Source organism: Fusibacillus kribbianus (assembly GCF_030053595.1).
Lineage (GTDB): Bacteria > Bacillota > Clostridia > Lachnospirales > Lachnospiraceae > Lientehia > Lientehia kribbiana.
The window spans coordinates 1-57,671 of the sequence record NZ_JASGBQ010000005.1 but is presented as its reverse complement, the minus strand read 5'-3'; the positions used below and the strand labels follow the sequence as shown (position 1 = coordinate 57,671).

The 57,671-nt window shown below is 50.1% G+C and carries 54 protein-coding genes and 4 tRNA genes; 54 read left to right on the top strand and 4 right to left on the bottom strand.

Annotated features, from left to right (window positions below; all coding sequences use genetic code 11):
- The first annotated feature begins 39 nt into the window (after positions 1-39).
- The 6 genes from QJ036_RS05070 to gpmI all read left to right on the top strand — a co-directional run bounded on the left by QJ036_RS05070 (position 40) and on the right by gpmI (position 6,518).
- Positions 40-927, top strand: a complete 888-nt coding sequence (locus QJ036_RS05070; protein ID WP_283230358.1) for a branched-chain amino acid ABC transporter permease — start codon at positions 40-42, stop codon at positions 925-927.
- Positions 927-1,925, top strand: a complete 999-nt coding sequence (locus tag QJ036_RS05065) for a branched-chain amino acid ABC transporter permease (protein ID WP_283230357.1) — start codon at positions 927-929, stop codon at positions 1,923-1,925. Before QJ036_RS05070 ends, QJ036_RS05065 begins: the two co-directional genes overlap by 1 nt.
- Positions 1,922-2,722, top strand: a complete 801-nt coding sequence (locus QJ036_RS05060) for an ABC transporter ATP-binding protein (RefSeq protein ID WP_283230356.1) — start codon at positions 1,922-1,924, stop codon at positions 2,720-2,722. The genes QJ036_RS05065 and QJ036_RS05060 overlap by 4 nt, the downstream gene beginning before the upstream one ends.
- Positions 2,715-3,440: an ABC transporter ATP-binding protein gene (locus tag QJ036_RS05055; RefSeq protein ID WP_465221480.1), complete on the top strand. Its 726-nt coding sequence runs from the start codon at positions 2,715-2,717 to the stop codon at positions 3,438-3,440. The genes QJ036_RS05060 and QJ036_RS05055 overlap by 8 nt, the downstream gene beginning before the upstream one ends.
- A 32-nt stretch (positions 3,441-3,472) precedes the next feature.
- On the top strand, positions 3,473-4,741 hold the full coding sequence (locus tag QJ036_RS05050) for an L-cysteine desulfidase family protein (RefSeq protein ID WP_283230355.1): 1,269 nt from the start codon (positions 3,473-3,475) through the stop codon (positions 4,739-4,741).
- Positions 4,742-4,976: 235 nt separating this feature from the next.
- Positions 4,977-6,518: a 2,3-bisphosphoglycerate-independent phosphoglycerate mutase gene (gene gpmI / locus QJ036_RS05045; protein ID WP_283230354.1), complete on the top strand. Its 1,542-nt coding sequence runs from the start codon at positions 4,977-4,979 to the stop codon at positions 6,516-6,518.
- Positions 6,519-6,605: 87 nt separating this feature from the next.
- On the opposite strand, the gene pfkB is transcribed toward gpmI, so the two are convergent.
- On the bottom strand, positions 6,606-7,550 hold the full coding sequence (pfkB, locus tag QJ036_RS05040) for a 1-phosphofructokinase (RefSeq protein ID WP_283230353.1): 945 nt from the start codon (positions 7,548-7,550) through the stop codon (positions 6,606-6,608).
- Between the two features lie 188 nt (positions 7,551-7,738).
- On the opposite strand from pfkB, the gene QJ036_RS05035 reads away from it, so the two are divergent.
- The 32 genes from QJ036_RS05035 to QJ036_RS14215 all read left to right on the top strand — a co-directional run bounded on the left by QJ036_RS05035 (position 7,739) and on the right by QJ036_RS14215 (position 40,056).
- Positions 7,739-8,431, top strand: coding sequence for an iron-sulfur cluster assembly scaffold protein (locus QJ036_RS05035; protein WP_283230352.1), 693 nt, complete (start codon positions 7,739-7,741; stop codon positions 8,429-8,431).
- Between the two features lie 53 nt (positions 8,432-8,484).
- Positions 8,485-9,495 carry a GGGtGRT protein gene (locus tag QJ036_RS05030; protein WP_283230351.1) on the top strand — a complete coding sequence of 337 codons (1,011 nt, stop codon included), beginning with the start codon at positions 8,485-8,487 and terminating at the stop codon, positions 9,493-9,495.
- A gap of 142 nt (positions 9,496-9,637) precedes the next feature.
- Positions 9,638-10,537, top strand: a complete 900-nt coding sequence (locus QJ036_RS05025; RefSeq protein WP_283230350.1) for an Rpn family recombination-promoting nuclease/putative transposase — start codon at positions 9,638-9,640, stop codon at positions 10,535-10,537.
- Positions 10,538-10,824: 287 nt separating this feature from the next.
- Positions 10,825-12,255: an L-fucose/L-arabinose isomerase family protein gene (locus tag QJ036_RS05020; RefSeq protein WP_283230349.1), complete on the top strand. Its 1,431-nt coding sequence runs from the start codon at positions 10,825-10,827 to the stop codon at positions 12,253-12,255.
- A 43-nt stretch (positions 12,256-12,298) separates the two neighbouring features.
- Positions 12,299-12,460 carry a hypothetical protein gene (locus QJ036_RS05015; protein WP_283230348.1) on the top strand — a complete coding sequence of 54 codons (162 nt, stop codon included), beginning with the start codon at positions 12,299-12,301 and terminating at the stop codon, positions 12,458-12,460.
- Positions 12,461-12,646: 186 nt separating this feature from the next.
- Positions 12,647-13,351 (top strand): UMP kinase, encoded by a 705-nt coding sequence (gene pyrH / locus QJ036_RS05010; RefSeq protein ID WP_283230347.1) that lies wholly within the window; start codon positions 12,647-12,649, stop codon positions 13,349-13,351.
- A gap of 18 nt (positions 13,352-13,369) precedes the next feature.
- Positions 13,370-13,924 (top strand): ribosome recycling factor, encoded by a 555-nt coding sequence (gene frr, locus QJ036_RS05005; protein ID WP_283230346.1) that lies wholly within the window; start codon positions 13,370-13,372, stop codon positions 13,922-13,924.
- A gap of 65 nt (positions 13,925-13,989) precedes the next feature.
- Positions 13,990-14,706 (top strand): isoprenyl transferase, encoded by a 717-nt coding sequence (locus tag QJ036_RS05000; protein ID WP_283230345.1) that lies wholly within the window; start codon positions 13,990-13,992, stop codon positions 14,704-14,706.
- Positions 14,707-14,708: 2 nt separating this feature from the next.
- Complete coding sequence (locus QJ036_RS04995; protein ID WP_283230344.1) at positions 14,709-15,557, top strand: phosphatidate cytidylyltransferase; 849 nt, start codon at positions 14,709-14,711, stop codon at positions 15,555-15,557.
- 45 nt (positions 15,558-15,602) lie between these two features.
- Entirely contained in the window at positions 15,603-16,745 is a 1,143-nt protein-coding gene (locus QJ036_RS04990) for a 1-deoxy-D-xylulose-5-phosphate reductoisomerase (protein WP_283230343.1), read from the top strand.
- A gap of 18 nt (positions 16,746-16,763) precedes the next feature.
- On the top strand, positions 16,764-18,062 hold the full coding sequence (gene rseP / locus QJ036_RS04985) for an RIP metalloprotease RseP (RefSeq protein ID WP_283230342.1): 1,299 nt from the start codon (positions 16,764-16,766) through the stop codon (positions 18,060-18,062).
- 21 nt (positions 18,063-18,083) lie between these two features.
- Positions 18,084-19,142: a flavodoxin-dependent (E)-4-hydroxy-3-methylbut-2-enyl-diphosphate synthase gene (ispG, locus tag QJ036_RS04980; RefSeq protein WP_283230341.1), complete on the top strand. Its 1,059-nt coding sequence runs from the start codon at positions 18,084-18,086 to the stop codon at positions 19,140-19,142.
- Between the two features lie 60 nt (positions 19,143-19,202).
- Entirely contained in the window at positions 19,203-23,648 is a 4,446-nt protein-coding gene (locus QJ036_RS04975) for a PolC-type DNA polymerase III (protein ID WP_283230340.1), read from the top strand.
- Between the two features lie 142 nt (positions 23,649-23,790).
- Positions 23,791-24,099: a metal-sensing transcriptional repressor gene (locus tag QJ036_RS04970; protein ID WP_283230339.1), complete on the top strand. Its 309-nt coding sequence runs from the start codon at positions 23,791-23,793 to the stop codon at positions 24,097-24,099.
- Positions 24,100-24,210: 111 nt separating this feature from the next.
- Positions 24,211-24,284, top strand: a tRNA-Pro gene (locus tag QJ036_RS04965).
- Between the two features lie 16 nt (positions 24,285-24,300).
- A tRNA-Glu gene (locus QJ036_RS04960) sits at positions 24,301-24,372 on the top strand.
- 339 nt (positions 24,373-24,711) lie between these two features.
- Complete coding sequence (locus tag QJ036_RS04955) at positions 24,712-25,425, top strand: ABC transporter ATP-binding protein (protein ID WP_283230338.1); 714 nt, start codon at positions 24,712-24,714, stop codon at positions 25,423-25,425.
- Positions 25,419-27,020 (top strand): hypothetical protein, encoded by a 1,602-nt coding sequence (locus QJ036_RS04950; protein WP_283230337.1) that lies wholly within the window; start codon positions 25,419-25,421, stop codon positions 27,018-27,020. Before QJ036_RS04955 ends, QJ036_RS04950 begins: the two co-directional genes overlap by 7 nt.
- A gap of 12 nt (positions 27,021-27,032) precedes the next feature.
- Positions 27,033-27,482: a hypothetical protein gene (locus QJ036_RS04945; RefSeq protein ID WP_283230336.1), complete on the top strand. Its 450-nt coding sequence runs from the start codon at positions 27,033-27,035 to the stop codon at positions 27,480-27,482.
- A gap of 99 nt (positions 27,483-27,581) precedes the next feature.
- On the top strand, positions 27,582-27,977 hold the full coding sequence (locus QJ036_RS04940) for a PqqD family protein (protein WP_283230335.1): 396 nt from the start codon (positions 27,582-27,584) through the stop codon (positions 27,975-27,977).
- The gene (locus QJ036_RS04935; protein WP_283230334.1) at positions 27,970-29,052 is read left to right on the top strand and encodes a radical SAM/SPASM domain-containing protein; all 1,083 of its coding nucleotides are present in this window, start codon (positions 27,970-27,972) and stop codon (positions 29,050-29,052) included. Before QJ036_RS04940 ends, QJ036_RS04935 begins: the two co-directional genes overlap by 8 nt.
- 19 nt (positions 29,053-29,071) lie before the next feature.
- The gene (locus QJ036_RS04930; protein ID WP_283230333.1) at positions 29,072-29,392 is read left to right on the top strand and encodes a hypothetical protein; all 321 of its coding nucleotides are present in this window, start codon (positions 29,072-29,074) and stop codon (positions 29,390-29,392) included.
- A gap of 113 nt (positions 29,393-29,505) precedes the next feature.
- Complete coding sequence (locus QJ036_RS04925) at positions 29,506-30,288, top strand: hypothetical protein (RefSeq protein ID WP_283230332.1); 783 nt, start codon at positions 29,506-29,508, stop codon at positions 30,286-30,288.
- Between the two features lie 786 nt (positions 30,289-31,074).
- Entirely contained in the window at positions 31,075-31,662 is a 588-nt protein-coding gene (locus QJ036_RS04920) for a peptidoglycan recognition protein family protein (protein WP_283230331.1), read from the top strand.
- On the top strand, positions 31,622-32,020 hold the full coding sequence (locus QJ036_RS04915; protein WP_283230330.1) for an SH3 domain-containing protein: 399 nt from the start codon (positions 31,622-31,624) through the stop codon (positions 32,018-32,020). Before QJ036_RS04920 ends, QJ036_RS04915 begins: the two co-directional genes overlap by 41 nt.
- A gap of 512 nt (positions 32,021-32,532) precedes the next feature.
- Positions 32,533-32,706 (top strand): hypothetical protein, encoded by a 174-nt coding sequence (locus tag QJ036_RS04910; RefSeq protein WP_283230329.1) that lies wholly within the window; start codon positions 32,533-32,535, stop codon positions 32,704-32,706.
- The gene (locus QJ036_RS04905) at positions 32,703-35,867 is read left to right on the top strand and encodes a vWA domain-containing protein (RefSeq protein ID WP_283230328.1); all 3,165 of its coding nucleotides are present in this window, start codon (positions 32,703-32,705) and stop codon (positions 35,865-35,867) included. Before QJ036_RS04910 ends, QJ036_RS04905 begins: the two co-directional genes overlap by 4 nt.
- 20 nt (positions 35,868-35,887) lie before the next feature.
- Entirely contained in the window at positions 35,888-36,154 is a 267-nt protein-coding gene (locus QJ036_RS04900) for a hypothetical protein (RefSeq protein WP_283230327.1), read from the top strand.
- A 101-nt stretch (positions 36,155-36,255) separates the two neighbouring features.
- Positions 36,256-37,893, top strand: coding sequence for an endonuclease/exonuclease/phosphatase family protein (locus QJ036_RS04895; RefSeq protein ID WP_283230326.1), 1,638 nt, complete (start codon positions 36,256-36,258; stop codon positions 37,891-37,893).
- Positions 37,894-37,895: 2 nt separating this feature from the next.
- On the top strand, positions 37,896-38,804 hold the full coding sequence (locus QJ036_RS04890) for a hypothetical protein (RefSeq protein WP_283230325.1): 909 nt from the start codon (positions 37,896-37,898) through the stop codon (positions 38,802-38,804).
- 15 nt (positions 38,805-38,819) lie between these two features.
- On the top strand, positions 38,820-39,773 hold the full coding sequence (locus QJ036_RS04885) for a radical SAM protein (RefSeq protein WP_331487488.1): 954 nt from the start codon (positions 38,820-38,822) through the stop codon (positions 39,771-39,773).
- 34 nt (positions 39,774-39,807) lie between these two features.
- A complete protein-coding gene (locus QJ036_RS14215) occupies positions 39,808-40,056 on the top strand; it encodes a DUF4368 domain-containing protein (RefSeq protein WP_283230324.1) in 249 nt (82 codons plus the stop codon).
- Positions 40,057-40,165: 109 nt separating this feature from the next.
- Here QJ036_RS14215 and QJ036_RS04875 read toward each other — a convergent pair.
- Positions 40,166-40,239: transfer RNA gene (locus tag QJ036_RS04875), tRNA-Val, on the bottom strand.
- 140 nt (positions 40,240-40,379) lie between these two features.
- Here QJ036_RS04875 and QJ036_RS04870 point away from each other — a divergent pair.
- The 12 genes from QJ036_RS04870 (at position 40,380) to QJ036_RS04815 (ending at position 52,117) form a co-directional block, all read left to right on the top strand.
- On the top strand, positions 40,380-40,715 hold the full coding sequence (locus tag QJ036_RS04870) for a YbjQ family protein (protein WP_283230323.1): 336 nt from the start codon (positions 40,380-40,382) through the stop codon (positions 40,713-40,715).
- A 132-nt stretch (positions 40,716-40,847) separates the two neighbouring features.
- Complete coding sequence (locus QJ036_RS04865; protein ID WP_283230429.1) at positions 40,848-41,315, top strand: ribosome maturation factor RimP; 468 nt, start codon at positions 40,848-40,850, stop codon at positions 41,313-41,315.
- Between the two features lie 23 nt (positions 41,316-41,338).
- On the top strand, positions 41,339-42,550 hold the full coding sequence (gene nusA, locus QJ036_RS04860; RefSeq protein WP_283230322.1) for a transcription termination factor NusA: 1,212 nt from the start codon (positions 41,339-41,341) through the stop codon (positions 42,548-42,550).
- Between the two features lie 21 nt (positions 42,551-42,571).
- On the top strand, positions 42,572-42,889 hold the full coding sequence (gene rnpM / locus QJ036_RS04855) for an RNase P modulator RnpM (protein ID WP_283230321.1): 318 nt from the start codon (positions 42,572-42,574) through the stop codon (positions 42,887-42,889).
- Positions 42,807-43,145: a L7Ae/L30e/S12e/Gadd45 family ribosomal protein gene (locus QJ036_RS04850; protein WP_283230320.1), complete on the top strand. Its 339-nt coding sequence runs from the start codon at positions 42,807-42,809 to the stop codon at positions 43,143-43,145. Before rnpM ends, QJ036_RS04850 begins: the two co-directional genes overlap by 83 nt.
- Positions 43,146-43,164: 19 nt before the next feature.
- On the top strand, positions 43,165-46,098 hold the full coding sequence (gene infB / locus QJ036_RS04845; RefSeq protein WP_331487482.1) for a translation initiation factor IF-2: 2,934 nt from the start codon (positions 43,165-43,167) through the stop codon (positions 46,096-46,098).
- 37 nt (positions 46,099-46,135) lie between these two features.
- A complete protein-coding gene (gene rbfA, locus QJ036_RS04840; protein WP_283230319.1) occupies positions 46,136-46,540 on the top strand; it encodes a 30S ribosome-binding factor RbfA in 405 nt (134 codons plus the stop codon).
- On the top strand, positions 46,537-47,502 hold the full coding sequence (locus tag QJ036_RS04835; RefSeq protein ID WP_416388540.1) for a DHH family phosphoesterase: 966 nt from the start codon (positions 46,537-46,539) through the stop codon (positions 47,500-47,502). The genes rbfA and QJ036_RS04835 overlap by 4 nt, the downstream gene beginning before the upstream one ends.
- Before the next feature lie 30 nt (positions 47,503-47,532).
- Positions 47,533-48,462: a tRNA pseudouridine(55) synthase TruB gene (gene truB, locus QJ036_RS04830; RefSeq protein ID WP_283230317.1), complete on the top strand. Its 930-nt coding sequence runs from the start codon at positions 47,533-47,535 to the stop codon at positions 48,460-48,462.
- 21 nt (positions 48,463-48,483) lie between these two features.
- Complete coding sequence (locus tag QJ036_RS04825; RefSeq protein ID WP_283230316.1) at positions 48,484-49,434, top strand: bifunctional riboflavin kinase/FAD synthetase; 951 nt, start codon at positions 48,484-48,486, stop codon at positions 49,432-49,434.
- A 125-nt stretch (positions 49,435-49,559) separates the two neighbouring features.
- Positions 49,560-49,826 (top strand): 30S ribosomal protein S15, encoded by a 267-nt coding sequence (rpsO, locus tag QJ036_RS04820; RefSeq protein ID WP_283230315.1) that lies wholly within the window; start codon positions 49,560-49,562, stop codon positions 49,824-49,826.
- A gap of 179 nt (positions 49,827-50,005) precedes the next feature.
- Positions 50,006-52,117, top strand: a complete 2,112-nt coding sequence (locus tag QJ036_RS04815) for a polyribonucleotide nucleotidyltransferase (RefSeq protein WP_283230314.1) — start codon at positions 50,006-50,008, stop codon at positions 52,115-52,117.
- A 65-nt stretch (positions 52,118-52,182) separates the two neighbouring features.
- Here the strand turns inward: QJ036_RS04815 and QJ036_RS04810 are convergent, their stop codons facing one another.
- Complete coding sequence (locus QJ036_RS04810) at positions 52,183-53,115, bottom strand: DUF5688 family protein (protein WP_283230313.1); 933 nt, start codon at positions 53,113-53,115, stop codon at positions 52,183-52,185.
- Positions 53,116-53,264: 149 nt separating this feature from the next.
- Positions 53,265-53,336: transfer RNA gene (locus QJ036_RS04805), tRNA-Arg, on the bottom strand.
- A 192-nt stretch (positions 53,337-53,528) separates the two neighbouring features.
- Here QJ036_RS04805 and QJ036_RS04800 point away from each other — a divergent pair.
- From QJ036_RS04800 to QJ036_RS04785, 4 genes are all read left to right on the top strand, one after another.
- On the top strand, positions 53,529-54,821 hold the full coding sequence (locus QJ036_RS04800) for an SH3 domain-containing protein (RefSeq protein ID WP_283230312.1): 1,293 nt from the start codon (positions 53,529-53,531) through the stop codon (positions 54,819-54,821).
- 12 nt (positions 54,822-54,833) lie between these two features.
- Complete coding sequence (gene queA, locus QJ036_RS04795; RefSeq protein WP_283230311.1) at positions 54,834-55,859, top strand: tRNA preQ1(34) S-adenosylmethionine ribosyltransferase-isomerase QueA; 1,026 nt, start codon at positions 54,834-54,836, stop codon at positions 55,857-55,859.
- 119 nt (positions 55,860-55,978) lie between these two features.
- The gene (locus tag QJ036_RS04790) at positions 55,979-56,197 is read left to right on the top strand and encodes a hypothetical protein (protein WP_283230310.1); all 219 of its coding nucleotides are present in this window, start codon (positions 55,979-55,981) and stop codon (positions 56,195-56,197) included.
- 368 nt (positions 56,198-56,565) lie between these two features.
- Complete coding sequence (locus QJ036_RS04785) at positions 56,566-56,868, top strand: hypothetical protein (RefSeq protein WP_283230309.1); 303 nt, start codon at positions 56,566-56,568, stop codon at positions 56,866-56,868.
- Positions 56,869-57,671 lie beyond the last annotated feature (803 nt).

The following is a 57,671-nucleotide window of genomic DNA, read 5'->3' as shown; positions in this document are numbered from 1 at the left end:
GTTTTTCGCCGCCCCGTATTTTAATAACGGAGGAAGGGTATGGAGTATATTCTTAATCAGCTCCTTAACGGAATTTGTCAGGGTGCAATCTATGCGTTGATGGCGATTGGCTATTCTGTTATCGTAGGCGTAGTAGGTATGGTAACATTTACATACGGCGAGATTATGATGATCGGCGCCTTTTCCGCGTATTACATTTTTGTGGGACTGGGCAACAATCTTCTGATCGCAATTCCCGCCGCTTTTGCCGGATCTTTCATTATCGGAAGTGTCGTGTACAAGCTTTGCTATGAGCGTTTCTTTAACGCACCCAGACATATTTCCCTTTTATGTACCATTGGTATCAGTATGTTGATCAAGAATCTGGCTCAGATTATCTTTGGACCTGAAACAAAGCCGGTTCTGAACATTATTGATAATAAAACCTTTATACTGAATCTTTTCGGAGCAAACTTAAATATCAAGCTCCTTCAGATCGTGGTAATTGTTCTGGTAATCGTATTTGCAGTGGCTCTGACCCTGTTCTTTAATAAGACAAAATGGGGCGTTATGCTCCGTGCTGTCAGCCAGAACAAGGATGCTTCCTATCTGATGGGTATCAACGTAAAAAGAACTGCTCTCCTTGGTAACTGCATTGGCTGCGGTTTCGGCGGTATCGCCGGTATCCTGCTGGCTATTTACTATTATTCCGTATCGGCTACCATGGGCTCCTCATACAGTACAAAGGCATTTGCGGCATCTGTTCTCGGCGGTCTGGTGGATATTCGTTTCTCAGCTCTCGGCGGTCTGTGTATCGGTATCATTGAGAACCTGGGAATCATTCTCACATCAGCAACCTTCCGTGATGTATTCTCATTTGCCTTCCTGATTCTGATCCTGATCATCCGGCCTCAGGGCTTTGTAAGCAAGAAGGGGGCGAGAGTATAATGGCAAAAGTAAAAGAGTTTTATGCAAAGTATAAAGTATTTATTCTGATTGCTCTTACGATAGTCATGGCGATCCTGCCCCTGGTTATCAAGAAGACCCTGTATATCAGATATCTGTGCAATATTATGATGTATGCGACGCTGGCAGGTTCTCTGAATGCCATCAACGGTTACAGCGGACAGTTCTGCCTGGGACAGGCAGGTTTTTTTGCCATCGGAGCATATACGGGAGCTGCTCTTTCCAAAAACTTTGGCATCAGCTTCTGGCCGCTTCTGATCATCGGCGGTATCGCTGCCATGATCGTAGGTTTTATCGTAAGCCTTCCGACTCTGCGGCTTTCCGGTATTTATCTGTCCATCGTTACACTGGGCGCATCTGAGATCATCCGTATCATTGCTCAGACCTGGACGCCTGTTACCGGCGGTTCCCTGGGTATCAAGCAGATCCCCTATCCGAATTTCTTCGGTCTGGATATGTTCAAGCCCCAGTACTACTATTACATTTTCCTGGCTCTTCTGGTCCTGTTCCTGTTCGTGACCAACCGCGTGCTCAACTCCCGTGTGGGACGCGCGTGGACGTCCATCCGTGAGGATCAGATCGCATCCAAGTCCCTGGGTGTTGAGACCAGCTTTTACAAGTCGACCAACTTCATGTACGGTGCTTTCTGGGCAGGAGTGATCGGTGTTGCTTACGCTCCTTTCGTAAACTACATCGAGGCTTCTCAGTTTACCACAGACGCAGGCTTCAATGTTCTGGCCATGGTGGTTCTCGGCGGTCAGGGTACCCTGGCAGGCCCCATCCTCGGCGCTACCGTTGTTACCGTACTGACTGAGGCACTCCGTTTCCTGGAAAGCTGGAGATATGTTATCTACGCTCTGCTGATCATCGGCATGATGTGGGTACGTCCACAGGGTCTGATCGGTGCCTCCAACTCCATGCTGGCCGGCGGCAAGATCAAGGTTAAGGAAGAGAAGAAGAAAGGAGGAGACGCGAAATGAGTGAGGTTCCTGTATTGGAAGCAAAAGGCATCTGCAAATATTTCGGCGGCCTCAAGGCAGTAGAAGCCGTAGATATGAAGATCATGAAGGGCGATATCTTCGGCATCATCGGACCTAACGGAGCCGGAAAAACCACTTTCTTCAATATGTGTACCGGTGTTTATGCACCGACCAAGGGCGAGATCTTCCTTCAGGGAGAAAACATCACAAGGATGTCTCCCGATAAGATCGCAAGAAAGAAAATGGCACGTACCTTCCAGAACCTGCAGCTGTTCAAGTTCATGACGGTTCTGGACAATGTAAAGATCGGCTGCCATATTCAGACAAAATCCAACATCGCTGACGCGATTCTCCATACGAAGCGCTATAAAAGAGATGAGAAATATGCGGTGGAGAAGAGTCTTGAGATTCTCGAATCCATCGGACTGGCTGATTACAAGGATACCATGGCCGGAAATCTGGCTTATGGTATGCAGAGAAAGGTAGAGATTGCCCGTGCTCTGGCTCTTGATCCGGTGATCCTTCTTCTGGATGAGCCGGCTGCAGGTATGAACCCCAACGAGACCGCTTCCTTGATGGAATTCATCAAGATGCTGAACAGCAAGGGTTATACCATCGCCGTAATCGAGCATGATATGAAATTCATCATGAACTCCTGCAACCGGATTCTGGTGCTGAACTTCGGCCAGAAGCTGTGTGAGGGAACTCCTGATGAGATCAAGGCAAACAAGGAAGTGCAGGAGGCCTACTTTGGCAAGGGCATCGTTGCAGGAGAGGCGGTGAAGGTAAATGGCTGAGACGATTCTGAAAGTTGAAAACCTGGCCGTAAATTATGGCTATATTATCGCACTGAGCAATATCAATCTGGAGATCAACAAGGGAGAGATCGTTACTCTGATCGGTTCCAACGGCGCCGGCAAGACAACGACTCTGATGGCGATTTCCGGTCTGGTGGAAAAGCGTCCCGGAAGCAAGATCACCTTTAAGGGACAGGATATTACCAAGATGGCGCCCAACAAGATCGTACATATGGGTATGAGCCATGTACCGGAGGGACGTAAGATTTTCCCGGCTCTGAGTGTATATGAGAACCTGCGTGCAGGTGCCCTTGGCAACAAGAAGATGACCAAGGCACGGTTCGAGGAACTGGTGGAAGAGCAGTATACCCTGTTCCCCAGACTGAAGGAGCGTTATAAGCAGGCCGGCGGAAGCTTGTCCGGCGGCGAGCAGCAGATGCTTGCCATTGCCAGAGGCCTGATGATGGATCCTGACATCGTTATGCTGGATGAGCCTTCCCTGGGTCTGGCACCCATTGTTATCGAAGATATATTCGAACTGATTGTGAAGATTCGCGACATGGGCAAGACCATCCTGCTCATCGAGCAGAACGCATCGGTTGCTCTTTCTATCGCAGACCGTGGTTATGTCCTGGAGACCGGCAACATTACCCTGCAGGGAACCGGACAGGAGCTTCTTGTAAATCCTGAGGTGAAGAAAGCGTATCTTGGCGCTTAATTCATAAATTTATCAACAGAGAGGTAAAAAGAATGGAAAGGAACGTATACGACAACTATCTGACAATTTTGAAGGCAGAGCTGTTGCCGGCTATGGGCTGTACGGAGCCCATTGCCGTGGCATTCGCAGCAGCCAAGGCAAGGGCTGTATTGGGAAAGCAGCCTGAACGTATTGAGATGTATTGCAGCGGCAATATCATCAAGAACGTAAAGGGCGTAGTAGTTCCTAATTCCGGCGGACAGATGGGAATCGACGTGGCAGCTGTTTTAGGCGTTGTCGGCGGACGGGAAGATCTGGAGCTGGAAGTAGTGAACAGCGTAACAGAGGAGCAGATCGAGAAGACGAGAGAGCTTGTAAAGGCTGGTATCTGTGACTGCCATCTTGTTGAGGGAGAAGAGAATCTGTATATCCGTGCAGAGGTATTTGCCGGAGAAGACAGCGCTGTGGTTGAAGTAAAGACAAAACACAACCATATTTCCCGCATCGAGAAAAATGGTGAGATTCTGTTCGCTCAGGATGATATTGAAACCAGCTCTCAGGGCGACAAGAGCCAGCTGAATCTGAAAGACATTTATGAGTTCGCAAATACTGTGGATCTGGAAGATGTCAGACCGATCATGGAGCGTCAGCTGAATTACAATAAGGCAATTTCCGAAGAGGGACTTAAGAATCCCTGGGGCTCCTGTGTGGGTCAGACCCTTCTTGAGGTCAACGGAACTTCCGACTGGCGTGTGAGAGCAAAGGCTGCGGCAGCAGCAGGTTCCGATGCCCGTATGAGTGGCTGTGCGATGCCTGTTGTGATCAATTCCGGCAGCGGCAATCAGGGTATCACTGTCAGCATGCCCATTCTTGAGTATGCCAATGAGGTGAAGTGCTCCGAGGAGAAGCTTCTCCGTGCACTGACTCTGGCAAACCTGCTGTCCCTTCATCAGAAGCGTTATATCGGCAATCTTTCCGCTTATTGCGGCGCAACCAGTGCAGGATGCTCCGCTGCCTGTGGAATTGCCTATATTGACGATGCCTCTCTGGAAGTAATCGGACATACCATTATCAATGCCATCAGCACCATCGGCGGCATGGTATGTGACGGTGCGAAATCCTCCTGTGCAGCAAAGATCGCCAGCGCGGTTGAGGCCGGTCTTATGGGTTATGAGCTTGCAAAGCGTGACCGCAGCTTCAAGCCCGGCGAAGGTATGGTCGTCGAGGATATGGAGCAGACCATCAGAAATATTGGACGTATGGGCCGCGAAGGTATGAAGGGAACCGATGTGGAGATCCTGAATATCATGATCGGCAAATAAAGCGCCAAATGGGCATTCGTGATTGGGGAATCATGATTTTGGCTCTTTGAGGGAGAAGATATAGAAACAGGGGTTAAGAATCGGGGCACCTTCCTTTGATGGGAGGTGCCCTTCGTGTATAAAAAAGCAGGAATTTTCCCGGAGGTCTTGCACATGTGAGAAAAATAAGGTACAATCTAAAATCGGAAGATTGATAACAATTTCACTCATAAAATAGAGATAAAGGAGAATGAAAATGAGCAAAAGACCTACAGTGCTGATGATTCTTGACGGCTACGGCCTCAATGAAAGACACGACGGAAATGCTGTTTTTGAGGCAAAGACTCCGGTGATGGACAAGCTGATGGCAGAGTGTCCTTTTGTAAAGGGAAATGCCAGCGGCATGGCAGTGGGACTTCCTGAGGGACAGATGGGAAACTCTGAGGTTGGTCATCTGAACATGGGAGCCGGCCGTATTGTATATCAGGAGCTTACCCGGATCACAAAAGAAATTCAGGATGGGGATTTCTTTAAAAATGAGGCGTTTAAGGAAGCCGTAGAAAACTGCAAAAAGAATGATTCTGCCCTTCATCTTTACGGACTTGTTTCTGACGGCGGCGTACACAGCCATAATACTCATATTTACGGTCTTCTGGAGCTGGCAAAATGGGAGGGACTCTCCAAGGTTTATGTACACTGCTTCCTGGACGGACGTGACACACCGCCCACATCAGGCAAGGATTATGTGGCTGAGCTGGTGGAGAAAATGAAGGAGATCGGTGTCGGCAAGGTGGCTTCTGTCAGCGGTCGTTATTATGCTATGGACAGAGACAACCGTTGGGACAGAGTGGAGCTTGCCTATAAGGCTCTGACAAAGGGCGAGGGCAACACCGGAACAGATCCTGTGGAGCTTATCCAGGCTTCCTATGATAAGGGAGTAAACGACGAATTTGTGGTTCCTACCGTGGTCCTGGAAAATGGTGCACCTGTGGCAACCATCAAGGACGGCGATTCCATTATCTTCTACAATTTCCGTCCTGACCGTGCGAGAGAGATCACCAGAGCCTTCTGTGACGATGATTTTACAGGCTTTGACCGTGGCGAGCGGGTAAAGACCACCTATGTGTGCTTTACGGAATACGACGTGACCATTCCCAACAAGCTGGTTGCCTTCCACAAGGTGGAGATCACCAATACCTTTGGTGAGTTCCTGGCAGCCCACAACATGACTCAGGCCAGAATCGCTGAGACGGAGAAGTATGCCCATGTGACCTTCTTCTTCAACGGCGGCGTAGAGGAGCCCAATCCCGGTGAGGACAGGATTCTGGTGAAATCTCCCAAGGTAGCTACCTATGATTTGAAGCCGGAAATGAGTGCTTACGAGGTCTGCGACAAGCTGGTGGAGGCCATTCGATCTGCAAAGTATGATGTGATCATCATCAACTTTGCAAACCCGGACATGGTGGGACATACCGGCGTGGAGACTGCCGCAATTCAGGCAGTGGAGGCTGTGGATTCCTGCGTGGGAAGAGCCGTTGACGCCATCAAGGAGGTCAATGGACAGATGTTCATCTGCGCCGATCACGGAAATGCAGAGCAGCTGATCGATTATGTTCACGGCGGAAGCTTTACCGCCCATACGACCAATCCTGTGCCCTTTATCCTTGTGAACTATGACGAGGCTTATACGCTGAGAGAGGGCGGCTGTCTGGCGGATATTGCACCTACCCTCATTGAGATGATGGGAATGGAGCAGCCGAAGGAAATGACAGGAAAGTCTCTTTTGATCAAAAAATAATGGCTGTGTGCCGTTGCAAAAGAAGGCTCCAGACTTTACCGGAAGGTAAGGCCTGGAGCCTTCGAATTTGGTTCAGCAAAATCGTGTTTAAGCAAATGGAACCATGGTCAGGCGGACTTCCTTGACCAGCTCCTCCACCAGCTCTTTGGCAGGCGGTTTCGTACCCAGTGTCGTGCAGGCACCGGCTGAGGTGGCGATGGAAAGCTTCGCGCATTCTCCAAAGGGAATGTCGCAGTCAAGACCGTAGGCCAGGGCTGCCAGCATGGCATCTCCGGAGCCGACCGTGGAGTGGGCCTGAACCTGAATGCCATCGGTTTTGTAAATACTTTCGTGATTCAGGAACAGAGCTCCTTTCTGGCCGCGGGAAATGGCAACGGTATGGATTCCCTTGTTTATGAGCTCCCTCCCCAGATCAATGAGGGTTTCCTCGTTTACATCCTCCGTCAGACCAAAATATCTGGTGAGCTCGTAGACATTGGGCTTGATCAGATAAGGCCGTGCCTTGATGGCTTCGGTAAGGAGCTCGCCGGAGGCATCCACCAGGACTGTAGCCTGACGTTTTTTCAGCTTTCTTGTAAAATAACCGTAGATTTCCTTGTCGATGCTGGCGGGCACGCTGCCGGAAAACACATAGATGGAGGAAAGACCGGCATACGTTTCCAGAGTCCTGGAAAGCTCGTCAATATCCCTGAGTGTGACTGTGGGGCCGGGCTCATTGAATTCGGTGACAAAGCCTTTTTTTGTCACGTCCACTACCTTCACGTTTGTTCTTGTTTCTCCGTCAATATGTACGAACTGATGGCGGATCTCCATGTCGTCCAGAGCATTTTCGATCATGCGGCCGGAGCTTCCGCCGAGGAAACCGGTGGCGATCGTTTCGCCGCCCAGGGCATGAACCGTCTTGGATACATTGATGCCTTTTCCTCCGGCATCCTGGATGACCTTGGTCACGCGGTGGATGGCACCGCCTGTAAAATTTTCAACATCCAGAGTTTTGTCGATGGCCGGATTCATCGTAACTGTAATTATCATATTTACCTCTCCAATCCTTTCGGTAAAAAATCCCTGTTCTTATTTTAACATATTTGATATTTGCGTGGAAGAGATTCTTAATATTTTATGCAATTTTTAGAAAAAAAACATCTGGACGAACCAGCCATTTTGTGAGAAAATAAGACAGAGTATGTATTGAATATTTATATTCTGAAAGGAGTCTTAACATGATTTATTCACATGAAGTAGAGAAGATGTGTACAGTAGCCCAGGGCGTGGCTCATGGTGCTGCTCCTATTCCTGAGGAGGCAAAATGGGTTCAGGCTAAGGATATCGCTGATATCTCCGGTCTGACTCACGGTGTAGGCTGGTGTGCTCCTCAGCAGGGCGCCTGCAAGCTGACCCTGAATGTAAAAGAGGGTGTCATCCAGGAAGCTCTCGTTGAGACCATCGGATGCTCCGGCATGACCCATTCCGCAGCTATGGCTTCCGAGATCCTGCCCGGCAGAACCGTTCTGGAAGCTCTGAACACGGACCTGGTATGTGACGCTATCAATACTGCCATGAGAGAACTGTTCCTTCAGATCGTTTACGGCAGAACCCAGAGTGCATTCTCTGAGGACGGACTTCCCATCGGTGCTGGTCTTGAGGACCTTGGAAAGGGCCTTCGTTCCCAGGTTGGTACCATGTATGGTACTCTGAAAAAGGGTCCCCGTTATCTGGAGATGGCAGAGGGCTATGTGACCGGAATCGCTCTGGATGCAGATGATCAGATTATTGGTTATCAGTTCGTAAGCCTCGGAAAGATGACCGACTTCATCAAGAAGGGTGATGACCCCAACACTGCATGGGAGAAGGCAAAGGGTCAGTATGGCCGTGTTGCTGATGCAGTAAAGATCATCGATCCCAGACAGGAGTAATTTCTGCCCGGTTATAAATGCGAACATACATAGATTAGGAGGAATCGTATAAAATGGCTTTATTTGAATCATATGAGAGAAGAGAGAAACAGATTCTTGCTGTTTTAAAGGAGTATGGAATTAACTCCATCGAGGAGGCTGCTGAGGTAACAAAGGCTGCCGGTCTGGATGTATACAAGATGGTAGAGGGCATTCAGCCCATCTGCTTCGAAAATGCAAAGTGGGCATACACGGTAGGTGCTGCCATTGCCATCAAGAAGGGCTGCAAAAAGGCAGCTGATGCAGCTGCAGCCATCGGCGAAGGTCTTCAGGCTTTCTGTATCCCCGGTTCTGTAGCTGATACCCGTAAGGTAGGTCTTGGCCATGGTAATCTGGGCAAGATGCTCCTGGAAGAGGAGACCGAGTGCTTCTGCTTCCTGGCAGGTCATGAGTCCTTCGCAGCAGCAGAGGGCGCAATCGGTATCGCAGAGAAGGCAAACAAGGTTCGCCAGAAGCCTCTCCGTGTTATCCTGAACGGTCTGGGAAAAGATGCTGCTCAGATCATTTCCAGAATCAACGGCTTCACATATGTGGAGACCGAGTATGATCCTTACACCAATGAGGTGAAGGAGGTATTCAGAAAATCCTATTCTGAGGGCCTTCGTGCAAAGGTTAACTGCTACGGCGCAAACAGCGTTCCCGAGGGTGTAGCCATCATGTGGAAAGAGAACGTAGACGTTTCCATCACCGGAAACTCCACCAATCCCACCAGATTCCAGCATCCGGTAGCAGGTACCTACAAGAAAGAGCGTCTGGAAGCAGGCAAGAAGTACTTCTCCGTAGCTTCCGGCGGCGGTACCGGACGTACCCTGCATCCCGACAACATGGCAGCAGGCCCTGCTTCCTATGGTATGACTGATACTCTGGGACGTATGCATTCCGATGCACAGTTCGCAGGATCCTCTTCCGTACCTGCCCATGTGGAAATGATGGGCCTGATCGGCGCAGGTAACAACCCGATGGTTGGTATGACTGTTGCAGTAGCTGTTTCCATTGAAGAAGCTGCTAAGGCCGGCAAGTTCTAAAGATTAAACATACTATGTAAAGTCACAGTCAGACATGTCATTCTGAGCAAAACGTTCATGGCATGTCTGACTTTCTGTTTGCAATACGATTCTGTATATGCTATAATCTCCTCATAGAATTCCTCTGCGGAAACGGAGGAACATGAGTACAAGAAAAACACTTCAGGAGCTTACGCTTAAGGATGACTTTATGTTTGGCACAGTGATGGCGGAGGAAAAGAACTGCTGGGATTTTCTGGAGCTGGTTCTGGGCTTCCCCATCGGGCGCATTGAAGTGATCCGGGAGAAAACCATGGCGTACCACCCGGAAAATCGGGGCGTGCGGCTGGATGTATATGCAAAAGATAATGAAGAAAAACGATACAACGTGGAGATGCAGTTAAGGACAAAGCCGGAGATCGGAAAGCGTGTCCGATACTATCACAGTCAGATCGATATGGAAGCTTTGTTATCCGGTCAGGAGTATGAAAAACTGCCGGACGTATATGTGATCTTTATCTGTGATTTCGACCCGTTTGGTTCAGGACGCTATTGCTATACGTTTCAGCCCATCTGTGAGGAGGATCATCAACTGGTGCTGAATGACGGAAGCACCAGTATTTTTTTGAGCACCTGCGGGAAGAATGAGGAGGAAACGCCGGAATCTCTGGTACAGTTCTTAAAGTATGCAGGAGCGGATCTGCCGGCAAGTACAGAGGAATACGGAGATGCATTTGTAAGACAGCTCCAGGAATCTGTACGTCGAATCAAGGGAAGCCGGAGAATGGAGGAGAAGTTTATGCGGCTGGAAGAGCTTTTGCGGGAAGAACGCGCAGAAGGAAAGGCAGAAGGAAAGGCAGAAGGAAGAGAGGAAGGACATGCCCTCGGAAAGGCGGAAAGTGTACTGGAGCTTTTGGAAGACTGCGGGACAGTTCCGGAGGAACTGAAGGAGCGGATCCTAACGGAGCGGGATCTGGACTGCCTGCGAAGGTGGCATAAGCTGGCTGCCCGGGCAGCTTCGGTAGAGCAATTTACAAAAGAAATGAAACCGGAAGCAAAATAAAACAACGAATCATATCTGATGGCGAAGGCGCAGGCCGAAAGAATTCAGCCTGCCTTTTGCCGGATCTTTGGAAACCATTCATTGCCTGTTCAGGCAGAAATCACCTGTTTGTTGAAAATGCAGAGGAATTCTACTCAAAATAAGTTGATTTACGATCCTGAAGATTGTATTCAGATGATTGTCAATTTAAAAAAAATATGATATAATTACAACATATGAAACAAGTTATTTCATATATGAAATAACATAGGGCGGTTATTACAATTAATGGAAAGGAAGGTATTTCTATGGCAGTGAAAAAACCTCTTTTAGGTCTGATGGGTCTGTCCGATGGTGATCCCATCGTTCATGAGAAAAGCAAGGACATTGTTCAGCATCAGCTGGATGTTATCAAAGAGGCACTTTTAAGGGACGGCCGCGTGGATGTGGTTGTGGCAGATAATCTTGTGAGCTCTGTAGCTTCTGCAAGAGCGGAGGCGGAAAAGCTGAAGGCGAAGGGCGTGGACGGAACAATTTTTTCCTATGGCGTCTTTGCGTGGCCGAATTTCTCAGCAGTTGCCGCTAAATATGGACAGGGCCCCTATCTTCTGGCAGCTCAGCTGAACCCTGACTGGCCGGGCATGGTAGCTATGCTGGCAGCGGGTGGTGCTCTTAATCAGCAGGGAATTACTCATTTCCGCGCCTATGGCGACTTCAATGATCCTGAGGTGCTGGAGAGAATTATTACCTTTGCAAAATGTGCCCATGTGGTGAACAGCTTAAACGGACAGAAATACGGCCTGATCGGCGGTCGTTCCCTGGGTATGTACAGCGCTACGGTAGATATGCAGGACTGGCAGGATAAATTCGGCGTGGATGTGGAGCATTGTGACGAGAGCGAGATCGTCCGTCTGGCTGAAGAAGTACCGGATGAGAAAGTAGAAAAGGCATTCAACTGGCTGACTGAAAAGTGTAAGGAAATCAAATATGACGGCCGCAAGCTGACTCCCGACAAGCTGAAGACACAGATCCGTCATTATGAAGCGATCAAGCGGATCCAGAAAGAAAATGATTTTGATTTTGTAGGCGTGAAATGTCATTATGACATGAGCTGCCATTATTGTACGGAATGTATCGCGGCTGCGTTCATGAACGATCCCTATGACTGGGATGGTCCCAAGGAGCCTATGGTTTACGCCTGCGAGGCTGATTCTGATGCAGCCATGACCATGCAGATGCTGAAGCTTCTCACCAACGATCCTGTTGTATTTATGGATGTTCGTCACTGGGATGAGGAAAATCAGGTTCTGGAGTTCTGTAACTGCGGTTCTGAGTCCACCTGGTACGCAGCAAAGAGCGACGATCCCGATGAGAATCTGAAGCATGTGACTCTGTATCCCTGCCTGGATATCTATGCAGGAGGCGGATGCCATGTAAACTGCCAGACCGCTCCCGGTCTCTGCACCATTGCAAGACTGTGCCGTTCCATGGATGAAAACGGAAAACGCAGATACCGCATGGTGATGTTTACGGCCGAGCTTGTTTCCATGCCTAAGGAAAGAGAAAAGCTGACCAATGAGGAATGGCCCCACAACTTTGCAAAGCTGCATTTTGATTATCATGTATTCCTGGATAATTTCGATGCAAATCATGCCCATGCCGTTTACGGTGACCATATCGAGGAGCTTAAGACCATCTGCAAGATGATGGATATTGATGTGGAAGTGCTCGGAGAATAAAATACGGAAAGCGGGAAATATTAACGACAGGAGGAAGAGAGCCATGGCAATCGGATGTGAAGATCAGCACAAGACACCGGTTCCGGAAGAGAGAACCTGCCCCGTCTGCGGGAAAGACATCGAGGTTTTTGTTGTGAAGGGACGGGTAGTCGAGGATGCTGTATGCGACTGCGGATATGTGATCAAGGCCGATGAGGCGGAATAACAGAAAAAATAAGAAATAACAGGCTGAGGGCATTCCAAAAGTCAGATGATGACTGGAGGGGGGCCCTCTTCTTTGTTTTCAATTCATGTCGGTCTGCAGTAAAACTGCTGAATTTATAACTTGTACACTGAGGGGGGAGTGTGGTATACTATATAAGATAATTTATAAGTATAAGCGAGGGAAACCATGGATAAAGCGAGACGTGTATTACTGAAGCTCAGCGGCGAGGCTTTGGCAGGGCCTCAGGGAAAAGGCTTTGATGAGGCTACGGTGAAGGCTGTTGCAAGGCAGGTAAAGCCCTCTGCGTCAGAGGGAGTTCAGATCGGCATCGTCATTGGCGGAGGAAATTTCTGGAGAGGACGTTCCAGCAATGCCATTGACCGCCCCAAGGCAGATCAGATCGGTATGCTTGCCACAGTGATGAATTGTATCTATGTATCGGAGATATTCCGATCCGAGGGAATGGAGACGGAGATCTTTACACCCTTTGCCTGCGGTACCATGACGAAGCTCTTTTCCAAGGATGAGGCAAATAAATGTTTCAAAGAGGGAAAGGTCGTGTTTTTTGCAGGAGGGACGGGACATCCCTATTTTTCCACCGATACGGGAATCGTGCTGCGGGCCATTGAGATGGAAGCGGATATGATCCTGCTGGCAAAGGCGGTGGACGGCGTTTATGACAGCGACCCCAGAAGCAATCCGGAAGCAAAAAAATACGATACGGTTTCCATTGAAGAGGTTATAGAAAAGAAGCTGGCGGTGGTTGATCTCACCGCATCGATCATGTGTATGGAAAATCATATGCCTATGGCGGTATTCGGACTGGGAGAGAAGGACAGTATTGCGAATGCCCTCAAGGGCAATATCACCGGTACCATGGTGACGGTGTAGAAAGGGAGGAACTGAGATATGGATGACAAGTTAAAGGTATTTGAGGACAAGATGGAGAAGGCCATTAGCGTTCTTCGCAGTGATTATGCGACCATTCGTGCAGGCCGTGCCAATCCCCATGTGCTGGATCAGCTTACAGTAGATTATTACGGTGTCCCCAGCGGAATTCAGCAGGTGGCCAACGTGTCCGTGCCGGAGCCCAGGATGCTGCTTATTCAGCCCTGGGAGAAGAGTCTGATCAAGAGCATTGAGAAGGCGATTCTGACCTCTGACCTGGGACTCAATCCCAGCAATGACGGCAGTGTGATCCGTCTGATCTTTCCGGAGATGACGGAGGAGCGCAGAAAACAGCTGGCCAAGGATGTGAAAAAGAAGGGTGACAATGCCAAGGTTGCCATCCGCAATATCCGCCGCGATGCCAATGATACGATCAAGAAACAGCAGAAGGCAGGCGAGATGTCCGAGGACGATCAGAAGCAGCTGGAAGAGAAGATTCAGAAGATGACCGATAAATTCATCGACAAGGTGGATAAGGAAATCGATATTAAGACCAAAGAGATTCTGACTGTATAGAAAAACTTGAATAGCAGGGGGCAGGTGCGATGGGTTCCTGCCCCTTTTATGCTTGTGGAGGGATTATGGCAGAGGAAAAAACTTTGAAAATACCGCGTCATGTGGCAATTATTCTGGACGGAAACGGCAGATGGGCAAAGAAACGGGGACTTCCCCGGAACATGGGCCATGTGGAGGGCTGCAAGACCGTGGAGCAGACGGTGGAGGATGCGGCCAGACTCGGCATCGAATATCTGACGGTTTACGGCTTTTCCACAGAAAACTGGAAGCGGTCCGCCGAAGAAGTGGGAGCGCTCATGCAGCTCTTCCGCTACTATATGAAACGGCTTATAAAGGTGGCTAAGAAAAACAATGTGCGTGTCATTATGATCGGTGAGAGGAGCCGGTTTGATGAGGACATCATTGAGGGTCTGAACCGGCTGGAGGAGGAAACGAAGGACAATACCCGTATGACCTTCACCATTGCGGTCAACTATGGCAGCAGGGACGAGATCACCAGGGCGGTACGCCGGATGATGACTGACTGTCAGGCCGGAAAGCTTTCTCCGGAGGATGTGGATGAGTCGGTGATCGCGGGATATCTGGATACAAGGGAGCTTCCCGACCCGGATCTTCTGATCCGGACCAGCGGGGAACAGCGGCTTTCCAATTACCTGCTCTGGCAGCTGGCTTATACGGAATTCTATTTTACCGATGTGCTTTGGCCGGATTTCAACAAAGAGGAATTGGTAAAAGCCATTGAAAAATACAATGGCAGAGACAGACGGTTTGGAGGGGTGTGAGTATGTTCAAGACAAGACTGATCAGCGGTATCGTGCTGGTGGCTGTGATTTTCGGCCTCCTTTTCCCGGGCGGCAATGTGCTTGCCGCAGGGCTGGCTCTGATTTCCATTATCGGTATGTATGAGCTTTACCGGACTGTATCGGCGGAAAAAACGGGACTTGGGGCCGTAGGTTATCTGGCGGCAGCAGCCTATTATCTGCTTCTTGTTTTTTCGGAGAATCCGACGGTGGATTCCTTTCCGGTGGTGTTTTTCGTAGCAGTTCTGATGGCGGTTATGGCTGTATATGTGCTCACTTTTCCTAAATACCAGGCCCCACAGGTGATGACGGTCTTTTTTGGTCTCATCTATGTGGCGGTGATGCTGTCCTATATTTACCGGACCAGGGCAATGAGCGGCGGAGTGCTTCTCGTATGGCTGGTGTTCTTAAGCTCCTGGGGCTGTGATACCTGTGCATACTGCGTAGGGATGCTCATCGGAAAGCATAAGCTGGCTCCGAAGCTGAGTCCCAAAAAGTCTGTGGAGGGAGGCATCGGCGGTGTGGTTGGTGCCGGCATTTTAGGCGCTGTTTACGGAGCGGTTTTTGCAGGCGGACTTTCGGCAGCACTTTCCAATCCGGTTCTTGACTGTGCGATCATCTGTATGGTGGGAGCGGTGATCTCCCAGATCGGAGATCTGGCGGCTTCTGCGATCAAGAGAAATCACAAGGTAAAGGATTACGGGACTCTGATCCCCGGCCATGGCGGTATCCTTGACCGGTTTGACAGTGTGATCTTTGTGGCGCCGGGTATCTACTATACGATTGTGCTTCTGACAGAAGGAACAGAAGCTCTGGCCAGGTTTCTGGCATAGAGCCTCGGAAACGGTTAATTTGAAAAATAACGGAGAATACTGAAAATGAAAAAGATCGCGGTACTTGGCTCCACCGGCTCCATTGGGACACAGACCCTTGAGGTGGTGAGAGAGAATTCCGATATGCAGGTGACAGCTCTGACAGCAGGGCATAATATTGACCTTCTGGAAAAACAGGCCAGAGAATTCCATCCCCGGCTTGTGGCACTGCAGGATGAGGAAGGGGCAAAAACACTGGCAGTGCGTCTGGCAGACACGGATATTCAGGTGCTGTCCGGTATGGACGGCCTTATGGCGGCGGCTGTGGAAGAGACGGCGGATATTGTAGTGACGGCAGTGGTTGGAATGATCGGTATTCGTCCCACCATTGCAGCCATTGAGGCAGGCAAGGATATTGCACTGGCCAACAAGGAGACCCTGGTGACGGCCGGCCACCTGATCATGCCGCTGGCGGCGGAGAAGGGGGTACGGATCCTCCCGGTGGACAGCGAACACAGTGCTGTTTTTCAGTCTATAAACGGAGAAGCCGGTAATAAGATTGATAAGATCCTCCTGACGGCATCCGGGGGACCTTTCCGGGGATGGACCAGAGAGCAGATGAAACAGGTAAGGCTGGAGGACGCTTTAAAGCATCCCAACTGGGCTATGGGCCATAAAATTACCATTGATTCCTCCACTATGGTCAATAAGGGCCTGGAGGTCATGGAGGCAAGATGGCTTTTTGGGGTGGAAATGGACGATGTTCAGGTGGTGATTCAGCCCCAGAGCGTCATTCATTCCATGGTACAGTTTGAGGATGGGGCGGTCATTGCCCAGCTGGGAGTTCCGGATATGAAGCTGCCCATCCAGTATGCCCTCCTCTATCCGGAGCGGCGGACCATGCCCGGGCCGCGGCTGGATTTCTGGAGTCTTTCCTCTATAAACTTTGAGACACCGGATTTTGAAAACTTCCCGGGACTTTCCATGGCCTATGAAGCAGGGAAAAAGGGCGGCACTATGCCGACTGTGTTCAATGCGGCCAATGAGTGGGCGGTTGCTGCCTTCTTAAAGAGAAAGATCGGTTATCTGGAGATCACGGATATCATCGGTGAAGCCATGGCACATCACAGATGGAAGGAAAATCCCTGTCTGGAGGAAATTCTTCAGACAGAGGCGGAGACATATTCTTATATTGAAAGCAAGTATTAAGGACAGGTGGTAGGAACCATGGTATTAAACATTTTGCTGGCAGTTCTTGTGTTCAGCCTGCTGGTGGTGTCCCATGAATTCGGGCACTTTCTTCTGGCAAAGAAAAACGGCATCGGCGTCGTGGAGTTTTCTGTGGGTATGGGGCCGCGCATATGGAGCATTGAGAAGGGTGGCACCAGGTATTCCCTGAAGGCGGTCCCTTTTGGAGGCTCCTGTCAGATGGTGGGGGAGGATGAGGAGGATGACAGCGAGGATTCCTTCAACAGCAAATCGCCTTTTGCGCGGTTTGCCGTGGTCGTGGGAGGGCCGCTGTTCAATTTTCTGCTGGCTTTGATTTTATCTGTGGTGGTTCTTTCCCTGGCGGGAATCAATGAGCCGCGGGTATACCATGTAGCTGAGGGCTATGGAGCCGAGGCGGCTGGCATTCGGGAAGGAGATCTGATCAGGTCCATAGACGGCCATAAGATCGTTTTAGGGAGAGATATAGAGCTCTATTTTCTGAATCATCCCATGGACGGAACGCCCATTACCATTGAATATGAGCGGGATGGGGAGATCCTGACCACGCTGCTGGATCCGTCCTATGAGGCTTATCTGACCGGTTTTTCCTACTATGCCAATGAAGACCGGGCTGTCATCACGGAGGTGACGGAAGGCCTTGCCATGGAGAAGGAGGGAGTCCGGGCAGGAGATATCATCACTGCCGTGGATGGAACTGCGATCGGAACCGGACAGGAGCTGAGCATCTATTTGAAAGAGCATCCGCTTGAGAAGGATACACCGATCACGATTACCCTGGAAAGGGACGGAAAAAACTTTTCCGTGACTGTCACACCGGCTTATCAGGAGGCGAATACTCTGGGGATGTCGGCGACTGCCTACCGCAATAAGGAGGCGGGGGCACTGGCTGTGGTGAAAAACAGCTTTTCCGAGGTCCGGTACTGGATGAGTTATACGCTCACCTCCCTGAAAATGCTGGTGACGGGCAGAGTCGGCGTGGAGAATCTGTCAGGCCCTGTGGGAATCGTCAATATGGTGGGCCAGGTGGTGGAGCAGAGCAAATCAGACGGTGCTTTGTATGTATTTTTGAACATTTTGAATTTCAGCATTCTTTTAAGCGTTAACCTGGGGGTACTGAATCTTCTGCCTCTCCCGGCACTGGACGGCGGCAGGCTTGTCTTTATTCTCATCGAGCTTGTCCGGGGAAAACCGGTGCCCAGGGAAAAGGAGGGGATGGTGCATACCATCGGGATCCTTCTTCTGATGGCGCTCATGGTATTTGTAATGTTTAATGATGTACTGAAGATTCTGCGGTAGACAGAAAGAAAAGGAGTTTCCATGACATATCGTGAAAAAACAAAGGTGATTTCTATCGGCGACCGGGTCATCGGCGGCGGAAATCCCGTGCTCATCCAGTCTATGACCAATACGAGGACCGAGGATGTGGCAGCCACGGTGGCCCAGATCAGGCGTCTTGAAGAGGCCGGCTGCGAGATCATCCGCTGTACGGTCCCTACCATGGAGGCGGCAAAGGCATTGGGGGAGATCAAAAAGCAGATCCATATTCCCCTGGTGGCAGACATTCATTTTGATTACCGGATGGCCATAGCCGCCATGGAAAACGGGGCTGATAAGATCCGTATCAATCCTGGCAACATCGGCGCCAGAGAGCGGGTGGAGGCTGTGGTTAAGACGGCAAAGGATCGGAATATTCCCATCCGCATCGGGGTAAACAGCGGCTCTCTGGAAAAACCGCTCATTGAAAAGTACGGCGGCGTTACGGCGGAGGGTATTGTGGAAAGCGCCCTGGATAAGGTGCATATGATCGAGGACATGGATTATGACAATCTGGTGGTCAGCATCAAATCCTCCAATGTGCTGATGTGCGCCAGAGCCCATGAGCTCATTGCAGAGAAGATAAATTACCCGCTCCATGTGGGAATCACAGAGGCGGGAACTCTTACTTCCGGAAATATTAAATCGGCCCTTGGTCTGGGAATCATTCTTTACCAGGGAATCGGTGATACGATCCGGGTATCGCTGACCGGCGACCCGGTGGAGGAAATCAAATCAGCCAAACTGATCCTCCGCACCATGGGGCTGCGGAAGGGCGGCATTGAGGTGGTTTCCTGTCCCACCTGCGGAAGAACGAAGATCAATCTCATTGAGCTGGCCAATCAGGTGGAAACGATGGTGGCCGGTATGGATCATCTGAATCTGAAGGTGGCCGTCATGGGCTGCGTGGTCAATGGCCCCGGGGAAGCCAGAGAAGCCGACATCGGGATCGCCGGAGGAGTCGGCGAGGGACTTCTCATTAAAAAGGGAGAGGTTGTAAAAAAGGTACCCGAGGATCAGCTTCTGGAAACCCTCAGGGAGGAACTGCTTCACTGGAAATAAAAGCTGCTCTCGACCCTGAAAAGAAGGAACGTTTTGACTGGATACAGAAGGGAGCGGCACATGGCGAAAAAATTCTGGGAGGTTCTTCCCGGACTTAAGGTTTCCGATGAAATGCGGGAGCTTCTTGATCTGGTGACAGTGGAAAAGGTGGCTGCGAACAAAGACAGAAGCTCCATTCGGATCTATATTGTCTCCGAGCGTCTCATTCATAAACGGAATATTTACATACTGGAGGCCAGCATAAAAAAGCAGCTGTTTTCCGGCTATCAGACGGAGATCAAAATCCATGAAACATACCGCCTTTCAGCACAGTATACACCGGAAAAGCTGATGCAGGTCTATCGGGACAGCATTCTTCTGGAGCTTAAGACATACAGTCTGATCGAATACAATGTATTCCGGAAGGCGGAGTGGGAATTTACCGAAGCGGACATTCTGACCCTTACGGTGGAAAACGATATTGTCACGAAGAGCAGGGTGGACGAGCTGAAACGGGTTCTGGAGAAGATCTTCAATGAACGATGCGGGTTTGGCATTGAGGTTCGTTATCTTTATAAAGAATGTGAGCTTGGCCAGCATGAGCGGGAGAAGGAACAACTCACCAGAAAGCAGGCGGCCCGGGTGGTGGAGCGGTCTTCTTTTGCTGTACCGGAGGAGGAAAAGCTCACGGAACTGGATGAGCAGAAAGAGCCGGTGAAGCCTGATAAACCTGCAAAAGAGGGAAAATCGGCCAAAAAGAACAGTCATTACAGCAGAAAGGTCAAGGTTCATCACGACGATGTGCTCTTCGGATATGATTTTGATGACGGGGATGAGGTCCCCATGAATCAGATTATCGGCGAGATGGGAGAGGTGGTGGTCTGCGGCCAGGTGATTCGTCTGGAAGAGCGGGAGCTCAGAAGCGGCAAGACCATCATGATCTTTGATCTGACGGATTTTACAGATACTATCACTGTGAAAATGTTTATTAAGCCGGAGATGCTTGATGAAGTGCGGGGATTCTTGAAAAAGGGAGCCTTCTTCAAGGTCAAGGCTGTCACCAATATTGATAAATTTGACGGAGAGCTGACTCTGGCCTCCGTGTCCGGTATCCGAAAATGCGGCGACTTTACGTCCAAACGCCAGGATAACAGCGATGTCAAGCGGGTGGAGCTCCACTGTCACACAAAGATGAGTGATATGGACGGCGTTTCTGATGTGAAGGATATCATCAAGCGGGCCAAATCCTGGGGAATGCCGGCTCTGGCCATCACGGACCACGGCTGCGTTCAGGCATTTCCGGATGCCTTCCATACTTTTGAATATAATCAGTTTGATACGATCAAGACGGACCCGTTCAAGGTGATCTACGGCGTCGAGGGTTATCTTGTGGATGACCTGAAGGAAGTGGTGGTGCGGTCGGAAAACCAGTCGCTCCTGGATTCCTATGTGGTGTTCGATATTGAGACCACCGGTCTGTCTGCCAAAAACAACAGAATCATTGAAATCGGAGCTGTCCGGGTGGAACAGGGGGAGATCACCGACCGCTTTTCGGCTTTTGTGAACCCGGAGCTTCCCATTCCCTTTGAGATCGAAAAGCTGACAGGCATCAATGACGGTATGGTCGTCGGAGAGCCCACCATTGAGAAGGTGCTGCCGGATTTCCTGGAGTTTTGCGGGGATGCGGTCATGGTGGCTCATAATGCGTCCTTTGATATGAGCTTTATTGAGTACAATGCGTCTCTTCTGGGACAGGACTATAAGCCGACGGTGGTGGATACTGTGGCTCTTGCCAGGATCCTTCTGCCGGAGCTGAAGCGCTTTAAGCTGGATACGGTGGCCAAGGCCCTTGGCGTATCTCTGGAAAATCATCATCGGGCGGTCGATGACGCTGAGGCAACGGCCCATATTTTTGTGGAGTTCGTGAAACGGCTTCAGAAGAAACAGGTGGAGACCCTGGACGATGTCAATAAGCTGGGGGCGGCGTCTGTGGAGAATATCCGCAAAATGCCTACCTACCATGTCATTATTCTGGCGAAGAATGAGACAGGGCGGGTGAATTTGTACCGCCTGATCTCCATGTCTCATCTTACTTATTTTTCCAGAAGACCGAGGATTCCCAAAAGTGAGCTGGAAAAGCACAGGGAGGGACTGATCATCGGGTCCGCCTGTGAGGCAGGAGAGCTTTTCCAGGCAGTCCTCGGAGGAGCGCCCGACGAGGAGCTTGCAAGGCTGGTGAAATTTTACGACTATCTGGAGGTCCAGCCCATCGGCAATAATGCGTTTATGCTGCGGGAGGGGAAACACGGCATCAAAAGCGAGGAGGATCTCCAGAACCTGAATAAAAAGATCATCGAGCTGGGAGAGCAGTTCGGAAAGCCGGTGGTGGCTACCTGTGACGTGCATTTTCTGAATCCGGAGGATGAGATCTACAGGAGAATTATCATGGCGGGTCAGGGCTTTGAAGACTGTGACAACCAGCCTCCCCTCTACCTTCGCACGACGGAGGAGATGCTGCAGGAGTTTGCTTATCTTTCCCCTGAAAAAGCCTATGAGATCGTCGTGACCAACAGCAACAGAATTGCTGATATGTGTGAGAGGATCGCACCGGTGCGCCGGGAAAAATGTCCGCCGGTCATTGAAAATTCCGATGTGGAGCTTCGTACCATGTGCTACGAGAAGGCCAGGTCCATTTACGGTGATGAGCTTCCGAAGGTGGTGGAGGAACGGCTGGAAAAGGAGCTTCACTCCATTATCACCAACGGCTTTGCCGTTATGTATATCATTGCCCAGAAGCTGGTAAAGAAGTCCAATGATGATGGTTATCTGGTAGGGTCCCGTGGTTCCGTAGGCTCCTCCTTTGTGGCGACCATGTCCGGTATCACTGAGGTGAATCCGCTTCCTCCCCATTATTATTGCACAGAACGCCATTATTCTGATTTCGATTCGGAGGATGTAAAGAAATTTGCCGGAGGAGCAGGCTGCGATATGCCGGATAAGGTCTGCCCGGTCTGCGGAAAGAAATTAAAAAAGAACGGCTTTGACATTCCCTTTGAGACCTTCCTGGGCTTTAAGGGAGATAAGGAGCCGGATATCGACCTGAATTTCTCCGGGGAATACCAGAGCAAGGCCCACGCCTATACGGAAGTGATCTTCGGGGAAGGCCATACCTTTAAGGCGGGCACCATCGGTACGCTGGCTGACAAGACGGCTTACGGTTATGTGAAAAATTATTTCGAGGAGCGGGGGAAGCGAAAGAGAAGTGCGGAGATCAACAGGATCGTCCAGGGCTGTGTCGGTGTGCGAAGGACGACCGGACAGCATCCCGGCGGCATTGTGGTCATGCCACACGGGGAGGAGATCAATACTTTCACACCTGTGCAGCATCCCGCCAACGATATGACCTCGGACATTATAACGACTCATTTTGATTATCATTCCATTGACCACAATCTTCTGAAGCTGGATATTCTCGGACACGATGATCCGACCATGATCCGTATGCTGGAGGATCTGACGGGCCTTGATGCCAGGGAGATTCCTCTGGATTCAAGGGAGGTCATGAGCCTGTTTCAGAACACCTCGGCGCTGGGAATCAGACCGGAGGATATTGGCGGTTGCCAGCTGGGAGCCCTTGGAATCCCGGAATTCGGCACGGATTTTGCCATGCAGATGCTGATCGATGCAAAACCCACCTGTTTTTCCGACCTGGTGCGGATCGCCGGTCTGGCCCACGGTACTGATGTGTGGCTGGGTAATGCCCAGGACCTGATCCTTTCTGGGCAGGCCACTATTCAGACGGCCATCTGTACCCGTGACGATATCATGATCTATCTCATCGGCATGGGGATGGATAAGAGTCTTTCCTTCACCATCATGGAGGCAGTGCGAAAGGGCAAGGGCTTAAAACCGGAATGGGAGAAAGCCATGCGGGAAGCCAACGTACCTGAGTGGTACATCGACTCCTGTAAAAAGATCAAGTACATGTTCCCCAAGGCCCATGCGGCGGCCTATGTGATGATGGCGTGGAGAATCGCTTATTGTAAGGTGTTCTATCCACTGGCTTATTACGCGGCCTTCTTCAGCATCCGTGCCTCAGGCTTTTCCTACGAGCTCATGTGTCAGGGAAGGGACCGTCTGGAGTATCATCTGCAGGATTACAGAAACCGGGCCGACAGCCTGTCCCAGAAGGAGCAGGGCACTCTTCGGGATATGAGGATCGTCCAGGAAATGTATGCCCGAGGGTTTGAATTTATTCCCATCGACATTTACAGGGCAAAGGCCGACCGGTTCCAGATCATTGACGGAAAGCTGATGCCTTCCTTAAGCTCCATTGACGGTTTGGGCGGCAAGGCGGCGGAGGCTGTGGTGGAGGCTGTGAAGGGAGGAGCAAAATTCCTTTCCCTGGAGGATTTCTGGCAGAAGACGAAGGTGCCGAAGGGTACCATCGATGTGATGGCGGAAATGGGAATTTTCGGAGATCTTCCCAGGAGCAATCAGCTTTCGCTGTTTGATATGGTGATATAACATGCGGCCGGAAGGGCTCCGGCTGTCTCTCTCCCCTCCCCGGGCTCTCCGGCCCGGGGAGGTTTTGTGCTTGCAGAAACGGCCGGAGTCGGATATAATAATAAGGTGACGACAGACTTTTGTTTCGGAACAGGAGGATCCCATGGAGTGCGGAAAAGAATGTGCCAGCTGCGGAAAGATGAAACACCGCGACGAAAAAGAATATAAGGACCTGATCCATCGGCTCAACCGGATGGAGGGGCAGATCCGCGGAATCCGTTCCATGGTGGAGGAGGACAGATACTGTGTGGATATCCTCACGCAGGTCCAGGCAGTGAGCTCGGCGCTCAATGCTTTCAGCCGGACCCTTCTTTCCAGCCACATCAAAACCTGTGTGGTGGAGGATATCCGGGAGGGCAGGGAAGAGTCGGTGGATGAGCTCTGCAGGACGATCCAGAAGCTGATGAAATAGGAAGTAAACAGGATGCTAATTGTTCCATTTCTCTTCCTCAAAAATTTTTTTTAGAAATTGAAAAAATTTTCTTGACAATATAGAAAATTCAAGGTATACTATCAGAGGTGTCGAGGCGTGGCTCAGTTTGGTAGAGCGCCGTGTTCGGGACGCGGAGGCCGCAAGTTCGAATCTTGTCGCCTCGATTATCTCCATTTTTATGGCCTGTTGGTCAAGCGGTTAAGACGCCGCCCTCTCACGGCGGAAACAGGGGTTCGATTCCCCTACAGGCTACTGAAAATAAGAAAAAGCTCGTAAACAATGTGTTTACGGGTTTTTTTGTTTTACTTATCATTTTCCGGATGGGAAATATTTTAACCCTTTTGAGGCTTTCATCCTCTGTTCACCGATGCTAACTGGTGCTGATACATAGAAAACAACACGGAAACCTACAAAATGAACACATATAGATGAAATAAATACCTATATGCAGACGGAATTATCCTGTAGAATACAAGATAGATATAAGATAAGCTGCAAAAGAAGCCATGAATACTCGGGAGTACGAGGAGCACAGAGCCGGACGGCAGACCGGACGCAGAAATAAAGAAGATCCATTGGGAGGAGAGAGAAATGCTGAAAATCGAACATCTGACAAAAACCTACGGCGAAAAGAAAGCCGTGGACGATCTGAGCTTACAGATAAGACGCGGTGAGATCTATGGATTTATTGGCCACAATGGCGCCGGTAAAACCACAACTCTGAAAGCGGTGACGGGCATTCTGCAATTTGATGAGGGAGAGATTTTGATCGATGGAAAATCTGTACGGACTTCTCCCCTGGAATGCAAACGGGAAATCGCCTATATTCCGGATAATCCCGATCTGTATGATTATATGACCGGTATAAAGTATCTCAATTTCATTGCCGACATTTTCGCAGTCAGCGCCGCAGACAGGCAGGATCGAATCCGCAAATACGCGGATCTTTTTGAACTGACTGCAGATCTGGCGCAGCCCATAGCCGCATATTCCCACGGTATGAAGCAGAAACTGGCCATCATTGCCGCGTGGCTGCATCAGCCGAAGCTCATTATCATGGATGAACCCTTTGTGGGTCTGGATCCAAAAGCGTCTCATCTGCTCAAGGGAATGATGAGGGAGGTCTGTGACGAGGGCGGCGCGATCTTCTTCTCAACCCATGTCCTTGAGGTGGCTGAAAAGCTTTGTGATAAGGTGGCAATTATCAAGGGCGGAAAGCTTATCCGCTCCGGTACGATGGAGGAGGTTAAGGGAGACGACTCTTTGGAAGAAGTATTTCTCGAACTGGAGGACGAATCATGCTGAGTGTTCTTTTGAAAAAACAGATGTCAGAGATATTCCGAGGCTATTTTTACGATGCCAAAAAGAACCGTTCCCGTTCCAAAGGGGGAACGGCTGCCTATATCGTCCTGTTTCTGGGAATTATGGTAGTTCTGCTGGGCGGAATTTTTACATTCGTTTCTCTGTCGATATGCGGAGCGCTGGCTGACGCAGGCATGGACTGGCTTTATTTTGTACTGATGGGACTTTTGTCTGTGGTGCTGGGGACTTTCGGCAGCGTCTTTAACACTTATTCCGGTCTGTATCTGTCGAAAGACAATGACCTTCTTTTGTCGCTTCCGATCCCGGTCAATGTGATCATGCTCTCCCGTCTGCTAAGCGTCTATCTGATGGGGCTCATGTATTCGGCGGTTGTTATTCTGCCGGCAGTCCTTGTGTACTGGTTCACGGTAGCAGCGTCAGCAGCTTCGATTTTCGGCGGTCTGGTTCTGATTCTTTTGATCTCGGTCTTTGTTCTGACGCTTTCCTGTGCCTTGGGATGGGTGGTGGCTAAAATCAGCCTGAAGCTGAAGAACAAGAGCTTCATCACGGTTGTAGTATCCCTGGCGTTTATTATCGGATATTATTTCTTTTATTTCAAAGCTCAGATGCTGATTCAGAATCTGGTTGCAAATGCTGCTGTTTACGGGGCAAAAATCAAAGGTGCCGCCTATCCGCTGTACCTGTTTGGAAGGGTTGCTACCGGTGACATTTTTGCGGTACTGGCTGTATCGGCAGTGGTGCTGGCGCTATTTGCGCTGATGTGGGTCCTTATTTCCCGCAGTTTCCTGAAAATTGCCACGGCCTCCGGACATACGGCCAGGAAGGCATATAAAGAAACTGCCATGAAGCAAAAAAGCATCGCTTCAGCACTTCTGACAAAAGAATTTGGCCGTTTTATTTCCAGCCCAAACTATATGCTAAACTGCGGGCTTGGTATTCTGCTGCTTCCGATCTGCGGTGTGCTGCTACTCTTTAAGGGCGGAACGGTGATTTCGGTACTGAACGGGCTGTTCGGCGCGCGGGAAGGCTGTACTCAGGTACTTATTTGCGCGGTATTATGTATGCTTGCATCTATGAATGATATGGCGGCGCCATCCGTCTCCCTGGAGGGCAGGAGTCTGTGGCTTGTGCAGTCTCTGCCGGTGACGCCGTGGCAGGTGCTGAGAGCGAAGCTGGGAGTGCAGCTGCTTCTGACCGGCATACCGGTGCTGTTCTGCATTATCTGCATTGCCTTCGTCTATCCGTTTTCGATTCCGGAACTGGTTCTGACCGCGTTTGTTCCGATGGTATATGTGTTGTTTTCCGCACTGTTCGGACTGTTTTTGGGACTGAAAATGCCGAATGTGAACTGGACAAATGAGATAACGCCGATTAAGCAAAGCGCCTGTGTGACAATCGCTTTGTTCAGCGGTTTTGCATACACCGCCCTGCTGTGTGTCGGTTTTATGCTTCTGAATGGATGGAAGCTGGGCTTTGCCGGGTATATGGGCGTCTTTGGAGCGGTAACTCTGACTTTGTGCGCCGTGCTGTATTTCGGGCTGAAAAAAAGAGGCTGTGAGCTGCTTGCAGCTTTGTAAGAGAAGGTGAGAATGAAAGCAATGAAAAAAGTGCTGGTTGTGCTGTTGGTACTTGCGATGATTCTGATGGCAGTTTTCCTGGCCGGACGCTATGGCTGGAAGCTGGCTGGCTTTCGCGCCTGTCAGGGTGCGGGTATTACGTCTGTGGAAGTCAGCGAGAAGGCGGTGCATATCACAGGCTTTTATCCCGGTTCGTTTCCCGAAGGCTTCTGCGGCTGTTACAGCGAGGAACGGGACGGAAAGCTCTATGTGGGCTTTCGGTTCAGTGCCCTGTTCGGATCCTTTGAGACCGGTGATTTTGATATCATGATCCCGGTCAAGGGTGAGATAAACGAAGTGATCCTGAAAACAAGAATGAACGAAACCTCTCTCTGGAATGCTCTGACCGGTTCCGTTTCCCGGTCAGAGCGCCGCTATGCTGCCATGGAGAGCACCGGCTTCGGTTCCACAGCGTTTCTATAAAAACGATACAAAAACTATATAAAATCCCGTAAATGCTTGCTGTTCAGCAGGATATACATTATCATGACATACATAAATTTGCAGTTATAAGCATATCATTTGATTGATATCTCTTTTAAGGAATATCCTGACATAAGTAAAGCTGGAGGTGCAGGGAAATTGTCTGATAAAGAGTTGGCAGTAAAAATGGAAGAGGCAGGATATCAGTTCAATAATTCCTGCATTTACCGTTCTAAACCGCATTATATTATGCGTGAGATTGCAGGAGAATCCATTTTGGTGTCTGTTGGTGACGGCGTCGCTGATTTTTGCGGAATTGTAAAACTGAACGCATCTGCAAAAGTGATCTGGAATACATTGCAGAATGGAGCAACAAAGGAAGATCTGATTCAGGTGTTAGCAGATGCTTTCCATATTCCGGAAGAACAGGCAAAGAGTGATATCGAGAAAGCTTTGGAACTTCTTGCTCAAAAAAGGATGATCGTCTGTGAGTAGCGCAGAGAGCAGGAAGCCTCTGAACGGGACGTTTGAGCTGACCGGAAGGTGTAATCTCTCCTGCAGGATGTGCCTGATCAGAGTTGACCGGCAGAAAATACAATGCCTTGGGTCACGGGAACGAACTGCTGAGGAATGGATCGGCATGGCAGAACAGGCTGCAAAGGCCGGAACACTTGGGCTTTTGCTGACAGGCGGAGAGGTGCTGCTTCGTTCTGATTTCTGTGAAATATATGAAGCCATTGCACAGATGGGGTTTCTCATTACCGTTTATACGAATGCCACTCTGGTGACAGATCGGGTGATGGAATTGTTTCGGAAATATCCGCCTCACAAAATCGGCGTTACCATGTATGGGGCATCAAACAATACCTATCAAAAGCTTTGTGGTTGTAACGATGGATATGACCGTTTTACGGAGGGGATTGAGCGGCTGTCTGTATTGCCGTCCCTGTTTGAGATCAGAACCACCATCGTAAAGGATAACTGGTGCGATCTTCGGGCTATGCAGCAATTTACGAAGCAGAAATTCGGATCTGACAAGCCTCTTCAGATCAGCCGTTTTGTTACAAAGAGCATCCGGGGAGGAATCGCCTGTGCCGGGCAGTGCCGACTGACATCGGAAGAAAATGCTGCCATGATTTACAGCGGCTTGGCGGGGCTTTATCAAAAGGTCAAGAACGGCGAGGTCCGATTGCCGGAGCCTGTGGAAAAATTTTCGTTCCGGCAGCGCCGCGCCTTACCGGAATACGGTTGTCTTTTTCAGCACTGTGGAGCGGGGATCGATCAATACACCATCACCTGGGATGGCAGTATGTATGCCTGCGAATTGATGCCGGAAGGATGTACAAAGCCTTTTGCCATTGGCTTTCAGAAGGCCTGGGAAGAGCTTCCGGACTGCTATCCGCAGAGTCGGTCAATGAAGGTATGTGAAGAATGTGAATATGAGCCTTTTTGTGAATCCTGCCCTGCTGTCAGGAAGGCGGAGACCGGAGATTTTTTTGGAAAGCCGGAATATTTCTGCAGGGAAGCAAAATGTGTCTATGACATGCTGAAAGAAATGCATGTCATATAGATGATTAAAGGAGGGAAAAATGATGTCAAGGGATAGGATGAACCAGAGAACCTATGAGAGTCCGAGGTTCGAGTTTGAGGAGATGCGGCTGACAGAGAAGATTGCTGACAAATGCTGGGGATACGCATATGCCTGGTATGATACAGATAAAGACGGCGTAATTGATGATGGGGAACGAGTTGTGTTAGCATCTCTCGGACTCGGACCTAATGGATGTCAGGGGAGTTCAGCCAGGGATGTATTGAAAGATCATTTTAAAAAAGTTTTTGGAGTGGATCTGACTGACGAAGATGTATCTACCAATACATTGAGCAAATCGGTTATTGGCTCCAACAGCTGACTATGGAGGATAACCGCATTCGAAAAAGGCCGAAGTATTTTTTCATCGGAGATTTTTCAATCGCATTTCAGAAGCATAGCACAGAAATTCGGATGGAGATCCCATTTGCGGGGATGGCATTTTATCACCCGGAAGAACAGACTGCAGATTTCCGGTTTTTTATTGCGGAACAGGAAACAGATGATAGCGGGACTTTGCTCTGGGGATCGGAGGAATTCTCCATCCCCACTTTCCTGTATCAAAGAAACAGTGGGCAATTTGACTGGATCACCAGACAAAAAGACAGAAGCCCGGGAATGTCTTTTCGCATCAGCAATGACTGGACTCAATTTGTTTTGTATCAGGACCACACCGGGAGTAAGGGGGAGCGGGCTTTTCGTGAGTTTGGTTCCCTTTTCTCTTATGCTGTTTTGAATTATCATGCCTGTGTGCTGCATGGGGTCGTCATGGAATATGACGGTATGGGTATTTTAGTTGTAGCCGCTGCGGGAACAGGAAAGACCACACATACAAGAATGTGGAGAGACTATAAAAATGCATTGATTCTCAACGGAGACCGCTGCTTGTGCCGGAAGAAGGACGGCGTCTGGTACGCCTATGGAATGCCCTGGTCCGGATCGTCAGGAGAATACATCAATCGCCGGGTACCCATTTCCTGTATTATTAATTTGAACCGCGGCTCGGAAAATACAGTCTATCCTTTATCAACGTTTGACGGAAGTATTCGTCTCATGCAGCGGATTTTTGCACCTGCGTGGCCGGGCCAACTTCAAAATCAGGGGTTTACTTACTGTGAGGAGCTTGCTTCAGAACTCCCGATTTTGGATTTTTACTGCAAACCGGATCCGGAATCAGCAGACATATTAGAAAAGGCGATACGGTGTATTTGCAGATAATAATTGCGTGAATAATTATGAAAGATTTCAAAAAACGAAAAACAGGTACTGTAAAATCTGTTTCCGCACGAGTGTTGTTCCCTGTGATCAAGGAGCAGCTTGCCGAAGGGCGGCAGGCAGCCTTTACAGTAACAGGAATGAGTATGTGGCCGTTTCTCTGTCATGGAAGGGATCAGGCAGTGTTAGATGTCTGTACGCCAGAGACTTTGAAGGCAGGGGATATTCTCCTTTTCCAAACGGAACTGGGAAATTATATGCTCCATCGCGTCACCGCTCTTCGGACCGGCCGGTTTCAGACAACCGGCGATGGCAATTGCTTTCGGGATGGTTGGTTCTCGAATACATGTATTATTGGGAGAGCTGTCCGCTTCATCCGAAAGGGAAAAATTGTTGATTGCTGCAGTCGAAAATATAGGCTGATATGCCGGCTTTGGATGTTTCTGTTTCCAATCCGCAAGTGGATCTTTGCAATCTGGTTTCGCATCCGAAAATATATCAGGCGGTGATACGCATTACAAATGAGGAAGATAATAAATAGCTTATAACTTGAAAAAACGGAAATGACATCGGAAAAATAGCTGCTCCTTCTCTTAACGGAGAGGGGGTTATTTTTTGTCTTTTTGAATTCAGCATTTATGGAATGAGTACTGCAAAAAAAGAAAGCGCTGCCTGACAATGGCTCTGGCAGCCGGCCGTCCGTCAAATAACATGGAGTGTGTGGCAAAGGAGCAGGAGGAACAGGAGCAATCATCATGTCAGCGCAGTATCTTAAATAAAGGAGTAGATATGGATCTGTATTGTACAGACAACGATTGCTATAGAGCCGGTGCGAAAATCATAAAGGTGGAGTACCTGATCGTCCACAGCCCTGCCGTATATCCGACCATCATACGGGTACGGTCCGGAGCAGGCGGCGGCTGGTATAAGCGGTGGAATAAGCCGGGCGTGGAAAAGCTGGTACATGGCTTTATCGATGATACCGGGGTTTACAATTTCGCCCCGGAAACAATGGCCTGCTGGCATATCGGCAACAACTATGGAAACGCCCGTACCATCGGCTATGAGCTGTGTGAGCTGTCATCGGCAGGGGAATTTGCGAAGGTCTGGGACAATGCGGTAAGCAGATACGCGGCGCTCTGCAAAAAGTACAGGCTTGGTGCAGAAAGGATCCTGGGACACTGCGAGGCACATGATAAGAAAATCGCATCCAATCACAGCGACCCGGAGCCTTATTTTAAGCGGTTTGGCAAGAGCATGGAGGATTTCAGGGCAGACGCAAAAAAACACATTGATGGGGCACAGCCGGGCCGGATGACTGCCGGATGCGGACGCTATGCGGCTGGCGGCGTGGCCGGAGCTGGCAGAGGGAAATGAGGTGGATGTGGCGGAGCTGTATTCCAACGGCTGGGCCAGAGTGCTGATCCGGGAATATACAGGCTATGTCAACGCCTCATATCTTCAGATCACTGAGAGATCCCAGCCAACGCCGGCACCGGCACCGACCTATACCGAGTGGGCGGGGCAGGTACACGATGTCAATCCGGTCGGTCTGATCGTCCGCACCGGCCCCGGCAAAGGCTATGACCGACTGACTGCCTATCCCAAACTGTATGATGGCAACATAGTATCGGTCATGGGCGAGCGGGACGGGTACTATAACATCCGCATCAGCAATCCGACAGCCGGCACTCATATCGGCTGGGTAAGCAAGGATTATGTTGGTCAGGGCTGATTTCGTGCTGCATGACACCCTGAAATACAAAAACGAAAAACCCTTGACTTAACAGTCGCATCGCCCGTGGGAAAAAATCTGCGGGCGGTCATTTTGTTTGCAAAAATATAAAATATATAATCCGGGACGCGCGTGCTTTTCTTGTTTATACCGGTCAGCAAAACGTGACCAAGGAACTGATGATGTCCTATAAAAACAGCCTGCTGAATGATCCGGACTGTCCGTCCTGCATGCAAAAGCACCCGCGTTTCGGACGCAGAAATACACGTCTTCGTTCACTTTTCCAAAAAACCAGAGCTGAGGGTGAATTTGTGCTGCTCCTTGATTCGGTCTCAGTTTACAACCAAAATTTCCCTGATAATTTATGGGTTTCCCCTTTGCCAGCTCTTGATTTTTCTTGCCCCCTGTGCTAAACTGACTATAATTGGATCGGGCTATGTAATATATAATTGGATGATGCTTCAATACATATTAGAAATTATGCATTAGACAGGGATTCGAGGGCAGTACGTATGGATGACAAGGTACATTTTCAAAGGAATCCGGATTATATCTATCGTGAGGCTGCGGGCGAGGCTGTTCTGGTACCTGTTGGAAAGTCATTTGCGATGTTAATGGCTATCCGTTGCGATCAGCAATTTTACATAGATCAACCAAAATCAAAAGTCAGGAGGAAAACATTATGAAATCAAAACTCGCCAGGCGTGTTCTCTCCTCAGTACTTACGCTTGGTATACTGCTCAACCTGCTTCCGACAGCTGCATTTGCCGCACCGGGAGACAACAGCGGTGACCTTGTGCTGAACAAGACCGCGACCCTGGAGGATGACGGTACTTACTCCATTCAGTTGGAGGCTTTCTCCACGGGCGAAACGCTGACTGTTATGAAACAGACCCCCACAGACATTGTCCTGGTTCTGGATGTGTCCGGTTCCATGAAAGAACAGCTGGATAATACCCGAATTGATGATGGCTATGTCCCGGCGACAGGTAAAGTTTCTGATATGCCGACCGATGTATACCATCACTGCCCGGATGGTACATACAGTACGGTCAAATGGACAGATGAAAGAAGCTGGCTAGGTAATGGACATATTCGCTTTACATGCGACCACTGCAATGTCACCAGAAGCTTGAATTACACATTTGGAATTGCTAACCCTTCTCAAATTGAAGACCAGGACGGCTGGGCGCTTTACAAGAAGGGTTCTCATTACGCCTACAAGCTGGAGGTTCTCCAGATGGCGGCTAAGCAGTTTATCCAGGAAGTTGCTGCCAGAAATGCCGCGATTGACGACCCCGACAATCAGCACAGAGTGTCCATCGTGAAGTTTGCAAGCGAGAAAAACGATAAGATCGGCAATAACTTCAATGATAGCGGCTACAACTACACGCAGATTGTGGATGGACTTACGGTTGTCAACAGCGAAAGCGCAGCAAAGCTGAATACAGATATCGACAGCTTCTCCGCAGCTGGCGCTACCTCCGTTGACTACGGTATGGAGTATGCGAAGTCTATTCTCGACCCTGTACGCAGTGCGGACAGAAAGCAGGTAGTCATCGTATTTACAGACGGCGCTCCCACGCATTCTAATAGCTTCGAGGGCAATGTTGCTAACGCTGCCATTGGCACCGCCGAAAAGCTGAAAAGCAGCGGTGTTTCCATTTATACGATCGGTGTGTTCGATAACGCAAATCCCGATGATACCACTACAAATACCAACGCATATATGAATGCCATGTCCAGCAATTACCCTAAAGCGAATTCCTACACAGATCTTGGACAGGGAAGCAATCAGGGCTACTACAAAGTTGCTGCGAATACGGAGGAATTGAATAACATTTTCACCAGCATCAGCGAAGATGTGAACTATTCCAATGTCACTCTGAATGCGAACGCGGTAATCAAGGATATCATGGGAGATGGATTTACCCTAACCGCTCACTCCGCGGCGACAGCATACAGCGTTCCGTACACCGGAAAGGATGCCAATGGAAACCGTACCTTTGGAGAAACGCAGACCCCTTATACAGCGACAATCAACGATGATAAAACGGTTGTTTCTGTTACCGGTTTTGATTATTCCCAAAAGTATCTGGTTGACGGCGACTCTGCGCAAGGCGAAAAGCTAGTTGTTACCATTACCGGCGTAGAGGCAACCGACGCTGCTGTGACCAACGGACTGGTTTCCACAAATAACGCCCTCTCCGGCATTTATGAGAATGCTGATTCCCAAAATCCTACTGCTGTATTCCCCCAGCCCGAAACGCAGCTGTCCAGCAAAGTGTATGTTATGGACTATGCCAAGAGCACAGAACTGACAGGCATTCCCAACTCGCTGACGCATATGGATTCGGATGGGATGCACAAGTTCAGCACTGCCGTAACCAGTTTGAACATGACCTACGGTAAGGCTGCTGGTACTTCTTATGCGCCGGCCACAACGCTCTGGAACGGTTATGATGATTATTATATCTTCGGCCAGTGGAACACCACACCGGAAGGCGTAACAACTGGAAACAACACCTGGACGAAGGTCTCCGTCCTCCCGGCCAACAACGTCTACTACGAGGATACCTTTGTCACCAATGAAACCACAGGCACTGTCGGTATTGTGTACTCTGCAGATAAGTGGAAGACAGCTACCACCGAAGGCGCCAACACCGGCGACGCCAGCAACGACGAGCACGGCTGGATCGCCAGCATGGATAACGACACGACCTACAGCGACGGCACCGCAGCCACCGGCACCGCCGGCGCAACCGCCACCTTCTCCTTCACCGGCACCGGCGTGGATATTTACAGCCGCACCAATATGGAGACAGGTCTGGTTGTCGCCAAGCTGTACAAGGGTGAGAACACCACCAGCGCGGCCGCTATGGTGAAGTCTCTGACGGTTGACAACCTGGCCCAGTCTGGAGACTACTATCAGATTCCCACCGCATCCTTTATCGGCCTTGAGTATGGCATCTACACCGTCAAGCTGACGGTTGCCTCCACCAGCAAGACGACCGGTACTGAGCGCTCCACCTACTACCTGGACGGCATCCGGGTCTACAACCCGTTGTCTGCCGAGCGGGAGGAGGAAGACATTGTCCAGGAAGCCTACGGCGATGAGATCGGCGCCAGCTTCTGCTCGGTTCGGGATATCCTTCTCGACGCGGAGAGCCTGGAAGGCAAGGCGGAGAATGTCTCCGGCGCTGTGTTTATCGATTTTAACCCTGTGACAAACACTGAAGAAGACACCGCCACTACTATGACCATTAAGACTTACGAGGACTACGGCCCCAAGAATGAGGTCTATCTTGCAAAGGGTCAGGCGATCGCGCTCAATGTGGGCACTGCGGTTTCCAAGCTCTCTGTGGGCCTGAAAGCGCCCAGCGGCGCGACCGAGGCGCAGGTCACCAACCGTAAGAACACCAGTACCATTGCTATCAATGCCGCTTCTGACCAGTACTATAAGATTGCGCCCAACGCGGACGGTTACGTCATCATCAAGAATACCGGGGAGCAGCTGTTGTCTGTCACCAAGCTGAAGATGAGCGGAGATGGCATCGAGACCACTGCTTTCTCTATGGATGTGCCCGCCATGATGTCCTACGCCAACAGCTTTGACAGCCTGCCCGTGGTGACCTATTCCCTGATGGATGCGGAGGCGGACAACTCCGGTGAGCCCGAGGAGCCTGAACAGGGCGACGTGGTCGTCGAAACCCCGGAGGAGCCTGAGCAGGGCGACGTGGTCGTCGAAACCCCGGAGGAGCCCACTCAGGAAAAGCCTTCCTCGCCGGTTTCTGACAGCTGGATCGCCGAGTTGTTCCGGGCAATCCGTAATATCATTTGGCGTTGAAGGAGGAAAGAAGGAGTATTATGAAAAAAATGTATGTGAAACCCTGCATCACGGTGGAATACTTCACTTTGAGCCAGTCCATTGCACAAAGTTGCGGCTGGACTTCCGACAAATTCTATGGCAAACCCACGCACGCAGATATCTATAGCTGTGCCTGGGTGGATGCAAGCGGCGAGCGTTATTGGACTTCAACGCCGACGTGCGATGGTTCTTACGGCGAAGATATTCAGGTTAGCGAGGGCTGCTACAACGCCCCCTCTGGTTCACAGCAGATATTTGCTTCCTGATCTGCCTTAACCAAGCAGCCGATTGGCAAACAGCAGCTGGCGGCCACGGCACAAACCGTGGCCGCCCTTTCTATAACTGATGGAGAAAAGAGTGAACTAATATGAGTATCAAAAAAATCCTGGGTTCCCTGCTGGCGCTTTGTCTGATGCTCTCCCTGCTGCCGTCCGCCGCCTATGCCGTGGACAGTCAGGGCAACAGCGGAACCTTTACGGCGGCGTCCATGAATGTGGACGGTCTGCCAAATTCCATTCTGGGCATTTCAATTAACAGCGATGGTCCCGGCTCTGATGGAACCAAAGCGATCAGCGCCAAGCTCAATGAGATGCAGTGGGATATCATCGGCGTCTCTGAGGACTTTAACTACAACACCGAACTGCTTTCTTCCCTGAGCAGCTATAGCAGCGGCACCCATCGGGGCGGCATCTCCGGTCTGAGGAATAATACAGATGGTTTGAACCTGCTCTGGAAAAACACGATCAGCGTAACCGGGGAGAAATGGACCTCCTGGAACACCTATTACAGCACCGGAATTTTTGGCACCGGCAACGGTGCTGACGGCATGATCGATAAGGGCTACCGCTTTTATCAGGCAACAGTTGCTGAAGGTGTGACTGTTGACGTGTACATTCTCCACATGGACGCGGACTCGGATGCCGGGGATATTAGCGCCCGTGAGAGCCAGCTGACCCAGCTGGCGGACGCAATCAAGGCCAGCGATAATAAAAATCCGATCATCGTCATGGGGGATACCAACTGCCGGTATACGCGTGAGCACCTGGAGACTCTGTTTATCGACGCAATCAATGCCGACAGCCGCTTTACCATTCAGGACGCCTGGGTGGAGAAGGTTCGTAACGGCGTTTATCCCACCTATGGCGCGGACGCCATCGTGGCCAAGGACAAGGGCGGAAGCTATGACTACCCGGAGGCCGAGATTGTTGACAAGCTGTTCTACATCAACAATACCGACAGCGCCGTCACCCTGACAGCCAATAGCTACAGTGTTGTGACGACTTTCACCGATTCAGAGGGAACTGCCCTGGCGGATCACTGGCCTATTCTGGTGGACTTTGCCTATACCGTAAAGGGGCAAGAGCACACCCACAGCTACACCCTCACCAGTGAAACAGCCCCCACCTGCACTGAGCCGGGCAGCAAGACCTATACCTGTTCTGCCTGCGACGACAGCTATACTGAGACCATCACCGCGCAGGGACATGCATATGAAAACGGCGTATGTACTCGCTGCGGTGATCCGGATCCGGACGCTGCGACCGGAGCGGAGCCCGTCTATACTCTGGGGGATTCGACCACTGAAATCATCAGCGGCGAAAAGTATGCAATTGTATTTCCATCTGCCATTCCCTATAGCCTGAACCACAGTGAAAGCGGCGCGATCTCCGCAGGGACTATCCGCCTGACGAAGGAAGATGAGGTGCCTGCGGATCTGATCTGGACGCTGACAAAGCAGGATAAAGGATATACCATTTCCGCTGAAATCAACGGGGAGACCAAATACCTCGCCAGAACGAAAAACCTGACAAACGGCGGCTATAAGATAGCCCTGCAGGACGATCCATTTGTCTGGACGGTGACGGCCAGCGATTCTAACGGCAGACTTCGTGTCACCACCAAGGTGATTTCCAGAACCTATACGCTGCGGTATTATACCACGAAAACCGGCTGGATTGTGGCAGGCCGTGGGGATGACATCCAAATTTACCAGGTCAACAGATGACCATGCAATTCTATGAATATTCAATTTTGGGACTGCGCATTCTCTGCCAGCTGCCCTATGAGATCGAAATTCTGAAAGAAGCGGTTCAGTTCCTGCATCTGCTCGGCAGAGATGCAGGAACTTCTGCTATAGATTTCACCGCATATGATCTGAACGTCCGTTTGACCAAGGTAGAGGAGCTGCCGCCCGCCCCGGAGAACGCAGTTTTTGAGCAAGGGCGTCTGTACAGCCGAGCCGGCGGAAATGTGGTTATGCACATGCTGCGGGTTCGAGGCGACCAGCCCTACGCCTGTACCCTTCAAAATGCGGAAGAAAAGCGGTTCGACTGCCTTTATCTAGCCGGAAATGAGTCCAGGATTCAATATTCCCGGCAGTTTTCCGATCTGATTGGGATGGAAACGGTTTTTCTGCAATTCCACGCGCTAATGCTCCACGCGGCATTTGTCCGTTGGAAGCATCAGGGGATACTGTTTACCGCTCCCTCCGGAACCGGAAAGTCCACTCAGGCCGGACTGTGGGAGGAATATGAGCACGCTGAGATTATCAACGGAGATCGCGCTGGCCTGCGTTTGCAGGATGGGCACTGGGAGAGCTACGGTCTGCCCTATGCTGGGTCTTCCGGGATCTATCGCAACGAGTCTGCACCGGCCAAGGCCATAATTGTGCTTCGCCAGGCAAAGGAAAACAAGCTCCGTTTGCTTCATCCCAGGGAAGCCATCATGCATCTCTACCCGGAGACCGCTGTACATCGCTGGGACAAAAGCTTTACAGAAACGGTTGTCGATCTGCTGGCCAGTTTGACGGCGATGGTTCCTGTTTATCTGCTGGAATGCCGGCCCGATCGTGAGGCAGTAGAACTGGTTAAAAATATATTGGAGGAGGATGATTCGGATGGTCAATATACCTGTTGAGCCGCCGATCACGGAATACCTGTATGCCAAAGCCGCCAAAAACGGATTCCTCTCAACTGCACCTTTGAGCTGACTCCGCTGTGCAATATGGATTGTCGGATGTGTTATGTTCGCATGAGCAGGCAGCAGCAGGAAGCCATTTGTCCTTTGCGTACTGCGCAGGAATGGCTTGCTCTGGGAGAGGAAGCGAAAAAGCGCGGCATGCTATATCTGCTCCTGACCGGCGGCGAGCCCTTCTCCAGACCGGATTTTCGTGAAATCCTTTCCGGTCTGCACAGAATGGGATTTATCATCTCCATCAACTCCAATGGTACACTGATCGACGAAGAGGTTGTCGAATGGTTGAAGAAAACTCCGCCGACCAGGGTCAATCTTACCCTATATGGGGCGTCCAATGAGACATACGTCCGTCTTTGCAGGAATCCCAATGGATTTACGCAGGTTATAAGGGCTATCCACCTGTTAAAGGAGGCCGGGATTACAGTCAAGCTGAACAGGAGCCTGACGCCTTATAACGCCCGCGATCTGGAAAAAATCATTGATTTTGCAAAAGAAGAACAATGGATGGAATACACCGGCTGTACCTGCAATTTCAAGACCTATTCCAAGTCCTACAAGCGGAAGAAACGGATTCCCAATGCCATCGAAAATATGTGTATTTTCCCTGATACGCAGGAAGCATTCGTCTCTCAGGCTCAGTGGGACAGAGTGCAGGAGCTGCGAAAAAACAAACGCCGTCCCACAAAAGCCCAGCGGCAGAGATTATTCTCCGGGCTTCTGTTCTGTCCCGATTGTGGGAATAAGCTGCACTTTGCTACCTGCAAGAGCTTTGACGGTAAGCAAGACCACTATGTATGCTCCAGCTACAAAAGCAGTCAATGCCTATATCCGGCAGGACGTGGAGAGTTTTCAGGAGGAGTGGCTGCAATGCCGCCGCTCCGATCGGGAACGGTTAAAACTCGAAATTGAAGTGACGAAAGAATGGCTGGAAACGCAGGAAACCATGAGTGCAGATGTAGATGCCTTTGTCGCTCTGACCCAGAAGTATGCGGATGTGCCGGAATTAACACCTACGATGGTCAATGAGTATATCAAGAAGATTGAGGTGTTTGCGCCGGACAAATCCAGTGGCAGGTGGGTACAGAAGGTAAAAATCTATTTCAACTTCGTGGATGATGTGGATATTCCCGTTATTTCCGAGCCTATCATCACAAAACAACCTATGAACGCAGAAAACAGAAAAACGGCGTGACCTTTGGGTCACACCGTTCTCTGCGGCAAAATAGTTACTTGTCACTATTTACCCTTGACTCTGCGGGCCTATTCCGGAGATCCGCATAAAATCAAGGGCTTTGAAAAAGTGGAAGCAATGGGGCTCGAACCCATGACCTCTCGCGTGTGAGGCGAACGCTCATCCCAGCTGAGCTATGCTTCCGTACCTCTCTATTTTAGCACCTTCCTTCAAATAGTCAAGTGCTAAAATAAAAAACTGAACAAGTCTGCAGGCATTTACAATTTCTGATGGATATGATATTTTAGATTCAGAAGGAAAGCGGTATTGGGAGGCTTTCATTTATGGAAAAGGAGGAGCAGGGTATGATAGTGGTAAATACGGAACAGATCCCCGGGCAGAATTATCAGGTTATTTCCCTGGTGACAGGCTGCTGCATCATGTGCAAGAATCTGGGCAAGGATATCGGCGCAGGCTTCCGCAACCTGGTGGGAGGCGAGATGCAGGCTTACACGGAGATGATGGAGGAAGCCAAGGAGCGTGCCATTCATAAAATGATCGGTCAGGCTCAGAGTATGGGAGCGGATGCAATCGTAAACGTGAGGTTTTCTTCCACGACTATTGTGAGCGGTGGAGCGGAGATTCTGGCAGCGGGAACGGCAGTCCGTTTTGTGGGGTAGGAAAATCAAAAAAGGCTTGCAATCCCTGAAAAAATGTGCTAGAGTTATTATGATAAGAATATGACAGGATAAGGAGTGGGCGAAGGTCCACTCCTTGTTTTTGAAGTTTGAAAGGAAAGGGGTCAGGTCATGCTGACAAGGAGAGAGGACATTGAAAAGCGGACCGAGGAGCTTCTTATGCCGATTGTGGAAGCTCATCAGTTTGAGCTCTTTGATGTGGAGTATGTGAAGGAAGGCGGAAACCGCTATCTGCGGGCTTATATTGATAAGCCGGGCGGGATTGCTATCGACGACTGCGAGGTGGTAAGCCGGGCTTTGAGCGATCTTCTGGATAAGGAGGATTATATTGCAGAAAGCTATATTCTAGAGGTCAGCTCACCGGGACTTGGAAGACCGCTCAAAAAGGAAAAGGATTTTGCAAGAAGCATGGGGAAGGATGTGGAGATCCGTCTGTACCGTCCGAGAAACCATGAAAGGGAATTTGAGGGTGCCCTGACTGCCTACGACGATACATCAGTGACCATCAGGACTGAGGATGATGAGGAGATTACCTTTGAGCGTGCAGAAATTGCTCTGATTCGTCTGGCCTTTGATTTTTAATAGTAAGAGGAGGAAACGGAAAGATGAAAGAAAACAAGGAATTGAAGGAAGCCCTTGAGCTTTTGGAAAAGGAGAAGGATATCAGCAAGGAAACTCTCCTGGAAGCCATTGAGAATTCTTTGATTCAGGCATGTAAGACTCATTTTGGCAAAGCGGACAATGTGAAGGCTACGGTTGACCGGGAGACCTGCAATTTCTCCGTGTATGCGGAGCGTGAGGTCGTGGAGGTCGTAGAGGATCCGGTTCTCCAGATTTCCCTTGACGAAGCCAGAGAGATCGATCCCCGCCTCGGGATCGGCGATGTGGCTCAGGTCCAGATCAAATCCAGGGAATTCGGACGGATCGCAACCCAGAATGCCAAGAATGTGATTCTTCAGAAGATTCGTGAGGAGGAGAGAAAAGTCCTCTTTAATCAGTATTACGGCAAAGAGAAAGAGGTTGTGACCGGTATCGTCCAGAGATATCTGGGACGGAACGTGAGTATCAATCTGGGTAAGGTCGATGCCATGCTGAATGAAAATGAACAGGTGAAGGGTGAGACCTTCATGCCCACCGAGAGGATCAAGGTCTACATTCTGGAGGTGAAGGATACGACAAAGGGTCCCAGGATCCTTGTTTCCAGAACCCATCCGGAGCTGGTGAAGCGTCTCTTTGAATCCGAGGTGGCAGAGGTGAAGGACGGTACCGTGGAAATCCGCAGCATTGCCAGAGAAGCAGGCTCAAGGACGAAGATGGCCGTATATTCCAATGATCCCAATGTGGATCCGGTAGGCGCCTGCGTGGGACTGAACGGAGCGAGAGTCGGCGCCGTGGTTGAAGAACTTCGCGGCGAGAAGATCGATATTATCAACTGGAGTGACAATTCCGCCCTTCTGATCGAGAACGCACTGAGTCCGGCCAAGGTGATCTGCGTTGTGGCTGACGACGATGAGAAGACCGCACAGGTCATTGTTCCCGATTATCAGCTTTCTCTGGCCATTGGCAAGGAAGGACAGAATGCAAGGCTTGCAGCCAGACTGACCGGCTTCAAGATTGATATAAAGAGTGAGACCCAGGCCCGTGAGTCCGGCCTTCTGGAGGAGATCGGCTACGAGGAAGGCATGGAAGGCGAGTACGACAGCTATGAGGATTACGGCTATGAGGAAGGCTACGCTGAGGGCGATTATGACGGGGAAGCTTATGGGGAAGACTGCGCAGAGAATGACGGCGGATATGATACGGAGCCGCAGCAGTAATTCATAACGGAGCGTGATTCCATGAACGGTAAAAGAAAGAGTCCACAGAGACAGTGTGTCGGCTGTGGGGAGATGAAGAATAAAAAAGATATGCTTCGGATCCTGAAAACAGCCGAAGGGGATATAATCCTGGATGCCACCGGAAAGAAAAACGGACGCGGCGCCTATCTGTGCTTTGACAGAGCGTGCTTTGAGAAGGCGGTAAAGGGAAGAGGACTGGAGCGTTCCTTCCGGATGCCGGTCTCAAAGGAGGTCTATGAACGACTGGGAAAGGAGCTGGAAGCCATTGAGAGCGGACAGAGTGCTGTCGCTGCTGAGCCTGGCCATGAAGGCCGGTAAGCTTGTAAGCGGTGAGTTCCTGACAGAAAAGGCTGTCAAAACAGGGAAAGCCACATTGGTGATCGCAGCAGAGGATGCGTCGGACAATACAAAGAAAATGTTCACAAATATGTGTACTTACTATGAAGTTCCTTTGTACTTTTGGGGTAAAAAAGAAGACCTGGGCGCATGCATCGGCAGAGAATACCGTGCTGCCGTGGCACTGACAGACCCAGGATTCCGGGATGCTGTGGTAAAACAGATAGAAAGTGAGTAATCAGACGGAGGTAGTAAGTATGGCAAAAATGAGAGTTCATGAACTTGCAAAGGAAATAGATAAAAACAATAAGGATGTGCTTGACGTACTTCAGGCAAACGGCGTCAATGTCCAGAGCCCGTTAAGTGTGATCGACGAGGCTCAGGCCGATATGGTAAGACGGGCATATGCGCCGAAGCCGGAACCCAAGCCGGAGCCGAAACAGGAGGAGGCTGCGCCTAAGAAACGGATCACCGCAGTATTCCGTTCCCAGAACAGCTCCCAGGCGGGAAAGGGCCGTCCCGGTACACGTCCTGCAGCACCGGGAGGAATGAGACGTCCCGGTCAGCCGGCGCGTCCTGCCACTCCCGGCCAGGGAATACGCCCTGCCGTTTCCGGTCAGAATGTACGCCCTGCAGCAGCTCAGGCTGCAGGCCAGTCGGCAGCTCAGGGTACCCGTGCCGCAGCACCCGGTCAGCCCGCAAGACCGGTAGGCCCCAGGCCTGCAGTGAAACCGGCACCCACTGCCCAGGAGGAGACGGCAAAGGCTCCTGAGGTGAAGCATGAGGCAGTGGTTCCTGCTGAAACCGAAGGAAAGGTGCAGACTGCAGCTCCCGCAGACAACGGACAGGCGACTGCAAGAAGAAATAACAGTCAGGATTCCCAAAGGCCGTCCAGACCGGCAGGAGATCGTCCGGGCCAGAGAAGCTTTGACGGAAACAGAAGGCCGGCAGGAGACCGTCAGGGTCAGAGAAGCTTTGACGGAAACAGAAGACCGGCAGGAGACAGAAACACGGGAAGACCTTATGGAGACAGAGGGGAAGGAAGATCCTACGGTGACAGAAACGAAGGTAGATCCTACGGTGACAGAAGTGAGGGCAGATCCTACGGCGACAGAAACGAGGGCAGAGGAGGAGACCGCCAGGGCCAGATGAACAGAGACGGCCGCAGAGGAACCGGCCGTTCCGGAGATTCCAGAGGAACGGGACGTCCCGGAGATTCCAGAAGAAGCAGCGGCTTTGCCGTACCTGCTCCCGGCCTGGACAGCACTCAGAAAAATCAGGGAAAACAGAAGCAGAAACAGAATAATCGTCAGAATAATAAGTATGATAAGAATCAGAACGATGATTTCGAGAAGAAGATGCCCAAGCGCGGAACAAAGGCGCCGGTGAAGCCCGGAGCCAAGGCAGCCGCACCCAAGCCGGAGCCGGTGGTGGAGGAGATCAAGACCATTGTGATCCCTGAGGTCCTCACCATCAAGGAGCTGGCTGACAAGATGAAGAAGCAGCCCTCTGACATTGTGAAGAAGCTGTTTATGCAGGGCAAGATCGTTACCATCAATCAGGAGGTGGATTACGACACGGCAGAGGAGATCGCCATGGAGTTTGACATCCTGTGCGAGAAGGAAGTCAAGGTCAATGTGATCGAGGAGCTTTTGAAGGATATTGATGATCCGGAGGAATCCCTTGTTCCCCGTTCTCCTGTTGTCTGTGTTATGGGACACGTTGACCACGGCAAGACCTCCCTTCTGGATGCAATCCGTGAGACGAATGTCATTGCAAAGGAGGCAGGCGGCATTACTCAGCACATCGGTGCTTCCGTGGTGGAGATTTCCGGACAGAAGATCACCTTCCTGGATACTCCCGGACATGAAGCCTTTACGGCCATGAGAATGAGAGGCGCTCAGGCTACCGATATTGCCATTCTGGTGGTTGCAGCCGATGACGGCGTGATGCCTCAGACGGTGGAGGCCATCAATCATGCCAAGGCGGCAGGAGTGGAGATCATCGTGGCCATCAATAAGATCGATAAGCCCAGTGCAAATATTGACCGGGTGAAGCAGGAACTGGCCGAGTATGAGCTGGTGCCTGAGGACTGGGGCGGCAGCACCATTTTTGTTCCGGTTTCTGCCCATACAGGAGAAGGAATCGAGAGCCTTCTTGAAATGATCCTTTTAACGGCAGAGGTGAAGGAGCTCAAGGCAAATCCCAACCGCCGCGCAAGAGGTCTTGTGATCGAGGCGGAGCTTGACAAGGGCAAGGGCCCTGTGGCTACGATCCTGGTTCAGAAGGGTACCCTCCATGTGGGAGATGCCATTGCCGCAGGCGCATGCTACGGTAAGGTAAGAGCCATGATGGATGATAAGGGACGCCGTGTGAAGGAGGCAGGTCCGTCTACTCCTGTGGCGATCCTCGGTCTCAACGATGTACCGGCAGCCGGCGAGATCTTTGTTTCCCCGGAGACGGAAAAAGAGGCAAGAAGCTTTGCCGAGACCTTTATTTCCGAGGGCAGGGAGAAGCTTCTGGACGATACGAAGACGAAGCTTTCTCTGGACGATCTGTTCAGCCAGATCAAGGCAGGCAATGTAAAGGAACTGAATCTGATCATCAAGGCCGATGTACAGGGCTCCGTGGAGGCTGTAAAGCAGAGCCTTGTGAAGCTGTCCAACGAGGAAGTTGTGGTGAAGGTGATCCACGGAGGCGTCGGCGCCATCAACGAATCCGATGTGTCCCTGGCTTCCGCTTCCAATGCCATTATTATCGGCTTCAATGTGCGGCCTGATGCCACTGCCAAGTCCGTCGCGGATCAGGAAAAGGTGGATATCCGTCTGTACCGGGTAATCTATCAGGCTATCGAAGATGTAGAAGCCGCCATGAAGGGTATGCTGGATCCTGTTTACGAGGAGCAGGTGATCGGTCATGCAGTTGTCCGTCAGACCTTTAAGGCCTCCGGTGTGGGTACCATTGCAGGCTCTTACGTCATGGACGGCAAGTTCCAGAGAAACTGCAAGGTGAGAATCAGCCGCGACGGCGAGCAGCTCTTTGAAGGTGCACTGGCATCCCTGAAGCGTTTCAAGGATGATGTGAAGGAAGTGGCAAAGGGCTTCGAGTGCGGACTTGTATTTGAGGGATTCAATGATATCAAAGAGGACGACATGGTGGAGGCTTACATCATGGTAGAGGTTCCCAGGTAGGAAGAATCAGGAATCCCGGAAGGATTGGTGAAGCAGCATGCGTAAAAACAGCATTAAAAATATCCGGATCAACAGTGAAGTACAGAAAGAATTAAGCAATATTATCAGAACAGAAGTGAAGGATCCCAGAATCCACCCCATGACTTCGGTCGTGGCGGTGGAGGTGGCTCCCGATCTCAAATCCTGCAAGGCGTATATCAGTGTCCTGGGAAATGAGAAGGCAGCAGAGGATACTCTGGAGGGACTGAAAAATGCAGTCGGTTATATCCGCCGCGCCCTTGCCAGATCCGTAAATCTGAGAAATACACCGGAGATCACCTTTATTCTGGACCAGTCTATCGAGTACGGTGTCCATATGACACGTCTCATTGATGATGTGGTGGGAAAGGAAGAGGTTTCCGACGACGGAATGAATACAGAAGGGGATGAGGGCTCATGTTGACAAGAATCGACGATATTCTGGGCACGGCGAAGACTGCAGCAATACTTGGACATGTCCGTCCGGACGGAGACTGCGTCGGTTCCTGCCTCGGGCTTAAGAATTATCTGGAGCTGTCCCATCCTAAGCTTCGGGTACAGGTATATCTGGAGGATTTTCCGAATTCTTTCCGGTTTCTGAAGGGAGCGGAGGAAATCAGCCACGATGCCGATGATGGAACGGTGTATGATCTGTGTATCGTGCTGGATGCCGGAGACAAAGAGCGAATCGGAGACTTTTCCAACTATTTTGACAGCGCGGCTACAACGGCCTGTATCGATCATCACATTACAAATTCCGGCTTTGCTCAGATGATGCATGTGTGTCCGGACAGAAGTGCTACCAGCGAAGTTCTCTTCACGCTTATGGATGATGCCTTTGTGGATAAGAATGTGGCGGAATGCCTGTATATGGGCATTGTGCATGATACAGGTGTGTTCAAGCATTCCAATACCACCGGTGAAACCATGCGGATCGCCGGCGAGCTCATCGACAAGGGAATTGATTTTTCCGGAATCATTGACAGAACCTTTTATGAAAAGACCTACAGACAGAATCAGATTCTGGGAAGGATGCTGACAGAAAGCGTATTGTTTATGGATGGCCTCTGCATTTTTGCAGCGGTCAGAAAAAAGATCCTGGATTTTTATCAGGTGGGAACGAAGGATCTGGATGGAATTGTGGATCAGCTCCGGGTGACGCAGGGAGTGGAATGTGCCATCCTGCTTTATGAAACGGCATCGCAGGAATTCAAGGTGAGCATGCGCTCCAACCGGGTGGTGGATGTGAGCAGGATCGCAGCTTATTTCGGCGGCGGTGGCCATGTGCGGGCAGCCGGCTGTTCTATGACCGGTTCGGTCCACGATGTGATCAACAATCTGTCAGAGCACATTGAAAAGCAGCTGGTGGAAGCCGGCCTCAGATAAGGAGCCGGCAGAAGGAGCCGGAGAGACAGTATGGATGGATTACTGAATGTATATAAGGAGCGGGGCTTTACCTCACACGATGTGGTGGCGAAGCTCCGCGGAATTTTAAAACAGAAAAAAATCGGACACACGGGGACTCTGGACCCGGAGGCAGAAGGAGTTTTGCCGGTCTGCCTGGGAAAGGCCACAAAGGTCTGCGGACTTTTGACGGATAAGGATAAAACCTACCGGGCAGTCCTGCTTCTCGGAGTGGAGACAGATACTCAGGATACGGGGGGAAGGATCCTTTCTCAAAAGGAAATAAAAGCCGGGGAAGAAGAGGTCCGGAAGGCCGTTATGGGTTTTGTGGGAGGATACGACCAGATCCCTCCCATGTATTCTGCCCTCAAGGTGGACGGAAAGAAGCTGTATGAGCTGGCGAGACAGGGTAAGGAAGTGGAACGGAAGGCCAGAAGGGTCACGATCCATGAGATCGTCATTGAGAAGGTAGAGCTTCCCAGAGTCACCATGACGGTCACCTGCTCCAAGGGAACCTATATCCGGACCCTGTGCCATGATATTGGTCAGGTACTGGGCTGCGGCGGCTGTATGGAAAGCCTTCTGCGGACTGCAGTGGCCAATTTCCGGGTGGAGGAGGCTCTGACGCTTTCCCGGATCGAGGCGCTTCGGGATGAGGGGCCGGAGGCACTGTCCAGGGCTGTGACAGCTGTGGATTCGCTGTTTCTTCATTATCCCGCCTTTGAGGCAGCGGAAGCGGCAGAAAAACGGCTGTATAACGGAAATCCCATGGCGGACTCAGAGCTTTCAGAACGTCCGCAGGCCGTAGGAAAATCGGAGTACATGCCGGAGGCAGGCGGACAGATCAGAATTTATGACAGGAAGGGACACTTTATGGGAATCTATTCTTTTGATAATGAAATCGGAAGATACCGCCCTGTAAAGCTGTTTTTTACAGAATAGAGAGGACGCGGAGGACAGAGCATGAAACTGATTAGCGGACAGGTAGAAGTATCCGGGGACCGGCCTTCCGCGGTCACCCTTGGAAAATTTGACGGAATCCACAGGGGCCATCAGAAGCTTATAAGGGAGACCATGAAGGCGGAAGAACAGGGACTTCAGACCGTGGTTTTTACCTTTATGAGACCTCCGAGAAGTCTTGTGAAGGGAGACGGACAGCCGGTGCTCCTCACAAATCGGGAGAAGCGGGCCCATATGGAAAAGCTGGGAGTCGATCTGATGATCGAATATCCGTTTACGGAGGCAGTCAGTCATATGGAGCCGGAGGCCTTTGTGGAGCAGGTGCTGGTGAAGGGGCTTAAGGTAAAGAGGATCGTTACGGGGCCGGATTTCTGCTTCGGTTACAGGCGAAGGGGAAATATCACTCTTCTGGAACAGCTTTCCGCTGTATTTGGTTATGAACTTACGGTCATTGAGAAGGAGAGGGCAGCCGACGGGCAGATCATCAGCAGTACGCTGGTGCGCCAGGAGCTTCTGGCCGGCAATGTGGAGCGGGCCAATGAGCTTCTCGGCTATCCCTATACGGTGACCGGCGAGGTGGTTCACGGAAATCATCTGGGCAGAACCTTCGGAATGCCTACGATCAATCAGATTCCGGCAGAGGAGAAGCTTCTGCCGCCCAACGGCGTTTACACGGCGCGAGTCGAAGTGGACGGGCATCTGTATGAGGGAGTTTCCAATGTGGGATACAAACCTACCATTGAGGGAAATTACCCGAGGGGAGTGGAAACCTACATTTTCGGCTTTGACAAAAACGTTTATGGAAGAACTCTGGATGTGCAGCTTTTTCATTATCAGAGGAAGGAACAGAAGTTTTCTTCCGTGGAGGAGCTGAAAGCCCAGCTTGCAAGGGATGCGGAAGGCAGCCGGCAGTTTTTTGAACAGCATCGTAAAATGCAGAAAATCCCAAATTAGCAGTTTACAATCGGAAGCACGTATGCTATACTACAATGGTGTGAAAATGCGCCGATGCTCAGCATATGGATACTCCAACCAATGCCGGGTGTCCGGTGTGAATGAAAAATAAGGAGGAAACAAACATGATTTCAAAGGAAAAGAAAGCAGAGATTATCGCAGCGTATGGAAGAAAGCCTGGAGACACCGGTTCACCTGAGGTTCAGATCGCAATCCTCACCGAGAGAATTGCAGAGCTTACCGAGCATCTGAAGGAGAATCCGAAGGATCATCATTCCAGACGCGGCCTTCTGAAAATGGTAGGACAGAGACGTGGTCTTCTGGATTATCTGAAGAGAAACGATATCGAAGCATACCGTAACCTGATCGCACGTCTTGGTATCAGAAAATAATTGCGGAATTGGAAAGCATCAGGGTGGAGGAACTCCACCCTGTTCTTTTAAAAATTTCAAGGAACTGTTGACCAGGCAGGAGTTTACATTCGAGACCACTGAAAAGCCCAGGTTCCGCGGGCAAGCTGAGTTTTTCAGTAGTTTCGGTGTCTTCTGCCTCCAAAGAAAAGGAGAATCCTATGTATAAGAGTTTTTCAATGGAACTGGCCGGAAGAACCCTGACCGTTGATGTGGGCCGTGTCGCAGCGCAGGCCAATGGTGCTGCATTCATGCACTATGGTGATACTGTGGTGCTTTCGACTGCAACGGCTTCAGACAAGCCCAGGGAGGGCATTGATTTCTTCCCGCTGAGTGTAGAGTTTGAGGAGAAGCTGTATTCTGTGGGCAAGATCCCCGGAGGCTTCAATAAGAGAGAGGGAAAGGCGTCTGAGAATGCGATCCTGACAGCGCGTGTCATCGACCGCCCCATGCGTCCTCTATTCCCGAAGGATTACAGAAATGATGTTACCCTGAACAACCTGGTTATGTCTGTGGATCCTGAGTGCAGCCCGGAGCTGACTGCTATGCTGGGTTCCGCCATCGCAGTATCGATCTCCGATATTCCCTTTGACGGCCCGACTGCTGCTACTCAGGTGGGTATGATCGACGGAGAGTTTGTATTCAATCCCACTGCAGCACAGAAGCAGGTATCGGATATGGCTCTGACGGTTGCTTCCACCAGAGATAAGGTTATCATGATCGAAGCCGGCGCCAATGAGGTGCCTGAGGCAAAGATGATCGAGGCTATTTTTGCAGCCCATGCCCTGAATCAGGAGATTATCAAGTTCATCGATACCATTGTGGCAGAGTGCGGAAAGCCCAAGCATTCCTATGAGAGCTGTGAAGTTCCTGCTGAGCTCTGGGATGACATGACGACTGCCATCACCGGCGAGGAGATGGAAGAGGCCGTGTTCACCGACGTGAAGCAGGTGCGCGAGGAGAACATCAAGAAGCTGACCGAGAAGCTGGAGGAGCGTTACGCGGAGGAGCATCCCGACTGGCTGCCTCTGATCGGCGAAGCACTTTACAAATATCAGAAAAAAACAGTCCGCAAGATGATCCTCAAGGATCACAAGCGTCCTGACGGCCGTGCGATCACTCAGATCCGTCCTCTGGCAGCAGAGATCGATATTCTGCCGAGAGTACACGGCTCCGGCATGTTTACCCGCGGACAGACTCAGATCCTCAATGCCTGCACTCTGGCTCCTCTTTCCGAGCGTCAGAAGCTGGACGGTCTTGATGAAAACGAGACCTCCAAGAGATATATGCACCATTACAATTTCCCGTCCTACTCTGTAGGCGAGACAAAGCCCAGCAGAGGACCGGGACGCCGGGAGATCGGTCACGGCGCACTGGCAGAGAGAGCGCTTCTGCCGGTTCTGCCCAGCGAGGAGGAATTCCCCTACGCCATCAGAACCGTATCGGAGACTCTGGAATCCAACGGTTCCACCTCTCAGGCCAGCGTATGTGCATCCTCTCTTTCTCTGATGGCAGCAGGCGTGCCCATCAAGAGTGCCGTTGCCGGTATTTCCTGCGGTCTGGTGACCGGCGATACCGATGACGATTACATTGTACTGACGGATATCCAGGGCCTGGAGGATTTCTTCGGCGATATGGACTTTAAGGTGGCAGGTACCCACAAGGGTATTACCGCGATCCAGATGGATATCAAGATCCACGGCCTTACAAGACCGATCATCGAGGAGGCAATTGCCAGAACAAGAGAGGCAAGACTGTACATTCTCGATGAGGTTATGGCTCCTGTGATTGCAGAACCCAGAGCTGAGGTCGGAAAATATGCACCGAAGATCTCCCAGATTCAGATCGATCCTACCAAGATCGGTGATGTGGTCGGCAAGCAGGGCAAGGTGATCAATAAGATCATTGAGGAGACCGGCGTAAAGATCGATATTGAGGATGATGGTTCCGTATCTGTATGTGGCACCGACAAGGTGATGATCGAGAAGGCCATCACCATCATCAACCGCATTGTCAACGATGTGGAGCCCGGCGAGATCATCACCGGCAAGGTAGTCCGCATCATGAATTTCGGCGCTTTCGTAGAGCTGGCTCCCAATAAGGATGGTCTGATTCACATTTCCAAGCTGTCCCAGAAGCGGGTTGCAAAGGTTGAGGATGTGGTAAACATCGGCGATGAAGTGACTGTAAAGGTTCTGGAGATCGACCGCATGGGAAGAATCAATCTTTCTATGAAGGATGTTCCTCAGGAAGAGAAGCAGACGGAAGAATAATGGAACAGCAGAATATGCAATAGAGGGAGGCTCCTTTCCACGGCAGTGGGAGGGAGCCTTTTAGTTCACAGGTCTTTTTCACAAACCTTTTCCGGGGCGGTGGGAGTGAGGAGGACAAGCCCCAGCTTTCCGACTGCACAACGGTAGAGGTAGATCTGATCGGAGAGAACATCCTGGATGGGAACCTCCGTCCGGTTGATTTCATGGACCATGTCAAGGAGACTGGAGACCGGGGGACTTTTCTTGACGGGGAGCAGGAGAACCTCATGGACAGAGCTGGGGAGCACATAAAAATCATCTTCGCATACCCGGGCAAAATCAGCCAGCACATCCTCATAAAGGAGGCAGGCAGCGCCGAATATCTGGGATTTATTGGTGAGGACATAGAGAGAAGACAGGTTCTTAAGAGGAAACTGGTCGGAAGGGTCGAGGAAGGAGCGGATCAGAGTCTCCATGGGGAAAAGCTCACAGCCGGTCAGGGAGCGGGTGTTGGCGCAGGCCAGGGTGTAAAGTTCTTCGCAGTCGGTGTCCCAGAGAGCCATGTGTTCCTTGTGGATCAACACGGTGGAGCTTCCGAAAAATTCATGCTCCAGGTGAAAATAAAAGACTACGGCCAGATCGAGAAAAGGGAGAAACGGAATGTCGGAAAGGAGGGCCATATTGGAAGCGCGGTTGATCAGACGAAAGGAGATTTTGTCCCGGACATAGGAGAAATCCCGGAACAGGGAAGTGTTGAAGTTCATGGGATAATGATGTTCCTCGTAGGCTGCTTCAATATCGTCGAGGATGTCCTCCAGACCGGTGCCGGATAAATAACGGTCATAGTACGGATTGAGATAAATGGTAGGAGAGATATTTTCTCCCGGCTGAAGGATCAGCAGGCCGTCAAGGCGCAGCCCATTGTTTTTGAGGACCGGATGAATGAGGACAGAAGCACCGTTTTTGTAACGATCTTCCATATTATTTCGGACTGCGGATAAAAATTCAGAATAGTTCATAGACATACCTCCAGAATGGGAATAAAGAATTGATAGGGAAAAGGTCTGGTTCCAGGTACAAAAAGAAAGCCCTGAAACAGAACAGATGAAAGAAAAATAAATTTTTCAAAATGGGGAAAATGCCGAACGGCTGACCATAAAAGAAGGACTGCACCTGAGTGGAATCGAACCACCGCACGTGGCTCCGGAGGCCACTGCTCTATCCACTGAGCTACAGGTGCATGTCAAAGTCCAACAAAAGATATTTTACATCATTTAGGGCAGAAGGGCAAGAGGAAAATTGAAAAAACATAGAAAAATCGAAAAAAACTTAAATAATTATGAGTGTGTTGCTTTTTCTCTGTTTTTTTGTTATTATGAATTCATGCTCAAGATGGCGGCATTTGGCCGCATCAGGAAAAGGAGGCTTTTAGATGGACGAACTGAAATCCCTGCAAAAGAAGGAACGGAACGCGCAGAAGAGCAGCGGCTCCTCCCGCCGCAGGCGCAGGAAAAAGAATTCGTTTGTAGAATTCCTGCAGATGTATGGAAAATATATCATTATGGCCCTCGTCGCTATTCTGGTGGTAGTTACAGCAATTATTCTAGTTGGAAAGCTGAAAAAGGATGGAAAACAGCAGGAGACTCCCAGTGTTTCAGCCGAATCCTCGTCGGCTGCTTCGGAGCTCAAGGGCGGCAGTCTGGAAAAGGATGGCAATCAGGCAGTCAATAAGCTTGTCAATGATTATTTTACGGCACTTCAGAACTGCGATGTGGAAGCACTTTCCGGACTGGTGAATTCGTCAGATTCCATCTCCGCGGAGCAGCTTCAGGCAGAGCGGGAGTTTGTGGAGAACTATCAGAACATTGCCTGCTATACCCTGAACGGGCCTTCTGATGGAACCTACATTGTTTATGTAGCTTATGATATGAAATTTTTAAATGTCGGTACGGCAGCTCCCTGCCTGATCCGTCTTTATGTCTGCACCAACGATCAGGGAGCCCTGTATATTTATAATCAGGACGTCGGTACGGATAATGAGGTTGCAGCCTACATGGAGGAGGTCAATGCAAGAGAGGATGTCAAGGCTCTGATGAAGGAAACCGATGACCGGCTGACGGAAGCCATGGCATCCGACGAAGCTCTGAATGCGCTGGTGACAAAGCTGTATGGCGGTCAGCAGGCGGAGACTACAGAGGCGGAGACGCCTGCGGAGACTACAGAGGCGGAGACACCTGCGGAGACCACAGAGGCGGAGACACCTGCGGAGACCACGCCAGCTGCGTCGGGAAGCGACTTTACCGATGTGGATGAGACGGTTTATGCGAAAGAAAACGTGAAGATCAGAAGGACACCTGCAGCGGACGGAGAGGAAGCCGGTACACTGGCAGGAGGTCAGTCCATCCACCGGACAGGCTACAATGATAACTGGAGCCGGGTGGAATACAACGGTGAGACCTGCTACATTGCCGCAGGCTTCCTTACAAAGACCGCTCCCGGAGAGGGAGACGGCTTTACATCAGTGGACGAGACTGTTTATGCCAAGGAGAGTGTACGGATCCGCAAGTCTCCCGATGCAAATGCAGAGGTTGTCGGTACGCTTCTGGAAGGGGAATCCCTGAAGCGGACAGGCTACAACGACAGCTGGAGCCGTGTGATTTACGATGGTGAGACCTGCTATATCGGTGCAGGCTTCCTGACAACGGCGAAGCCCTCGGAGGATTAACAGGTTATCGCTATGAATGTGAAGGATTTTGATTATGAACTGCCGGAGGAGCTGATCGCCCAGGATCCACTGGAGGACAGAAGCTCTTCCCGGCTGATGATTTTAGACAGAGAGACCGGAGAGATCCGTCATACGGTGTTTAAGAGTATTATTGATGAGCTTCAGGCAGGCGACTGTCTGGTCATCAACAATACAAAGGTGATTCCGGCCAGACTCTTTGGAATCAAGGAGGAAACGGGCGCTTCCATTGAAGTACTTCTTTTGAAAAGAAAGGAAGATAATATCTGGGAGACCCTTGTGCGGCCCGGCAAAAAGGCAAAGCCGGGGACGGTGCTCTCCTTCGGGGACGGTCTTCTGAAGGGGACGGTCGTGGAGGTGGTCGAAGAGGGAAACAGGCTGATTCAGTTTTCCTATGAAGGAATCTTTGAGGAAATCCTGGACAGACTGGGACAGATGCCCCTGCCGCCTTATATTACCCATCCGCTGAAGGACAAAAACCGCTATCAGACGGTCTATGCAAAATACGATGGTTCGGCAGCAGCTCCTACAGCGGGACTGCATTTCACCAGAGAGCTCCTGGAGCAGATTCAGGCAAAGGGAGTGGAGCTCGCCAGTGTGACGCTCCATGTGGGACTTGGAACCTTCCGTCCGGTGAAGGTGGAAAATGTTCAGGAGCATCATATGCACTCGGAGTTTTTCCGCATCGAGGAGAAAGAGGCGGAAAAGATCAACCGGGCAAAGCGGGAAGGCCGCCGGGTGATTTCCGTTGGAACCACCAGCTGCAGGACACTGGAATCGGCTGCTGATGAGCAGGGATTTGTGGCGGCAAAGAGCGGCTGGACCGATATCTTTATTTACCCCGGTTACCGTTTTAAATGTATTGACGCGCTGATCACCAATTTCCATCTTCCCCAGTCTACCCTTCTGATGCTTGTGTCGGCGCTGGCAGGAAGGGAGCATGTGCTGGCCGCCTACGAGGAGGCAGTGAAGGAACGGTATCGGTTTTTCAGCTTTGGGGATGCGATGTTTATTGAATAAATTCGCATTGTAAATATGAGAAATGTTTAATTAAGAACAACACTTCTCATATTTTATATTGGATTATTCTGCCGAGTAGTTTAAAGCTTTATAAATTTGGGAACAGAGGGGGAGAAAACATGACTATTTACACTACAAAAGAATGGAAGGGCTATGGTAAGCAGAATTATTACTGGAATGAATACAGACTTGAAGGTGATGAGGTTGTTAAATACAAATGTCACCGACAAAAAATCTTCGATGGTCGAGAAAGTGAGTGGAATGAAGCTGAGGAGAGAGTAGAGGCGTGGGGAATTGATGATCCTAGCATGCCAGATTGGCTTAGAAATTATATTTAATGCAGAGGAGGTTGTAATTATGTTGGTTTTAAGGATTAACAAAATTCTTAGATTGTGTCAAATTACTTCGGGAGGAAGATGTTACACATGTCCAATAAAGGAAATTGACGGAGAACTTTTTTTCCATTTCAAAGAGGCATGGCATCCGGTCGTAGAATTTGTATCGGAGCAAGCGGAGGAATTGATACAAGCGGATGGAAAGGTTTTTTCAAGACCGTTTAAACAATAAAAATTACATAAACTAGGGGAAAATGAAATGTCCCTTGAGGTGAATGTTTCAAGGAAAGGATTGCCTAGGTTGTGAATTTACGTTTATGGAGGATGACTTAAGCAAGATAGATTCTTAAATATATCTAATGAGGTGGATTATGTCCGAGGAAAAAAGTAAAGCTATAATGGATGCAGAAAAAGACTTTATGAAATATGGAACTAAAGAGTGTGCATGTGTTGCAGAAAAGTATGTAGAATGTATAAATAGACTTACAGTAGTATTAAACAAGCATGATAGCGGACGAGAACTGGACGATAAAGACCTTTACGATTTTGAGTATTGTCAATTTATGGAACAACATTTAAGCTTGATTCTATCAGATTTTTTTCTTCAAGGATTGGGATATACAAAAGATAAATATGGCATATGGGGTAAAAAAAAGAAGGGCTTATTTCGATAATAAGCTGTAGAACGGAACTTTAGTTGAGGCTCGTGTGTCAGATTAAAACATAGTGATTTTGCTTATCACAGACTGCATCCAATATCAATGGCAAGGGCTGCGCCGGCATAAATGCCCCATTGACATTGGTTTCGTCTGTAATTAGAAGTAGTCAAGCAGAACATAAAGATGTTCTGCTACGCACACATTAATTTGCGGAATTCTGCAAATTATGGCATAAAATAAAATATTTCTCTAGAATAAGCTTGGGTAGAGAGGTATTGTTATGGTATATGAAAGGCTTTATCTATTATGTTAAGATAGTTGACACGGGATTATAAGGACAATGGAGATTATAAATGCCCAGGTTGTGGTTTTAAATATCATGAAGACAACTTTGATAATGATTATAGCAACGAACGCTTACCGATTGATGAAATTGCTGCAATTGGGGCATCACATGGTATAGACGAAGATTATAGGTTCGGATATACCGAAAACAATTAGAAAAAGAATTGCATTTTTAATGGCTATTCAGTTAAATATTGGATAGCCTTTTCTATTGTAGATAGGTCAAAAACGATATAAAATTTGATTGATAAGCTTGAATTGTTGTATTACGACATCATGATGATAGTGTGATAGTGGATAGTGTCAATAGTTTTTTGCAAATTGATAGTGTCAATAGTTATCGACGTCACGATAACGTATAATTAGTTTCGCAAATTCAATTTCATAAAAATAGACATGGTCTATAGCCGTTTGGTAGAATTAAGTTACCACACAAAAATCTCACAAAGGAGGCTAAAACCATGTCTGATAAC

Coding starts and splice junctions, on each gene's coding strand:
- QJ036_RS04950 (WP_283230337.1), top strand. CDS start 25,419: ATGCTGAGTGTTCTTTTGAAAAAACAGATGTCAGAGATATTCCGAGGC.
- QJ036_RS04990 (WP_283230343.1), top strand. CDS start 15,603: ATGAAAAAGATCGCGGTACTTGGCTCCACCGGCTCCATTGGGACACAG.
- QJ036_RS04925 (WP_283230332.1), top strand. CDS start 29,506: ATGGCATTTTATCACCCGGAAGAACAGACTGCAGATTTCCGGTTTTTT.
- rbfA (WP_283230319.1), top strand. CDS start 46,136: ATGCGTAAAAACAGCATTAAAAATATCCGGATCAACAGTGAAGTACAG.
- QJ036_RS05050 (WP_283230355.1), top strand. CDS start 3,473: ATGGAAAGGAACGTATACGACAACTATCTGACAATTTTGAAGGCAGAG.
- QJ036_RS04790 (WP_283230310.1), top strand. CDS start 55,979: ATGACTATTTACACTACAAAAGAATGGAAGGGCTATGGTAAGCAGAAT.
- QJ036_RS04890 (WP_283230325.1), top strand. CDS start 37,896: ATGCAATTCTATGAATATTCAATTTTGGGACTGCGCATTCTCTGCCAG.
- QJ036_RS05065 (WP_283230357.1), top strand. CDS start 927: ATGGCAAAAGTAAAAGAGTTTTATGCAAAGTATAAAGTATTTATTCTG.
- pyrH (WP_283230347.1), top strand. CDS start 12,647: ATGGATAAAGCGAGACGTGTATTACTGAAGCTCAGCGGCGAGGCTTTG.
- QJ036_RS05020 (WP_283230349.1), top strand. CDS start 10,825: ATGGCAGTGAAAAAACCTCTTTTAGGTCTGATGGGTCTGTCCGATGGT.
- QJ036_RS05055 (WP_465221480.1), top strand. CDS start 2,715: ATGGCTGAGACGATTCTGAAAGTTGAAAACCTGGCCGTAAATTATGGC.
- QJ036_RS05030 (WP_283230351.1), top strand. CDS start 8,485: ATGGCTTTATTTGAATCATATGAGAGAAGAGAGAAACAGATTCTTGCT.
- QJ036_RS05015 (WP_283230348.1), top strand. CDS start 12,299: ATGGCAATCGGATGTGAAGATCAGCACAAGACACCGGTTCCGGAAGAG.
- QJ036_RS04995 (WP_283230344.1), top strand. CDS start 14,709: ATGTTCAAGACAAGACTGATCAGCGGTATCGTGCTGGTGGCTGTGATT.
- pfkB (WP_283230353.1), bottom strand. CDS start 7,550: ATGATAATTACAGTTACGATGAATCCGGCCATCGACAAAACTCTGGAT.
- QJ036_RS04810 (WP_283230313.1), bottom strand. CDS start 53,115: ATGAACTATTCTGAATTTTTATCCGCAGTCCGAAATAATATGGAAGAT.
- QJ036_RS04955 (WP_283230338.1), top strand. CDS start 24,712: ATGCTGAAAATCGAACATCTGACAAAAACCTACGGCGAAAAGAAAGCC.
- QJ036_RS04920 (WP_283230331.1), top strand. CDS start 31,075: ATGGATCTGTATTGTACAGACAACGATTGCTATAGAGCCGGTGCGAAA.
- QJ036_RS04870 (WP_283230323.1), top strand. CDS start 40,380: ATGGAAAAGGAGGAGCAGGGTATGATAGTGGTAAATACGGAACAGATC.
- queA (WP_283230311.1), top strand. CDS start 54,834: ATGAATGTGAAGGATTTTGATTATGAACTGCCGGAGGAGCTGATCGCC.
- QJ036_RS04785 (WP_283230309.1), top strand. CDS start 56,566: ATGTCCGAGGAAAAAAGTAAAGCTATAATGGATGCAGAAAAAGACTTT.
- QJ036_RS04900 (WP_283230327.1), top strand. CDS start 35,888: ATGAAAAAAATGTATGTGAAACCCTGCATCACGGTGGAATACTTCACT.
- rnpM (WP_283230321.1), top strand. CDS start 42,572: ATGAACGGTAAAAGAAAGAGTCCACAGAGACAGTGTGTCGGCTGTGGG.
- QJ036_RS14215 (WP_283230324.1), top strand. CDS start 39,808: ATGAGTGCAGATGTAGATGCCTTTGTCGCTCTGACCCAGAAGTATGCG.
- rseP (WP_283230342.1), top strand. CDS start 16,764: ATGGTATTAAACATTTTGCTGGCAGTTCTTGTGTTCAGCCTGCTGGTG.
- QJ036_RS04815 (WP_283230314.1), top strand. CDS start 50,006: ATGTATAAGAGTTTTTCAATGGAACTGGCCGGAAGAACCCTGACCGTT.
- QJ036_RS05025 (WP_283230350.1), top strand. CDS start 9,638: ATGAGTACAAGAAAAACACTTCAGGAGCTTACGCTTAAGGATGACTTT.
- nusA (WP_283230322.1), top strand. CDS start 41,339: ATGAAAGAAAACAAGGAATTGAAGGAAGCCCTTGAGCTTTTGGAAAAG.
- QJ036_RS04915 (WP_283230330.1), top strand. CDS start 31,622: ATGCGGCTGGCGGCGTGGCCGGAGCTGGCAGAGGGAAATGAGGTGGAT.
- QJ036_RS04975 (WP_283230340.1), top strand. CDS start 19,203: ATGGCGAAAAAATTCTGGGAGGTTCTTCCCGGACTTAAGGTTTCCGAT.
- QJ036_RS04970 (WP_283230339.1), top strand. CDS start 23,791: ATGGAGTGCGGAAAAGAATGTGCCAGCTGCGGAAAGATGAAACACCGC.
- QJ036_RS05035 (WP_283230352.1), top strand. CDS start 7,739: ATGATTTATTCACATGAAGTAGAGAAGATGTGTACAGTAGCCCAGGGC.
- QJ036_RS05060 (WP_283230356.1), top strand. CDS start 1,922: ATGAGTGAGGTTCCTGTATTGGAAGCAAAAGGCATCTGCAAATATTTC.
- QJ036_RS04800 (WP_283230312.1), top strand. CDS start 53,529: ATGGACGAACTGAAATCCCTGCAAAAGAAGGAACGGAACGCGCAGAAG.
- gpmI (WP_283230354.1), top strand. CDS start 4,977: ATGAGCAAAAGACCTACAGTGCTGATGATTCTTGACGGCTACGGCCTC.
- QJ036_RS04910 (WP_283230329.1), top strand. CDS start 32,533: ATGGATGACAAGGTACATTTTCAAAGGAATCCGGATTATATCTATCGT.
- rpsO (WP_283230315.1), top strand. CDS start 49,560: ATGATTTCAAAGGAAAAGAAAGCAGAGATTATCGCAGCGTATGGAAGA.
- QJ036_RS04825 (WP_283230316.1), top strand. CDS start 48,484: ATGAAACTGATTAGCGGACAGGTAGAAGTATCCGGGGACCGGCCTTCC.
- frr (WP_283230346.1), top strand. CDS start 13,370: ATGGATGACAAGTTAAAGGTATTTGAGGACAAGATGGAGAAGGCCATT.
- QJ036_RS04905 (WP_283230328.1), top strand. CDS start 32,703: ATGAAATCAAAACTCGCCAGGCGTGTTCTCTCCTCAGTACTTACGCTT.
- QJ036_RS04850 (WP_283230320.1), top strand. CDS start 42,807: ATGAACGACTGGGAAAGGAGCTGGAAGCCATTGAGAGCGGACAGAGTG.
- QJ036_RS04945 (WP_283230336.1), top strand. CDS start 27,033: ATGAAAGCAATGAAAAAAGTGCTGGTTGTGCTGTTGGTACTTGCGATG.
- QJ036_RS05070 (WP_283230358.1), top strand. CDS start 40: ATGGAGTATATTCTTAATCAGCTCCTTAACGGAATTTGTCAGGGTGCA.
- infB (WP_331487482.1), top strand. CDS start 43,165: ATGGCAAAAATGAGAGTTCATGAACTTGCAAAGGAAATAGATAAAAAC.
- QJ036_RS05000 (WP_283230345.1), top strand. CDS start 13,990: ATGGCAGAGGAAAAAACTTTGAAAATACCGCGTCATGTGGCAATTATT.
- QJ036_RS04930 (WP_283230333.1), top strand. CDS start 29,072: ATGATGTCAAGGGATAGGATGAACCAGAGAACCTATGAGAGTCCGAGG.
- ispG (WP_283230341.1), top strand. CDS start 18,084: ATGACATATCGTGAAAAAACAAAGGTGATTTCTATCGGCGACCGGGTC.
- truB (WP_283230317.1), top strand. CDS start 47,533: ATGGATGGATTACTGAATGTATATAAGGAGCGGGGCTTTACCTCACAC.
- QJ036_RS04895 (WP_283230326.1), top strand. CDS start 36,256: ATGAGTATCAAAAAAATCCTGGGTTCCCTGCTGGCGCTTTGTCTGATG.